At 73.7% G+C, this 55,259-nt stretch carries 56 protein-coding genes, 1 pseudogene and 1 riboswitch (2 of these 58 running past the window's edge); of the genes and pseudogenes, 37 read left to right on the forward strand and 20 right to left on the reverse strand.

The window, feature by feature from the left end; translation table 11 throughout:
• On the forward strand, positions 1-28 hold the end of the coding sequence (locus HS045_RS19095) for an Ig-like domain-containing protein (protein WP_196452661.1). It extends 1,253 nt beyond the left edge of the window; only the last 28 of its 1,281 coding nucleotides appear in the window; its start codon lies beyond the left edge, outside the window; the stop codon is at positions 26-28.
• A 180-nt stretch (positions 29-208) separates the two neighbouring features.
• On the opposite strand, the gene HS045_RS19100 is transcribed toward HS045_RS19095, so the two are convergent.
• Genes HS045_RS19100 through HS045_RS19115 form a run of 4 tightly spaced genes read right to left on the reverse strand, consistent with a single transcriptional unit; the run spans position 209 to position 4,419 of the window.
• Entirely contained in the window at positions 209-1,867 is a 1,659-nt protein-coding gene (locus HS045_RS19100) for a cytochrome bc complex cytochrome b subunit (RefSeq protein WP_196452662.1), read from the reverse strand.
• A complete protein-coding gene (locus HS045_RS19105; RefSeq protein WP_196452663.1) occupies positions 1,864-2,976 on the reverse strand; it encodes a ubiquinol-cytochrome c reductase iron-sulfur subunit in 1,113 nt (370 codons plus the stop codon). Before HS045_RS19105 ends, HS045_RS19100 begins: the two co-directional genes overlap by 4 nt.
• Entirely contained in the window at positions 2,973-3,785 is an 813-nt protein-coding gene (locus HS045_RS19110) for a c-type cytochrome (protein ID WP_196452664.1), read from the reverse strand. Before HS045_RS19110 ends, HS045_RS19105 begins: the two co-directional genes overlap by 4 nt.
• Before the next feature lie 16 nt (positions 3,786-3,801).
• Positions 3,802-4,419, reverse strand: coding sequence for a heme-copper oxidase subunit III (locus HS045_RS19115; RefSeq protein ID WP_196452665.1), 618 nt, complete (start codon positions 4,417-4,419; stop codon positions 3,802-3,804).
• Between the two features lie 195 nt (positions 4,420-4,614).
• Between HS045_RS19115 and HS045_RS19120 the strand changes: the two genes are divergently transcribed.
• From HS045_RS19120 to HS045_RS35535, 7 genes and pseudogenes are all read left to right on the forward strand, one after another.
• On the forward strand, positions 4,615-5,013 hold the full coding sequence (locus tag HS045_RS19120) for a hypothetical protein (protein ID WP_196452875.1): 399 nt from the start codon (positions 4,615-4,617) through the stop codon (positions 5,011-5,013).
• A 210-nt stretch (positions 5,014-5,223) separates the two neighbouring features.
• Positions 5,224-6,273 (forward strand): anthranilate phosphoribosyltransferase, encoded by a 1,050-nt coding sequence (trpD, locus tag HS045_RS19125; RefSeq protein ID WP_196452666.1) that lies wholly within the window; start codon positions 5,224-5,226, stop codon positions 6,271-6,273.
• A gap of 166 nt (positions 6,274-6,439) precedes the next feature.
• Positions 6,440-7,012, forward strand: a complete 573-nt coding sequence (locus tag HS045_RS19130) for an IS607 family transposase (RefSeq protein ID WP_196452466.1) — start codon at positions 6,440-6,442, stop codon at positions 7,010-7,012.
• A complete protein-coding gene (locus tag HS045_RS19135) occupies positions 7,009-7,941 on the forward strand; it encodes a transposase (protein WP_307827588.1) in 933 nt (310 codons plus the stop codon). The genes HS045_RS19130 and HS045_RS19135 overlap by 4 nt, the downstream gene beginning before the upstream one ends.
• Positions 7,868-8,797, forward strand: a complete 930-nt coding sequence (locus HS045_RS19140) for an IS630 family transposase (protein ID WP_307827589.1) — start codon at positions 7,868-7,870, stop codon at positions 8,795-8,797. The genes HS045_RS19135 and HS045_RS19140 overlap by 74 nt, the downstream gene beginning before the upstream one ends.
• Entirely contained in the window at positions 8,691-9,353 is a 663-nt protein-coding gene (locus HS045_RS19145) for a transposase (RefSeq protein ID WP_230884473.1), read from the forward strand. The genes HS045_RS19140 and HS045_RS19145 overlap by 107 nt, the downstream gene beginning before the upstream one ends.
• A 412-nt stretch (positions 9,354-9,765) precedes the next feature.
• Positions 9,766-10,020, forward strand: a pseudogene (locus HS045_RS35535) (histidine kinase); the annotation flags it as partial.
• A gap of 507 nt (positions 10,021-10,527) precedes the next feature.
• Here the strand turns inward: HS045_RS35535 and HS045_RS19150 are convergent.
• Positions 10,528-10,815, reverse strand: coding sequence for an Lrp/AsnC family transcriptional regulator (locus tag HS045_RS19150; protein ID WP_196452876.1), 288 nt, complete (start codon positions 10,813-10,815; stop codon positions 10,528-10,530).
• A 44-nt stretch (positions 10,816-10,859) separates the two neighbouring features.
• On the reverse strand, positions 10,860-12,788 hold the full coding sequence (locus HS045_RS19155) for a DEDD exonuclease domain-containing protein (RefSeq protein ID WP_374191387.1): 1,929 nt from the start codon (positions 12,786-12,788) through the stop codon (positions 10,860-10,862).
• 154 nt (positions 12,789-12,942) lie between these two features.
• Here HS045_RS19155 and HS045_RS19160 point away from each other — a divergent pair, with 154 nt between their 5' ends.
• The 4 genes from HS045_RS19160 to HS045_RS19175 all read left to right on the forward strand — a co-directional run bounded on the left by HS045_RS19160 (position 12,943) and on the right by HS045_RS19175 (position 17,510).
• Entirely contained in the window at positions 12,943-14,202 is a 1,260-nt protein-coding gene (locus HS045_RS19160; protein WP_307827591.1) for a histidine kinase, read from the forward strand.
• A 62-nt stretch (positions 14,203-14,264) separates the two neighbouring features.
• Positions 14,265-14,918, forward strand: a complete 654-nt coding sequence (locus HS045_RS19165; RefSeq protein WP_196452877.1) for a response regulator transcription factor — start codon at positions 14,265-14,267, stop codon at positions 14,916-14,918.
• A gap of 135 nt (positions 14,919-15,053) precedes the next feature.
• Positions 15,054-16,376, forward strand: a complete 1,323-nt coding sequence (locus HS045_RS19170) for an NYN domain-containing protein (protein WP_196452668.1) — start codon at positions 15,054-15,056, stop codon at positions 16,374-16,376.
• A 174-nt stretch (positions 16,377-16,550) separates the two neighbouring features.
• On the forward strand, positions 16,551-17,510 hold the full coding sequence (locus tag HS045_RS19175) for an NlpC/P60 family protein (RefSeq protein ID WP_307827592.1): 960 nt from the start codon (positions 16,551-16,553) through the stop codon (positions 17,508-17,510).
• 151 nt (positions 17,511-17,661) lie between these two features.
• Here the strand turns inward: HS045_RS19175 and HS045_RS19180 are convergent, their stop codons facing one another.
• The 3 genes from HS045_RS19180 to HS045_RS19190 form a co-directional block, all read right to left on the reverse strand.
• Positions 17,662-18,774 (reverse strand): HAMP domain-containing sensor histidine kinase, encoded by a 1,113-nt coding sequence (locus HS045_RS19180; RefSeq protein ID WP_196452670.1) that lies wholly within the window; start codon positions 18,772-18,774, stop codon positions 17,662-17,664.
• Positions 18,767-19,486 carry a response regulator transcription factor gene (locus tag HS045_RS19185; RefSeq protein WP_196452671.1) on the reverse strand — a complete coding sequence of 240 codons (720 nt, stop codon included), beginning with the start codon at positions 19,484-19,486 and terminating at the stop codon, positions 18,767-18,769. Before HS045_RS19185 ends, HS045_RS19180 begins: the two co-directional genes overlap by 8 nt.
• Before the next feature lie 69 nt (positions 19,487-19,555).
• The gene (locus tag HS045_RS19190; RefSeq protein ID WP_196452672.1) at positions 19,556-20,371 is read right to left on the reverse strand and encodes a VanZ family protein; all 816 of its coding nucleotides are present in this window, start codon (positions 20,369-20,371) and stop codon (positions 19,556-19,558) included.
• 462 nt (positions 20,372-20,833) lie between these two features.
• Positions 20,834-20,992: riboswitch (cyclic di-AMP (ydaO/yuaA leader) on the forward strand.
• Between the two features lie 109 nt (positions 20,993-21,101).
• Here HS045_RS19190 and HS045_RS19195 point away from each other — a divergent pair.
• The 4 genes from HS045_RS19195 to HS045_RS19210 all read left to right on the forward strand — a co-directional run bounded on the left by HS045_RS19195 (position 21,102) and on the right by HS045_RS19210 (position 25,089).
• Positions 21,102-21,608: a C40 family peptidase gene (locus HS045_RS19195; protein WP_196452673.1), complete on the forward strand. Its 507-nt coding sequence runs from the start codon at positions 21,102-21,104 to the stop codon at positions 21,606-21,608.
• A gap of 279 nt (positions 21,609-21,887) precedes the next feature.
• Entirely contained in the window at positions 21,888-22,667 is a 780-nt protein-coding gene (locus HS045_RS35900; RefSeq protein WP_196452674.1) for a hypothetical protein, read from the forward strand.
• Complete coding sequence (locus HS045_RS19205; RefSeq protein WP_196452675.1) at positions 22,664-23,956, forward strand: M48 family metallopeptidase; 1,293 nt, start codon at positions 22,664-22,666, stop codon at positions 23,954-23,956. Before HS045_RS35900 ends, HS045_RS19205 begins: the two co-directional genes overlap by 4 nt.
• Positions 23,953-25,089: a glycosyltransferase family 4 protein gene (locus HS045_RS19210; RefSeq protein ID WP_196452676.1), complete on the forward strand. Its 1,137-nt coding sequence runs from the start codon at positions 23,953-23,955 to the stop codon at positions 25,087-25,089. The genes HS045_RS19205 and HS045_RS19210 overlap by 4 nt, the downstream gene beginning before the upstream one ends.
• Before the next feature lie 104 nt (positions 25,090-25,193).
• Here HS045_RS19210 and HS045_RS19215 read toward each other — a convergent pair whose 3' ends face one another.
• The gene (locus tag HS045_RS19215; protein WP_196452677.1) at positions 25,194-27,008 is read right to left on the reverse strand and encodes a long-chain fatty acid--CoA ligase; all 1,815 of its coding nucleotides are present in this window, start codon (positions 27,006-27,008) and stop codon (positions 25,194-25,196) included.
• A gap of 231 nt (positions 27,009-27,239) precedes the next feature.
• Between HS045_RS19215 and HS045_RS19220 the strand changes: the two genes are divergently transcribed.
• The 7 genes from HS045_RS19220 (at position 27,240) to HS045_RS19250 (ending at position 33,431) form a co-directional block, all read left to right on the forward strand.
• A complete protein-coding gene (locus tag HS045_RS19220) occupies positions 27,240-28,007 on the forward strand; it encodes a metallophosphoesterase (RefSeq protein WP_196452678.1) in 768 nt (255 codons plus the stop codon).
• A gap of 48 nt (positions 28,008-28,055) precedes the next feature.
• Positions 28,056-28,493 carry an SRPBCC family protein gene (locus HS045_RS19225; protein ID WP_196452679.1) on the forward strand — a complete coding sequence of 146 codons (438 nt, stop codon included), beginning with the start codon at positions 28,056-28,058 and terminating at the stop codon, positions 28,491-28,493.
• Positions 28,490-29,659 (forward strand): ArsA family ATPase, encoded by a 1,170-nt coding sequence (locus HS045_RS19230; RefSeq protein ID WP_196452680.1) that lies wholly within the window; start codon positions 28,490-28,492, stop codon positions 29,657-29,659. The genes HS045_RS19225 and HS045_RS19230 overlap by 4 nt, the downstream gene beginning before the upstream one ends.
• A complete protein-coding gene (locus tag HS045_RS19235; protein ID WP_196452681.1) occupies positions 29,652-30,245 on the forward strand; it encodes a DUF5304 family protein in 594 nt (197 codons plus the stop codon). The genes HS045_RS19230 and HS045_RS19235 overlap by 8 nt, the downstream gene beginning before the upstream one ends.
• Before the next feature lie 22 nt (positions 30,246-30,267).
• The gene (locus HS045_RS19240) at positions 30,268-31,212 is read left to right on the forward strand and encodes an ROK family glucokinase (protein ID WP_196452682.1); all 945 of its coding nucleotides are present in this window, start codon (positions 30,268-30,270) and stop codon (positions 31,210-31,212) included.
• 103 nt (positions 31,213-31,315) lie between these two features.
• Entirely contained in the window at positions 31,316-32,086 is a 771-nt protein-coding gene (locus HS045_RS19245) for an endonuclease/exonuclease/phosphatase family protein (RefSeq protein WP_307827593.1), read from the forward strand.
• A gap of 193 nt (positions 32,087-32,279) precedes the next feature.
• Complete coding sequence (locus HS045_RS19250; RefSeq protein ID WP_196452683.1) at positions 32,280-33,431, forward strand: hypothetical protein; 1,152 nt, start codon at positions 32,280-32,282, stop codon at positions 33,429-33,431.
• A gap of 84 nt (positions 33,432-33,515) precedes the next feature.
• Here the strand turns inward: HS045_RS19250 and HS045_RS19255 are convergent, their stop codons facing one another.
• On the reverse strand, positions 33,516-33,992 hold the full coding sequence (locus HS045_RS19255; RefSeq protein ID WP_196452684.1) for a hypothetical protein: 477 nt from the start codon (positions 33,990-33,992) through the stop codon (positions 33,516-33,518).
• A gap of 70 nt (positions 33,993-34,062) precedes the next feature.
• Positions 34,063-34,827, reverse strand: a complete 765-nt coding sequence (locus tag HS045_RS19260) for a carboxylesterase (protein WP_196452685.1) — start codon at positions 34,825-34,827, stop codon at positions 34,063-34,065.
• A 149-nt stretch (positions 34,828-34,976) separates the two neighbouring features.
• Here HS045_RS19260 and HS045_RS19265 point away from each other — a divergent pair, with 149 nt between their 5' ends.
• From HS045_RS19265 to HS045_RS19275, 3 genes are read left to right on the forward strand one after another with little or no spacing between them, the layout of a single operon-like run.
• On the forward strand, positions 34,977-35,690 hold the full coding sequence (locus tag HS045_RS19265) for a 1-acyl-sn-glycerol-3-phosphate acyltransferase (RefSeq protein ID WP_196452686.1): 714 nt from the start codon (positions 34,977-34,979) through the stop codon (positions 35,688-35,690).
• Positions 35,687-36,217 carry a CrcB family protein gene (locus HS045_RS19270; protein WP_196452687.1) on the forward strand — a complete coding sequence of 177 codons (531 nt, stop codon included), beginning with the start codon at positions 35,687-35,689 and terminating at the stop codon, positions 36,215-36,217. Before HS045_RS19265 ends, HS045_RS19270 begins: the two co-directional genes overlap by 4 nt.
• On the forward strand, positions 36,214-36,573 hold the full coding sequence (locus HS045_RS19275; RefSeq protein ID WP_196452688.1) for a CrcB family protein: 360 nt from the start codon (positions 36,214-36,216) through the stop codon (positions 36,571-36,573). Before HS045_RS19270 ends, HS045_RS19275 begins: the two co-directional genes overlap by 4 nt.
• A 25-nt stretch (positions 36,574-36,598) precedes the next feature.
• Here the strand turns inward: HS045_RS19275 and HS045_RS19280 are convergent, their stop codons facing one another.
• Complete coding sequence (locus HS045_RS19280) at positions 36,599-37,069, reverse strand: MarR family winged helix-turn-helix transcriptional regulator (RefSeq protein ID WP_196452689.1); 471 nt, start codon at positions 37,067-37,069, stop codon at positions 36,599-36,601.
• 75 nt (positions 37,070-37,144) lie between these two features.
• Here HS045_RS19280 and HS045_RS19285 point away from each other — a divergent pair, with 75 nt between their 5' ends.
• Entirely contained in the window at positions 37,145-37,585 is a 441-nt protein-coding gene (locus HS045_RS19285) for a DoxX family protein (protein ID WP_196452690.1), read from the forward strand.
• A gap of 47 nt (positions 37,586-37,632) precedes the next feature.
• On the opposite strand, the gene mmuM is transcribed toward HS045_RS19285, so the two are convergent.
• The 3 genes from mmuM to HS045_RS19300 all read right to left on the reverse strand — a co-directional run bounded on the left by mmuM (position 37,633) and on the right by HS045_RS19300 (position 41,985).
• The gene (mmuM, locus tag HS045_RS19290; protein WP_196452691.1) at positions 37,633-38,496 is read right to left on the reverse strand and encodes a homocysteine S-methyltransferase; all 864 of its coding nucleotides are present in this window, start codon (positions 38,494-38,496) and stop codon (positions 37,633-37,635) included.
• A 148-nt stretch (positions 38,497-38,644) separates the two neighbouring features.
• Positions 38,645-41,302: a VIT domain-containing protein gene (locus tag HS045_RS19295; protein ID WP_304609610.1), complete on the reverse strand. Its 2,658-nt coding sequence runs from the start codon at positions 41,300-41,302 to the stop codon at positions 38,645-38,647.
• Positions 41,299-41,985, reverse strand: a complete 687-nt coding sequence (locus tag HS045_RS19300; protein ID WP_196452692.1) for a MerR family transcriptional regulator — start codon at positions 41,983-41,985, stop codon at positions 41,299-41,301. Before HS045_RS19300 ends, HS045_RS19295 begins: the two co-directional genes overlap by 4 nt.
• Before the next feature lie 113 nt (positions 41,986-42,098).
• Here HS045_RS19300 and HS045_RS19305 point away from each other — a divergent pair, with 113 nt between their 5' ends.
• The 6 genes from HS045_RS19305 to macS all read left to right on the forward strand — a co-directional run bounded on the left by HS045_RS19305 (position 42,099) and on the right by macS (position 48,639).
• On the forward strand, positions 42,099-42,566 hold the full coding sequence (locus tag HS045_RS19305) for a Dps family protein (RefSeq protein ID WP_196452693.1): 468 nt from the start codon (positions 42,099-42,101) through the stop codon (positions 42,564-42,566).
• 323 nt (positions 42,567-42,889) lie between these two features.
• On the forward strand, positions 42,890-44,038 hold the full coding sequence (locus HS045_RS19310; protein ID WP_196452694.1) for an alkaline phosphatase PhoX: 1,149 nt from the start codon (positions 42,890-42,892) through the stop codon (positions 44,036-44,038).
• A 350-nt stretch (positions 44,039-44,388) separates the two neighbouring features.
• Entirely contained in the window at positions 44,389-45,006 is a 618-nt protein-coding gene (wrbA, locus tag HS045_RS19315; protein WP_196452695.1) for an NAD(P)H:quinone oxidoreductase, read from the forward strand.
• Positions 45,007-45,078: 72 nt separating this feature from the next.
• On the forward strand, positions 45,079-46,035 hold the full coding sequence (locus HS045_RS19320; protein ID WP_196452696.1) for a beta-propeller fold lactonase family protein: 957 nt from the start codon (positions 45,079-45,081) through the stop codon (positions 46,033-46,035).
• A 331-nt stretch (positions 46,036-46,366) separates the two neighbouring features.
• On the forward strand, positions 46,367-47,392 hold the full coding sequence (locus HS045_RS19325) for a 6-phosphofructokinase (protein ID WP_196452697.1): 1,026 nt from the start codon (positions 46,367-46,369) through the stop codon (positions 47,390-47,392).
• Positions 47,393-47,514: 122 nt separating this feature from the next.
• Positions 47,515-48,639, forward strand: a complete 1,125-nt coding sequence (gene macS, locus HS045_RS19330) for a MacS family sensor histidine kinase (RefSeq protein WP_196452698.1) — start codon at positions 47,515-47,517, stop codon at positions 48,637-48,639.
• Here macS and HS045_RS19335 read toward each other — a convergent pair.
• Positions 48,617-49,246, reverse strand: coding sequence for a hypothetical protein (locus HS045_RS19335; protein ID WP_196452699.1), 630 nt, complete (start codon positions 49,244-49,246; stop codon positions 48,617-48,619). The genes macS and HS045_RS19335 overlap by 23 nt on opposite strands.
• A gap of 198 nt (positions 49,247-49,444) precedes the next feature.
• On the opposite strand from HS045_RS19335, the gene HS045_RS19340 reads away from it, so the two are divergent.
• Both HS045_RS19340 and thiI read left to right on the forward strand, forming a co-directional pair.
• A complete protein-coding gene (locus tag HS045_RS19340) occupies positions 49,445-50,074 on the forward strand; it encodes a response regulator transcription factor (RefSeq protein WP_196452880.1) in 630 nt (209 codons plus the stop codon).
• 106 nt (positions 50,075-50,180) lie between these two features.
• Positions 50,181-51,383 (forward strand): tRNA uracil 4-sulfurtransferase ThiI, encoded by a 1,203-nt coding sequence (thiI, locus tag HS045_RS19345; RefSeq protein WP_196452700.1) that lies wholly within the window; start codon positions 50,181-50,183, stop codon positions 51,381-51,383.
• Between the two features lie 37 nt (positions 51,384-51,420).
• Here the strand turns inward: thiI and HS045_RS19350 are convergent, their stop codons facing one another.
• A complete protein-coding gene (locus HS045_RS19350) occupies positions 51,421-51,705 on the reverse strand; it encodes a YiaA/YiaB family inner membrane protein (RefSeq protein WP_196452701.1) in 285 nt (94 codons plus the stop codon).
• Positions 51,706-51,905: 200 nt separating this feature from the next.
• Positions 51,906-52,163, reverse strand: a complete 258-nt coding sequence (locus tag HS045_RS19355) for a hypothetical protein (RefSeq protein WP_196452702.1) — start codon at positions 52,161-52,163, stop codon at positions 51,906-51,908.
• Between the two features lie 515 nt (positions 52,164-52,678).
• Between HS045_RS19355 and HS045_RS19360 the strand changes: the two genes are divergently transcribed.
• Both HS045_RS19360 and HS045_RS19365 read left to right on the forward strand, forming a co-directional pair.
• Complete coding sequence (locus HS045_RS19360; RefSeq protein ID WP_196452881.1) at positions 52,679-53,275, forward strand: molybdopterin-dependent oxidoreductase; 597 nt, start codon at positions 52,679-52,681, stop codon at positions 53,273-53,275.
• Between the two features lie 144 nt (positions 53,276-53,419).
• Positions 53,420-54,178: a LytTR family DNA-binding domain-containing protein gene (locus tag HS045_RS19365; protein WP_196452703.1), complete on the forward strand. Its 759-nt coding sequence runs from the start codon at positions 53,420-53,422 to the stop codon at positions 54,176-54,178.
• Positions 54,179-54,774: 596 nt separating this feature from the next.
• Here HS045_RS19365 and HS045_RS19370 read toward each other — a convergent pair.
• On the reverse strand, positions 54,775-55,259 hold the 3' portion of the coding sequence (locus HS045_RS19370) for a deoxyribonuclease IV (protein ID WP_196452704.1). 358 nt of this gene lie beyond the right edge of the window; 485 of the gene's 843 nt are visible here — the last part of the coding sequence; the start codon falls outside the window, past its right edge — the gene reads right to left on this strand; its stop codon occupies positions 54,775-54,777.

Below are 55,259 nucleotides of genomic sequence, written 5' to 3' on the forward strand. Positions count from 1 at the left end.
GGGGATCGGGTCCTCCGCCGGCCAGTGAGGGCGGGCACGGCGCCCCGCCGGATCGGTTCCGGCCGGAGCGGCACGTCACGATCCCGCCGACCGGCCCTTCCCGCGTCCTCGGAACCGTTCCCGCACCCCGGGAGGGGACGGGAACGCAGGAGGGCCCGGGCGGATGATCCGCCCGGGCCCTCTTCCCGCGTCGTGCCGCGCCGGTCCGTCAGTGGATGGCGGGCTTGTCGTCCTCGCCGGCGCCGACGGCCGCGTGGCCGTGGCCCTCACCGTGGCCGTCGTCCAGCGGGATCTTCTCGCCGCCGTAGGCGGCGCTCATCTTGGCCCGGAGCCTGCCGATGGGGCCGCGCAGGGCCTTCGGCGGGACGTCGCCGGAACCGTTCCCCGAGCCGTTCCCGGTGCCGGGGAGCGTCGGGACCGGCTCCTTGCCGCGCATGTGGGCCTCGATGTCCTGCGACGGGGGCACGTGGACCTCGATGTACTCGCCGTGCGGCAGGCGCTTGATGACGCCCGACTCCACGCCGTGCCCGATGATCGCCGCGTCCTTGCGCTGCAGGCCGAGGCAGATGCGGTAGGTGACGACGTAGGCGATGGCCGGCGCCACGAAGACCAGGACCCGGCCCACGTAGGTCGTCCAGTTCAGCGAGACGTGCAGGACCCAGGAGAGCTCGTCGTTGGCGCCCAGCAGCCACAGCACGCCGTAGAACGTCATCGCGGAGACGCCGATCGAGGTGCGGTGCGGGTTGTTGCGGGGACGGTCCACGACGTGGTGCTCGCGGTTGTCGCCGGTGATCCACCGTTCGACGAACGGGTACAGCGCCAGGCCCGTCATGATGAGGCCCATCGGGACCAGCGCCGGGATCAGCACGCTCAGCGGGATCGTGCCGCCGCCCTGCCCGAACAGGTTGACCTCCCACGAGGGCATCAGGCGCAGCGCGCCCTCCAGGAAGCCCATGTAGAAGTCGGGCTGCGAACCGGCCGAGATGTCCGCCGGCGTGTAGGGGCCGAACAGCCAGATCGGGTTGATCTGGGCGAAGGTCCCCAGCAGCGCGATGACGCCGAAGGTGAACATGAAGTAGGCGCCGGCCTTGGCCATGAAGGCCGGGTAGAACGGCGCGCCCACCACGTTGTTGTTCGTCCGGCCCTTGCCCGGCATCTGGGTGTGCTTCTGCACCCACATGAGGATCATGTGGGCGGAGATGAGGCCCAGCAGGATGCCCGGGATGAGCAGGATGTGCAGCGAGTAGAACCGGGAGATGACGTCCTCGCCCGGATACTCGCCGCCGAACAGGAAGAACGTGATCCAGGTGCCGACCAGCGGCAGCGAGATGGCCACGCCCTCGGTGATCCGCAGACCGGCGCCGGAGAGCAGGTCGTCGGGGAGGGAGTAGCCGGTCAGGCCCTCCAGCAGGGCCAGGGTCAGCAGGAGCACGCCGATCAGCCAGTTGAGCTCGCGCGGCTTGCGGTACGCCCCGGTGAAGAACACGCGGAGCATGTGGACCATCATGCCGGCCACGAACAGCAGGGCCGCCCAGTGGTGCATCTGCCGCATGAGCAGGCCGCCGCGGACGTCGAAGCTGATCTCCAGCGCGGAGGCGTACGCCGCCGACATGCCGATGCCCTGGAGCGGGGCGTAGGAGCCCTCGTAGATCACGTGCTCCATGCTCGGCTTGAAGAAGAACGTCAGGAACGTGCCGGTCAGCAGCAGGATGATGAACGAGTAGAGCGCGATCTCGCCCAGCAGGAACGACCAGTGGTCCGGGAACACCTTGCGGAGGTTGCGCCGCATGAAGTTCCCGGCGCCCAGTCGGTCGTCGAGGAACGAACTGGTGCCGGCGATGGGCTTCGGAACGGTTGCGGTGCTCATGACTGGCGCCCCTTCTCACGAGCTTCGGCCTCGGCGTCGCCGCGCTCCCAGAAGCTCGGCCCCGGCGGGACCGGGAAGTCCGCCGTGGCCACGAGGTAGCCCTCGCCGTCCACCGCGATGGGCAGCTGGGGCAGCGGCCGGGCGGCCGGGCCGAACACGACCTTGGCGCCGTCGGCGGCGTCGAAGGTCGACTGGTGGCACGGACACAGGATGTGGTGCGTGGTCTGTTCGTACAGCGCAGCGGGGCAGCCAACGTGTGTACAGATCTTAGAGTATGCGACGATCCCGTCCGGTGCCCAATTGCGGTTGGTGCCGGACTTGAGCTCCTCGGGACGGAACTTGATCAGGATGAGCGTGGACTTGGCCAGCTCGTTCAGATCGTGCTCGTAGCCCTCGGGGACCACCGACAGGATGCCGCCGGGGGAGTTGAAGTCCGCCGCGCGGATCGGCGCGCCGGTGCCCTCGACGACGAGCCTGCGCGGCTTGCCCTCCTTGGTCTTCTCGCCCCAGACGGTGTGCCGCAGCTTCTTCGGGAAGTCGGCGTACTCGTGCGGGCCGAGGTCCTTCAGCAGCACCAGCGGGGCCAGGCCCAGCGGGGCCGCCGCGGCCAGCAGCGTACGGCGCAGCAGCGGCCGCTTGGTGATGCCGCTCTCGGCCGCGCCCTGCAGGAAGGTCTCGCCGACGTAGGAGCGGGTCTCGCCGTCGGAGGCCATCGCGTGGCGCTCCTGGACGAGCTTGTACTTCGGCATGACCATGCGGACCCAGACCACGATGCCCGAGGCCAGGGCCAGCAGCGCGACCGTGAGCGAGCTGCCCAGGGCCAGGTTCGAGGTCGCCGCGCTGTCCAGGTCGCCGACCTGGAAGGCCACGTAGGAGACGATGAAGGCGATGCCCGCCAGGAAGGCGAGCAGGAAGCAGAAGGCGGCGATCCGCTCGCCCTTCTTCGCCGTCGCCTCGTCCTGCAGGTTCACGCCGGGGACCTCGGCGGAGCCGGCGCGCTCCTCGGCGCCGAGCAGCGACGTGCCGGTGGCGGCGTGCGAAGGAGTGCCGATGACGCGCTTGGGAACGCGCTCGACCGGCTGCTCGATGTCGTGATTGTTGTCTGTCATTGGGCCTGTCGCCTCTTCGCGGTGATCCAGATAGCGGCCAGCGAGAGAAGGCTGAGACCCACGATCCAGGCGACCAGGCCCTCGGTGACAGGGCCGATGCGGCCGAGGTCGGCGCCGCCCGGGTCCTTCTGCTCACGCACGCCCACGATGTAGGCGATCATGTCCCGCTTCTGCTCGGGGGTGATGATGCTGTCGTTGAACACCGGCATGGCCTGCGGGCCGGTGATCATGGCCTCGTAGATCTGCCTCTCACTGGCCGGGTACAGCGGGGGGGCGTACTTGCCCTGGGTCAGCGCGCCGCCCTCGCCGGTGAAGTTGTGGCACTGGATGCAGTTGGCGCGGAAGAGCTCACCGCCCTTGGCCTTGTCGCCCTTGGAGGCGTCGACCTGCTCGGCCGTCGGGATGGTCGGGCCGCCGCCGAGCGACTGGACGTACGCCGCGAGCTGCCGGACGGTGTCCTCGTTCACCCACGGCGCGGGCTGCTTGCGCGGGGCCTGCGCTCCGGGGTTGGCCAGGGGCATGCGGCCACTGCTGACCTGGAAGTCCACGGAGGCGGCGCCCACGCCGACGAGGCTGGGACCGCGGTCCTTGACGCCCTCGGCGTTGAGGCCGTGGCAGCTGGAGCAGCTCAGCTCGAAGAGCTTCTTGCCCTCCGCCACGTCGTCGGCCCTGCCGGAGGCGACGGCCGCGTCGGCCCGCTCACCCGTCGGGGCCGCCAGGGTGTAGGTGAACCCCAGCAGCCCCAAGGCCAGAAGCAGGACGGCGTATCTCGCGAGGGGATGCCGCCGCCCAGCGGTGATCCTATTCACAGAGATCCCCGATTCCTTAATGGATGCCATAGATGGTCACGAAAAGGCCGATCCAGACCACGTCGACGAAGTGCCAGTAGTAGGACACGACGATCGCGCTGGTCGCCTGCTCACGGGTGAAGCGCTTCGCGGCGTACGTGCGTCCCAGCATGAACAGGAACGCGATCAGTCCACCGGTCACGTGCAGGCCGTGGAAGCCCGTGGTCAGGTAGAACACCGAGTCGTACGCGGTGTGCGACGGGGTGTGCCCCTCGTGGACCAGCTGGCTGTACTCGTACAGCTGACCGGCGACGAAGACGGCGCCCATCAGGAAGCTGACGACGTACCAGAAGCGCAGCTTGGCGACCTGGCCCTTCTCGGCGGCCCACACGCCCAGCTGGCAGGTCACACTCGACAGGACCAGGATGATCGTGTTGGCCAACGCGAACGGGACGTTGAGGTGGGCCTCGGGCCAGGGCAGGCCCTGGCCGAGACTCACCGACCGGATGGTGAAGTACATCGCGAACAGCGCCGCGAAGAACATGAGCTCGGAGGACAGCCAGACGATCGTCCCGACGCTGACCAGGTCAGGTCTGTTGGACGAATGTGCTGTCGTCGTCGTTGAGATTGCGGATGCTGTCGCCACGGGCAGCATTATTGCGGCTCCCCTGGTCGGGTCGCCGCACGGCCCCCCGCTAGGAGGGGTAAACGTCCCTTTGATTGGGACGTAAAGGGCAATTCGTAACCTGTCGCCGCCGGTCTGGGTCTCCGGGCGGGCCGACCGGTAGCATCCCAGGTGACCATACATCGACAAGGGATAGTGAGCGCGACCGTGAGCACCGACGACAAGATGAGGGTCCTCGTCTACAGCGACGACGCAAGCACCCGGCAGAGGGTGCGCGAGGCGATCGGCCGCCGCCCCGCCGCCGACGTGCCCCTCGTGGAGATCGTGGAGTGCGCCACCCACGCGAAGGTCGTCCAGCACCTCGACTCGGGCGTGATCGACGTCGCGGTGCTCGACGGCGAGGCCAAGCCGGCCGGCGGCATGGGCGTCGCCCGGCAGGCCAAGGACGAGGTCCACGACTGCCCGCCGATCTGCCTGCTGATCGCCCGCCGCGACGACCGCTGGCTGGCCGAGTGGTCCCGCGCCGAGGCCGTCGTGCCCCAGCCGATCGACCCGGTGGCGCTGGCCGACACCGTCGCCGACCTGATGCGCCGCCGGCTCTCCACCCGCCTGCCCGCGCACTAGGAGACCGCCGGGCGAGGCCCGCGGACGCCCGGGAGACCGGGCGACCGGGTGACGCCCGCAAGACGCCGGGGAGACGCCTGGGAGACGCCTGGGAGACGAGGACGGGCCGCCCGCGGCCGCCCCGGGAGGGCGGCGCAAGCGGCCGACCCGGTTCTCCGCCGGAAACCCCGACCGCCGTTGCACGACCGGTAGACCACTCTGGAGACCCTCATGGACGCGCGCACCACCTGGCCCGCGCTGCTGTCGGCCCTGCTCGCGGGTGAGCACCTGACGGCGGACGAGACCGCCTGGGCGATGAAAGAGATCATGTCCGGTTCGGCGACCCCCGCGCAGATCGCCGGGTTCGCCGTGGCGCTGCGCGCGAAGGGCGAGACGGTCTCGGAGGTGACCGGCATGGCCCGCACGATGCTGGAGCTGGCCACCCCGCTCTCGGTCGAGGGCCCGGTGGTGGACATCGTCGGCACCGGCGGGGACCAGGCGCACACCGTGAACGTCTCCACCATGGCCGCGATCGTGGCCGCCGCGGCCGGCGCGCGGGTGGTCAAGCACGGCAACCGGGCCGCCTCCTCCTCCTGCGGCGCCGCCGACGTGCTGGAACACCTCGGCGTGGTGCTGGACCTGGCCCCGGCGGACACCGCCCGGGTCGCCGCCGAGGCGGGCATCGCCTTCTGCTTCGCGCCGGTCTACCACCCCGCGTTCCGCTTCACCGGCCCGCCGCGCAAGGAGCTCGGCGTGCCGACGATCTTCAACTTCCTCGGTCCGCTGACCAACCCGGCCCGGCCGGCGGCCCAGGCGATCGGGGTCTACGACGCGCGCATGCTCCCGGTCGTGGCCGGGGTCTTCGCCGAGCGGGGCGTCTCCGCCCTCGTCTTCCGGGGGGACGACGGCCTCGACGAGCTCACCATCGCCACCACCTCCACGGTCTGGGTCGTCCGGGACGGCACCGCCACGCAGACCGTCTTCGACCCGGCCGTGCTCGGCATCCCCCGGGCGGGGGGGGACGCGCTGCGCGGCGGGGACGTGGCCTTCAACGCGCAGGCCGTGCACGACCTCCTCGGCGGCAGGACCGGCCCGGTGCGCGACGCGGTGCTGCTCAACGCCGCCGCCGCGCTGGTCGCGCTGGACGGGGCGGGCGACGACCTGGACGCCGCGATGGCCGGGGCCCACGCCCGCGCCGTCGAGGCCGTGGACTCCGGCGCGGCCGCCGCGACCCTCGCCCGCTGGATCGAGGTCAGCGGGCCCCTGCGACCGGCCCGGTGACGGCGGAGCCGCGGCCCTGACGCGCGAACCGGTGGAACCGGTGGAGAAACCGGTGGAACCGGGGAGAACCGCGGGGACGGGGAGTCCTGCGTCCGCGGCGGGGAGGGGGTTGTTAGCTGATAGCGAAATCATCAGTGTTCATCAGCTTTAATCTGAGATCAAAGGCGTGAAGCTTTCGGAATGGGCGCGGCGGAACGGCGTGCACTACCAGACCGCCTGGCAGTGGGCGCGAGACGGAAAGATGCCCGTCCCGGTCGTCAAAACCGCCACCGGCCGATACCTCGTACTCGAACAGCACACCACCACCGCCGAAGGACGGACGGTGGCGTACTGCCGGGTCTCCAGCGCCGACCAGAAGACCGACCTGGAGCGACAGGCCGGACGAGTCGTCGCCGCAGCCACCGGCATGGGACTGGCCATCGCCGACGTGGTGAGCGAGGTCGGCTCCGGCCTGAACAGCAGACGGCCGAAACTGGCCCGGCTGCTGCGCGACCCGCAGGTCACCACGATCGTGGTCGAGCACCGTGACCGGCTGACCCGGTTCGGGATCGAGCACCTGACCGCCGCGCTGGAAGCGACCGGGCGGCGCATCGTCGTCATCGACGACACCGAAGTCGACGACGACCTCGTGCGGGACATGACCGAGATCCTCACCTCGTTCTGCGCCCGCCTGTACGGCCGCCGCTCGGCTTCCCGCCGGGCCAAGGCCGCACTCCGAGCCGCAGGCGAGACCGCGTGAGCGACCGTCAGGGCTTCCGGATCGAGCTGGATCCCACCCCCGCCCAGCGTGCCCGCCTGGGGCGGCACGCCGGGCTGTCGCGGGTGGTGGAGAACTTCTGCCTGGAAAAGGTCCGCGCCGCTCTCGACCAGCGGGAAGCGGAGAAGACCTACGGCGTGGACGAAAAAGACCTGACCCCGGTGCCGTGGTCGGCTCCCGCGCTGGAGCGGGCCTGGCGTGCCGAACACTGGCGGCGCTTCCCCTGGTTCACCGCTGACGGCCTGTCCTCGCGGATACCAAAGGAGGCGTGCCGGGTCCGGGCCGCCGCCTTCAAGAACTTCTTCGACTCCCGCGCAGGCAGGCGCAAAGGCCGCAAGGTCGGATTCCCCGCGTGGCGCAAGCGCAAGCACGGATCGAGGTTCCGCTACGACGCCGACCGCGCCCGCCCGGCCGGGCAACGGGCGGTGAAGCTGCCGGGTATCGGCACCGTGCGTACCCGCGAGGCCATGACGTGGCTGACCGACCGGCTCGACGACGAGCGGGCGCGCGTCATCGGGGCCACGATCCGTGAGATCGCGGGCCGGTGGTGGATCTCCTTCCAGGTGGAGATCGACCGCACCGACGTCAACGCCCGCCGTACCGTTGCCGCCGACGCGCCCGCGTGCGGCATCGACGTCGGTGTCAAAACCTTCGCCACCATCGTGGACGACGACGGTACTGAGCCGATCGTAAGTTCTGGTACTTGGCCGGGGGCGGCGGGAGATCGGATCCCGGCGGGGGCATGCTGGAAGTATGGCCAGGAAAGGTCGCAGAGCGACGTTCGAGGAGAAGGTCTTCGCCCTCCGGCTGTTGAAGCAGGGAATGTCACCGGATCGGGTGGCCGACGCGCTGGACGTGGGTCGCGAATCGGTGTTCCGGTGGAAACGCCAGGCGCGGACGGGCGGCACTGAGGCGCTGCGGATCAAGAAGGCGCCGGGTCGGCCGCGGAAGCTGAGGCCCGGCCAGGAACAGAGCGTCCAGGCGGTGGTGCGCGATGCCACGCCCCGCCAGGTGCTGGGCACGGCGGTGGTGCTGTGGACACGGGCACTGGTGGCGATGGTGATCGCGGCCTGGTTCGGCATCGGGATGTCGGTGGCGGCGGCCGGGCGACTGCTGCACGATCTGGGCCTGTCGGTGCAGCGTCCGGTCTACCGGTCGCCGCGGCGTGATGAGGCGGCCGTCACTTCCTGGGTGAGCACACTCTTCCCGCGGGTCCGCCGCAACGCGCAGCGGCGCGGGGCGGTGGTGCTGTTCGCTGATGAGATGAGCATGCGCGTCGATCACCGTTCGGGCACGACCTGGGGGTTGGTCGGGCGGACCCCGATCGTGCAGGCGGGGGCGGGCCGCCGGTCGGTGAAGATGTTCTCGGCCATCGGCGTCGATGGCACCCTGCGTTATCGGTTGGCGCACGGGTCAATGGATCGGTGGGCGTTCCTGGGTTTCTGCGCGCAGTTGCTGCGCACCATCCGTCGGCCGATCGTCCTGATCGTCGACGGCTCCTCCATCCACACCGCCCGAGCGGTGCGCGATTTCGTCGCGCGGACCGGCGGTCGGCTGCGGCTGTTCTTCCTGCCGGCGTACGCGCCGGATCTCAACCCCGATGAGTGGGTCAATCAGAACGTCAAGGCCCGGGCGGCTCGTGAGGCGGTGGCCGATGAGCATGAACTGGCCGCGGCTATGCATTCCAGCCTGCGCCGGCTGCAAAAGTGCCCGGGCATCGTCCGGGCCTTCTTCGCCGACCCGCATCTGTCCTACATCAGGCCGTAGCGCTGATAGTCCCAGAACTTACGATCAGCTCAGTACCGTCACCGAGATCCACGCTCCCAAGCCACTCAAGAACGCGCTGCGCAAGCTCCGCAGGGCGAACAAGGCGCTGGCCCGCACGCAGAAAGGCTCGAAGAACCGGGCCAAGGCCGCCCGCCGCGTCGGGCGGATCCACCTGGACGTCGCTCACCAGCGGGCGGACTTCCTGCACAAGACCACGACGATGCTCGCGAGATCCAAGCAGGCCATCGCCGTGGAAACCCTGAACGTCGCCGGGATGGTCACCAACCGGCGGCTGTCGCGGGCGATCTCCGATCTCGGATTCGGGGAGTTCTTCCGCCAGCTCGCCTACAAGACGGACTGGTACGGCTCGACCGTGTGGGCGGCCGGTCGCTGGTTCCCCTCGTCGAAACTGTGCGGCGGGTGCGGGGCGGTCAACGCCGGGCTGACCTTGGCTGACCGGGTGTGGACGTGCGAGTGCGGCACCGTTCACGATCGGGACGTCAACGCGGCACGCAATCTGCTCGTCGCGATGGCGCTGGAGCAACAGGCCGCGTAAGCCTGTGTCGCCGGGCAGTTCCCCGGAGACGCTAAACGCCTGTGGAGGCGACGTAAGACCAGGTTCCGGCCTGGCAGACGCCAGCGAATCAGGAATGAGAATCACTGAGATTCTCCGAACGGCTTCGCGTCCGCGGCGGGGACGCGGCGGACGGCGGGGGCGCCGCCGTCCCGGCGGGAGGATCCTCCCCTCGGGGGAGGACGGAGCGTCCGCCTGCGAGGGGACGCGGGCGCTCCGGCGGGAGCCGTACATTGCCCGGCATGCTCCTTGCGGATCTGCCGATCTCCGTCTCCCCGCGGTCCGGGCCCGGGACCCCCGCGTTCCGGGGGGCCCGGTGAACGGGGCCCCGTCGCTGCCCCTGGTGATCGTCCTGGTCGCGGCGGCGGCGTGGCTGGTGCACGACCGGCGGCGCATGGCCGGGCGGCTCCGGGACGCGCAGGCCGAGCGGGCCGGGCAGCGCGACGCGCTGGCCCGCGCCGTCCTGACGCGGGAGCGGGCGCGCATCGCCCGCGAGCTGCACGACGTGGTCGCCCACGGGATCAGCGTGATGACGCTCGGCGTCGGCGCGGGGCGGATGATCATGGACAGGGATCCGGCCCGGGCCCGGGAGACGCTCCGGGCGGCCGAGGAGTCCGGACGCCAGGCGCTCACCGAACTGCAGCGGGTGCTGGGACTGCTGGGCGACGGGGGCCCCGGGGACGGCGGAAGCCCTGGACGCCCCGGGGGCGGGGCGCGGATCCGGGCGCCCCAGCCCCGGCTGGCGGACCTCGCCGACCTGCTGGCCCGGGTGCGCGCCGAGGGGCTCGCGGTGGACGTGGTCCAGGACGGCAGACCCGTCGAGGTGGGCCCGGCCCTGGAGCTGTCGGCCTACCGGATCGTCCAGGAGGCGCTGGGCGACACGCTGCGGCGCACCGGGGTCCGGTCGGCCTGTGTCACGCTGCGCTGGCGACCGGGCTTCCTGGACGTCCTGGTCCGTGACGACGGGCGGGCCGGGCCCGCGGCGGGCGCGGGGCCGGCCACGGGGGATGCGGGAGCGGCCCCGGTCGGGATCAGGGAGCGCGTCACGCTGTTCGGCGGGACGCTGGAGACCGTGTCCCTGCGGGAGGGCGGGTCCGAGCTGCGGGCCCGGCTGCCCACGGCGGACGCCCGGCGGCCCGCCCACTCCGGGCCGCGGTCAGTCCGCCTCGTTGAGGCCGATGGAGAAGGCGGCTTCGAGGTCGTGCCGGGAGTAGGCGCGGAAGGCGATGTGCGTCTCGGTGTGCAGCACCCCGTCCACCTTGTTGATACGGCCGGGAACGACCTCGGCGATCTGCTCGTAGGTCGCGACGCGGACCATGACCAGCAGGTCGTATTCGCCGGTGATGGAGTAGACCTCGCTCACCCCGTCGATCTCGGCGATCGTCTGGGCGACCTCGGGGATCCGGTCCACCTCGGCGTTGATGTGCACGATCGCGGTGACCACGAGCTTCCTCCTCGTTGAGTACGGCTTGTCTGGTGCCGAAGTTATCAGCGCGGCGGTGGGCCCTCACGCCGCCGGTGCGCTTCCCCCGCTCCCGGCTCGGCCCGGTAGGCCCGCTCGATCCGCGCCATCAGGCGGGCCGAGCCCGTGACCGGCAGGCTCCAGCCGATGCCCGCGCCGTCCGCCGTCCCGGCCCCGCGACCGCCCGTCCCGGCCCCGCCCTGCCCGTCCGCCGTCCCGGCCCCGCCCTGCCCGTCCGCCGTCCCGGCCCCGGCGCCTCCCGCGGCGTGCTCCCCGGCCTCCCCGGCCTCCGCCGGGGCTCCGGCCTCGCCGTCGATCCGGACCAGCCGCACGCCCGGCCCCTCCAGCCAGCGCAGCACGCACTCGGTCTCCTCCGCACCGGCCGCGGGGGTGGGCCCGGGGCCGGGCACGACGGTCTCGGCGGTGGCCGTCAGCGCGTCCACGAACGGCGCGGGGTGGGCGCCCGCGGGCATCACCCCGGCCGAGACCAGACGGCCGTACCGGACGACGTGGATCTCCCAGCCGCCGCCCGCGGCGGGGGCGGCCGCGACCAGCTGCGGGATCGAGGTCAGCGACCGGAGCCGCTGCATGCGGGCCGAGACGCGGATGTAGGCGGCGAGCCGGTCGCGGTCGGCGGCGGCCTCCTCGTAGCGCTCCTCCAGGGCCAGCCGGGCCATCCTCGCCTCGACCGCGGCGAAGACGGGGGTGGCGTCCACCTCCATGGCCCGGCGGGCGGCCGCGGCGTGCAGGCCGTACTCCTCGGGGCTCTGGCGGCCCTCGCACGGCGCGCCGCACCTGCCGATCCCGGCCAGCGCGCACGCGGGGCGGCCCTTGCGCGGGGAGATCCGCTCGGTGCACCGGCGCAGCGGCACCGCCTCGTACAGCGCGGCGCGGGCGTCGTCGGCGGCGCGGACGCCGGAGAACGGGCCCAGGTAGGCGGCCCCGTCGTCCTTGACCTCGCGGACGATCGACAGGCGGGGGAAGGGCTCGTCGGTGAGCTTGAGCCAGACGACCTTCTCCGGGAAGCGGGACCTGCGGTTGTAGCGGGGTTTGGCCGCGCCGATCAGCCGCAGCTCCCGCACCTCGGCCTCCAGCGGGGTGGCGCAGACGATCGGCCGGACCCGTGCGGCGATGCCGACCATCTCGCGGATCCGGGGGCGGGTCTCGCTCGCCGTGAAGTAGCTCCGCACCCGGGTGCGCAGGTCGACGCTCTTGCCGACGTAGAGCGCGTCGCCGCGCTCGTCCTCGAAGACGTAGACGCCCGGCGCGGAGGGGACCGCCTCGGCCAGGTGCCGTTTGCGGCGCTGCTCCGGTGTGGGCGCGCGGGTGAAGGCCTTCAGCTCCTCCAGGGTGTGCACGCCGAAGGAGCCCGCCCGCTCGATGAGCGCGTGCAGCACGTCCACCGTGGCGCGGGCGTCGGAGAGGGCGCGGTGGCAGGGTTCGGTCGAGCTGAAGAGCCGGGCCAGGGTGGCCAGCTTGCAGTTGGGCGCCTCGTCGCGGGTCAGCAGCCGGCGGGCGAGGGTGACGGTGTCGACGACGGGATGGACGGGCGGAGGGTATCCGTGGGCGGCGCAGGCGGCCTTGACGAAGCCGACGTCGAAGCCCGCGTTGTGCGCCACGAGGGTGGAGCCCGCGGCGAACTCCAGGAAGGAGGGGAGCACGGACTCGATCCGGGGGGCCTGCGCGACCATGGCGTCGGTGATGCCGGTCAGCACCGCGATGAACGGCGGGATCGGCGTCCCGGGGTCGACCAGGGTGGCGAACTCGCCCAGCACCTGCCCGCCCCGGACCTTGACGGCGCCGATCTCGGTGATCGCGTGCTCGCCCGCCGAGACGCCCGTGGTCTCCAGGTCGAAGACCACGAAGGTGATCTGGCTGAGCGGGGTGCCCAGCTCGTCCAGTGTTCCCTGCACGGCATGTTCCACGGTCCCGACCCTAGGAGCCCCCACCGACATTCGGCACCGGCGGTTCCGGTCGGAGAACGGCTCCGGCCCGGCGCGAAAGCGGTCGGAGAACGGCTCCGGCCCGGCGGGGAAGCGGCCGGAAACGGATATGACATCGACTTTGGTCGATTCCGGAAGACCTCTTTCGGCTCTAATATCACGACATGTGACTGAGCATGCGCTGGCGTACCGGTGGCTGCTGCCCGCGACCCTGCAGGACGTCCCGCGGGGGAGGCGGACGGCGGTCCGGCGCTCGACCCGCGACTGGATCGTGGACATCACGATCTTCCTGCTCTCCGCAGGGCTGGGCCTGATCGCGGCGGAGGAGGTGCACGGCATGGTCGGCGCCGCCGAACCGGTGCGCGCGGTCGACCAGGTGGTGGGCGCGCTCGCGTGCGCCGCGGTGTGGCTGCGCCGGCGCTGGCCGGTGGGGCTCGCCCTCGTGCTCGCCGTCGTCTCGGTCGTCTCCAACATGGCGAGCGTGCCCACGCTGGTGGCGCTGTTCACGGTGGTGGTGCACCGGCCGTTCCGCAGCATGGCGCTGGTGGCGGGGGTGAACCTGCTGACGGTCCCGGTCTACCTGGAGCTGTGGCCCGACCCCACGCTGCCCTACGCGGTGGAGGCGCTGCTGGCGGTGCTGCTCCTGCTGGTCGTGGTGGGGTGGGGGATGTTCGTGCGGGCGCGCCGGCAGCTCGTGCTCTCCCTGCGCGGCCGGGCGGAGCGGGCCGAGGTGGAGGCGGCCTCCCAGGTGGCACGGGCCAGGAGGCTGGAGCGCGAGCGGATCGCCCGGGAGATGCACGACGTGCTCGCCCACCGGCTCTCCCTGCTCAGCGTGCACGCGGGCGCGCTGGAGTACCGGCCGGACATGCCGTCGCAGGACGTGGCCAGGGCGGCGGAGGTGATCCGCTCGGGCGCGCACCAGGCGCTGCAGGACCTGCGCGAGGTCATCGGCGTGCTCCGGCTCGGCTCCGGCGATCCGGAGGACGGCGACGGCGCCGGGAGGGCCGGGGACGCCGCGTCCGACCTGCCGGACCGGCCCCAGCCGACCCTGGCGGATGTGGCGGGCCTGGTGGAGGAGTCCCGGCTGGCGGGTGCGGAGGTGGTGTTCGACCTGCGGGTCGGCGACCCGTCCCGGGCTCCGGCGAGGCTCGGCCGCAACGCCTACCGGATCGTGCAGGAAGGGCTGACCAACGCGCGCAAGCACGCCGCCGCCGCGCCGGTCGAGCTCACCGTGGCGGGCGGGCCGGGCGAGGGGCTCACCGTCGAGGTCGGCAATCCCGTGACGGGGGGCCGGTCCATGCCGGGCAGCGGCACCGGGCTGATCGGGCTCACCGAGCGGGCCGAGCTGATGGGCGGACGCCTGGAGTACGGCATGGCGCCCGGTGACCGCTTCCGGCTCAGCGCGTGGCTGCCGTGGCCGCAGTGAACGGCGCGGGCGGTGCGGGCGCTCCGGAGGGCGGAGCGACCGGGGGGCGGGCGCACCGCCCGGTGATCCGGGTGCTGATCGTGGACGACGACGCCCTCGTCCGGGCGGGGCTCGCGATGATCCTCGGCGGCGCCGGGGACATCGCCGTCGTGGGGGAGGCCGCGGACGGGGACGAGGTGCCGGGCCTGGTGGCCCGCCACCGGCCCGACGTGGTGCTGATGGACATCCGGATGCCCCGGGTGGACGGCCTGGCCGCGACCGAGCGGCTGCGCGCCGCCGCTCCGGCGCCCGAGGTGGTCGTCCTGACCACCTTCCACGCCGACGCCCAGGTGCTGCGGGCGCTGCGGGCCGGGGCGGCCGGGTTCCTGCTCAAGGACATCCCGCCGGCCGACCTGGTGACCGCGATCCGCCGGGTCGCGGCGGGCGAGCCCATCCTCTCGCCCGCGGTGACCCGCCAGCTCATCGCGCACGTCGCCGACGACGGCGCCCGGGCGCGCCGCGAGCGGGCGCGGGGACTGCTGTCCGGGCTCAGCGACCGCGAGCGGGAGGTCGCGCTCGCGGTCGGCCGCGGGAGGTCGAACGCGGAGATCGCCGCCGAGCTGTACATGAGCGTGGCGACGGTCAAGGCCCACGTCTCCCGGATCCTGGCCAAGCTCGGACTGAACAACCGGGTCCAGATCGCGTTGACCGTCCAGGACGCCGGGCACCCCGGTTGACCGGTTCCCGCCGCGCCGGGGGCGGCCGGTTCTCCGGCGCGTCCCCGGCGCGGCGGGGGCGACGGTCGCCGTGTCGGGGACGCGGTGGGAGGGTCGTACCCTTGACGGATAGACCGATCCGAGTAGGGGCCGTTGATGAGTTCAGCCGGAGAGGGCCTGTCTCGTCCGCTGCCCGAGCAGGTCCGTTCACACGTGGTGGATCTGGCGTCCCAGGCTCTGGGCTCCATGCCCGCCGCCGCGGTGCCGCCGCCGCTGCGCAACATCGCCAGGTTCGAGCCGCGCAAGCGGGCCAGGCTGGGCGGCACGCCGATCGCGGCGCAGCTGGAGACGGACAAGGAGTTCCGGGAGGCCGTGGCCGAGGTCCTGGCCGCGGGCCTGCCCGAGCTGGTCGCCGGTCTGGCGGAGGGCACCGTCCCCCCGGCCGCCGAGCCCGTCCTGGTCGCCGCCGCGGCCTACCTGACCCGGCCGCCCGGCTGGGTGGAGATGGTGGAGGCCGCCCGCGCCGACCTGGAGCGGTCGGCGGTCGCGGCGGAGGGCTCCGCGCAGGAGCAGGCGCTCACCCGGCTGCGCGAGCAGCTGGCCGCGCAGAAGACCGCCGCCAGGGAGGAGTCCGAACGGCTGCGCGAGCAGCTCAAGGCCGCCCGCGCGGAGGTCTCCGACCTGCGCCACAGGCTGCACGCCGCCCGTGAGCGGGCCAAGGCGGCCGAGGCGCACGCCGCGGCGATGGAGGAGGCCGCGCAGGAGGCCCGGGCCGCCGCCGCGTCGGCGGGCAGCGCGGGGGAGAGCGAGCTGCGCCGCCTGCGGGAGCGCCTGGCCGACTCCGAGCGGCAGCTGGAGGCCGCACGCCGGGCCGCCCGCGAGGGCCGGAGCGAGGAGGACACCAAGGTCCGCGTGCTGCTCGACGCGCTCGCGGACGCCGCGGCCGGACTGCGCAGGGAGCTGGCGCTGCCCTCGGGCATCAACCGGCCGGCCGACTCCGTCTCCTCGGTCGCCCCCGGCAGGCCGGGGGTCCGGGCGGTGCCCGCCCGGGCGCTGGCCGACGACGATCCCGCCCTGCTCGACCAGTTGCTCGCGCTGCCGCAGATCCATCTGATCGTGGACGGCTACAACGTGACCAAGACCGGCTACGGCACCCTCACCCTGGCCGACCAGCGCAACCGCCTGCTCACCGGGCTCGGCGCGCTGTACGCGCAGACCCGGACCGAGCTGACGTGCGTCTTCGACGGCGCCGAACTGGACGGGCCGGTCCCGGTGTCGGCTCCGCGAGGGGTCCGGGTGCTGTTCAGCGCGCCGGGGCAGATCGCCGACGACCTGATCCGCCAGCTGGTCCGCGCCGAGCCCGTCGGGCGGGCGCTCGCGGTGGTCTCCTCCGACCGCGAGGTGGCCGACTCGGTCCGCCGGATGGGGGCGCGGCCGGTGCCCGCCGCACTGCTGCTGAAGCGCCTCGGACGCGGCTGAGCGCCTCTCCCGCGATCTGCGCGCGGGGCCGCCTCCCGTGAGGGGGAGGCGGAGAAGCAGGGGAAAAGGTGAGCTGGACCTTACTGATTCTGTACTATTCGCCCCAGGTCTTTACGGCGGGAGGGCGTAGTAGTGGCCGTGGCGGGTATGCCGAAGTTTTATGGGCGGTTGCCCGTGGCGGCCGGACTGGCTCTCGCGGCTTTCCTGCTGCCGGCGTTGCCGGCCGGCGACGCGCTGGCCGAGCCGAAACCGACGATCGCCGAGGCCAAGAAGAAGCTGGAGAAGCTGAACGACCAGGCCGACAAGATCGTTGAGAAGTACAACCAGGCCGGCGAGAAGTGGAAGAAGGCCCGCGCCCGCTACCGGACGCTCAACGGCGCTCTGGAGAAGCAGAACGCGAAGGTCGCCGGTCTGCGCCGGGAACTGGTCACGATGGCCGTCAGCAGCTACCAGGTGGGCACGGTGACCGGCTGGGAGGGCCTGGTCACCCAGGCCGACCCGGGCGCCCTGCTGAGCGGCATGGCCGCGGTGGACCAGATGTCGGCCCTGCGCGCCCAGTCCCTCACCGCCTTCGAGGAGGCCACCGAGACGCTGCGGACCGACCGGGACAAGGCCAAGGCCGCGCTGGCCGAAGCCGACGGGTACCGCGACGAACTGGCCAAGGAGAAGGCCAAGGCCGACAAGATGGTCAAGGCCCAGGTCAAGCTCCTGCGCGAGCTCGGCGCCTACCGGGCGGGCAACCCGGACAGCCCCGGCATCACCTACACCGGCCCGGCCTCGGGCAGCGCCCGCGAGGCGCTCGAGTTCGCCTTCGCCCAGGTCGGCAAGCCGTACCAGTACGGTGGCACGGGACCGGGCGGCTGGGACTGCTCCGGTCTGGTCCAGGCCGCCTGGCGGGCCGGCGGCGTCAGCCTGCCCCGGACGACCTGGGAGCAGTGGAGCTGGGGTGCGGGCCGCCGGGTCTCCCTGGACGACCTCCAGCCCGGAGACCTCATCTTCAGCGAGGGGCTGGGGCACGTGAGCCTGTTCGCCGGCGGCGGCCAGATCGTCCACGCGCCGCAGACCGGTGACGTCGTGAAGGTCGTCGACCTGTCGTCGTACGGCCGCCGCCTGGTGGGCGCGGTCCGTCCCTGACGCGGCCTCCTCCCGTACGGCCTCCTCCTGGATCCTCCTCCGGCGGGGGACTCCCGTGCGCCCGCTCCGGCGTCGTCCGGCGCCGGCCCGGACGAGGCGTCGCCAGGAGACGACGCGGGAGACGACGCGGGAGACGACGCGGGGGCGGCGCCTACGGCGTGCCGGGGAGCCGCACGGTGGCGAGGAGGCCCCCGCCGGGGCGGGGGACGAGGTCGAGGGTCCCGTCGTGGGCGCGGACGATGCTGTGCACGATGGCCAGGCCGAGCCCGACGCCGGAGTGCTCGTCGGTGCGCACGCGTTCCGTTCCGCGCCGGAAGGGTTCGGTGAGGGTCGGCACCAGTTCCGGCGGGAGCCGGCGGCCCGTGTTCTCGACCCGCAGCACGCTCGCGCCGTCGTGCGCCTCGGTGTGGACGGTCACGGTGCCGCCGGCGGGGAGGTTGTGGACGATGGCGTTCTGGACGAGGTTCGTCACGATCCGCAGCAGGAGTTCGGGGGAACCGCCGGTCCGGGCCGCCCCGCCGGTGACCTCCAGGACGATCCGGCGCCGTTCGGCGAGGGGGAGCAGCGTTTCGGCGGCCTCTTCGGCGATGAGGGAGAGGTCGACGCTCTCGCGGGGGAAGCCGCCGCGGTCGCCCCGGCTGAGCAGCAGGAGGGCCTCGGTGAGGTCGATCGCGCGCCGGTTGACGGTGCGCAGGCGTTCGATGAGTTCGTCCCGGTCCTGGGCGGGGTCCTGGCGGGCGACGTCGAGGAGCGTCCGCGAGATCGCCAGCGGGGTGCGCAGTTCGTGGGCGGCGTTCGCGGCGAACCTCTGCTGCTCGGCGACGTGGGATTCGAGCCGTTCGAGCATCGAGTCGAACGCGTCGGAGAGTTCCCGGAACTCGTCCCGGCGGCCCTTCATGCGGATCCGGTGGGACAGGGAGCCGTTCTCGGTCATCCGGGCCGCATCCGTGATCCGGGTGAGCGGTGCGAGCATCCGCCCGGCGAGGACCCACCCGCCCAGCAGGCCGAACACCAGCAGAAAGACCAGGGCCTGGGCCGCGCGGGGCAGGAAGGCGCGCTGGAGGTCGGTGCGGTTGGGCATGAACCGCGGGGGCGGCGCCCCGGGCAGGGCGGCCCCCGGCCCGGCCGTGAGCGCACCGTCGGGCACGTAGCGCAGCAGGAACACCCACACCACGGCGAGCAGGAGGGCGCCGGCGAGCAGGAGGAACCCGGCGTAGCTGACGGTGAGTCTCAGCCGGGCGCTGGGACCCGGGCGCCTATCCACGGGCGCCGCCGGAGCGGGCGGTGCCGGCCCTGGTCCCGGTCCCGGTGCCGGGACCGGTGTCGATGCGGTAGCCGACGCCGGGCACCGTGGCGATGAGCCACGGTTCGCCGAGTCGTTTGCGCAGCGCGGAGACGGTGATGCGGACGGCGTTGGTGAAGGGGTCGGCGCCGGCGTCCCAGGCCCGCTCGAGTAGTTCCTCGGCGCTGACGACACCGCCCTCGGCGGCGACGAGGACGTCGAGCACGGCGAACTGCTTGCGGGTGAGCGCGACGTAGCGCCCGTCCCGGAAGACCTCCCGGCGGAAGGGGTCCAGCCGCAGGCCCGCGATCTCGCTGACCGGAGGGCGGGCGTGCGCGCGTCTGCGGTCGAGTGCCCTCAGCCGCAGGACGAGCTCTCGGAGGTCGAACGGTTTGGTGAGGTAGTCGTCGGCGCCGAGCCCGAACCCGGAGGCCTTGTCGTCGATCCGGTCGGCGGCGGTGAGCATGAGGATCGGGATGCCGCTGCCGGAGGCGACGATCCACCGGGCGATCTCGTCGCCGGAGGGACCGGGGACGTCGCGGTCGAGGACCGCGAGGTCGTAGGAGTTGACGCTGAGCAGTTCCAGGGCGGTGTCGCCGTCGCCGGCGATGTCGGCGGCGATCGCCTCCAGCCGCAGACCGTCACGGACGGCTTCGGCCAGGTAGGGCTCGTCCTCCACGATCAGTACGCGCATCTGCTGAAGCCTAGGCGGCGCGGTGTATCGCCGAGGTATGCGAAACCGCGTGCCCACCGGACCCGCGACTCAGTCCGCCGGTGCGGACGCCGGATCCGCGGTTCGGCCCGCCGGTGCCGGTGCGGACGCCGGATCCGCGGTTCGGTCGGCGGGCGTGGGCGTGGGCGTGGGCGCGGGCGCGGGCGCCGGCGTGGGCGCGGGGCGAGGCCGGTCCGACGGCGCCTCCGCCGGGGTACGCCACCAGCGGCGGGACGCCAGCGCGGCCAGCGCCGCGCCGACGGCGTTGACCAGCACGTCGTCCACGGAGGACACCCGGTCCAGCCGCAGGACGTACTGCGCCGTCTCGACCAGGGCCGAGCAGCCTGCCCCGAGCGCCAGGATCCGCGGCAGGGACGCCAGCGCCGCGGACCGCAGCGGAGCGAAGAACCCCAGCGCCGCGAAGATCAGCAGGTTGCCGCCGATGCCGAGCGGCCCCATCGTGAGCAGGTCACGCAGCGGGAGCAGGCTCAGCCGGCCGGGGACGACGCCGGCCCCCGGGCCGGGCATCAGGGTGATCCATACGAACGGGGCCGTCCCGTAGACCATGCCCACCTCGGCCAGCGAGGTCCGCCACGCCGATGCGCCGCCGTCGGCGGCACGCCGCCGGCGCGCCAGAGCCCACGCCACCAGAGCGGCCGCCGGCAGCCCGGCCAGCATCATGAACAGCACGCCGTTCTCCGTGTCGCCGCAGCCGTGCCACCGGCCGGCCATGCAGCTCGGAGCGGCCATCAGGAGCGGCCGCCGCGCGGCGAACACCGCGCCCGCCAGGCCGAGGGCCACGAGGCCGGCGAGCACGATCCCGCGCGTGCGGCGGGACGGCGCCGATGGGGATGCACTCTGATCCATCCCCCCATTGAAGACGGAGGGCCGTTGCGGCGACGTATGCGATTTCGGATACGTCCGCGATACACGGGGTCCCCGGTCCGGCTCCGGCGGGATCCGGGCGTGCCGCCGCCCCGCGTCCCGGGTCCGCCGGTCCCGGGTCGGCGAGGCCCGTTCCCGCGGGCTCTTCCCTGGGCGATCAAGATCATTACCTGTGTGACGGGAGTTACGGAAGTGACAACGTTCAGGCAGCGGATCTCCAAATGTGACGAGGGTCATATCGCGGTGGTGGACGCGCCGTTATCCAGCGGTTATGAAAAGAGGGAAGAAGCTCCCCGATCTTCGAACGGGGCAGCGTCTTTGCCGAAGTTTGGGGATCGGGGTACCTTCTGGCGTCGCGACGAGCAAGCCATGCCGTCGCAGTGCATCGGCCTCTCAGGCTGTGTCCGGAAAAACAATCCAAGCGGTCACGCGAAGCACCGACACCGTTGTGACCTGCCGAATCCATGCAGCCATGAGGCATGGAACCGGGGACCCAAAGGCATGATCCCATTGCCAGGGGTGAATCGGCACGCCGTTGTGCCGTAGGGCGCCTTCCCTGCCCGAATCCGTCAGCTAACCCGGTAGGCATCAGTGGAAGCCCCAAGGAGAAATCCTGTCTACCACCCTGCAGAACTCCTGTTCGTCGCGTTTTTTTCGCCTTTCCGTAGGCGGTTTCGCGCTCACTCTGACCGCGTCGGCCGGCGTGGTCGGAATGGACTCCGCCCCGGCGCGGGCGGCGACGAACGGCGCGACCGCGGTACGGGCCGGATCCGTCACGCTCGCCCAGGCGGGCGCTGCCCCGGCCACCAGGACGACGGCCAAGGCGGCCACCGCGCTGAGCAAGGCCGCGCGGCAGCGGGCGAGGGCGGCGAAGGCCGTCTCGGCGGCCAGGCGGAAGGTCGGCGCCCCCTACCGCTGGGGCGGGACCGGTCCCGGCGCGTTCGACTGCTCCGGCCTCGCGCAGTACTCGTGGCGCAAGGCGGGGGTGCGGCTCCCGCGGATCTCGCACAGTCAGTACCGCGCGGTCCGCAAGAAGGTCTCGTGGCGCGGACTGCGCCCCGGTGACCTGCTCTTCTTCTACGGCAAAGGCCACGTCGGCATCTACGTCGGCAAGGGGAGGATGGTGCACGCGCCGAGCAGCGGCAGGACGGTCCGGGTCGTGAAGCTGAAGGGCTACTACCGGTCCGCCTTCGCCGGAGCGGTCCGCCCCGGCGGCTGACCGGTCCGCCTCGGCGGCTGGCCGGTCGGCCTCGGCGGCTGGCCGGTCGGCCTCGGCGGCTGGCCGGTCGGCCTCGGCGGCTGGCCGGTCGGCCTCGGCGGCTGGCCGGTCGGCCTCGGCGGTGGGCGGGCCGCCGGAGGCGCCGGCGCACGCGGCTCCGCTCGTCCCCGGCGACACGCGGCCCTGCCCGTCCCGGAAGGGCGTCCCGGGACGGGCGGGGCCGCTTCCCCGTCCGGTGGATGCGGATCCGCCGGCGCGGGTCACGTAGCATCGACGGATATGTCCGTCCCCCAGGGGCGCCGCGCCGTACTCGCCGGGATGCTGGCGCTGGCCGGCGGCGGTCTGGCCGCGTCCGCGCCGCTTGCGGCCGTTCCGTGGCCCGGGGCCGTCGTGGTCAGGCGCGAGGGGGCCGTCGTCGTCGGGGACCGCGCCGTGGCCGGGCTGCTGGCGGATCTCGCCGTCCGGGCCGCCCGCGCCCGCCGCCGGATCGCGGCGATCTGGGGCCCCGTCCGCCCGGTGGTCCTGTTCCCGGAGACCGACGCGCGGGCCGCGGCGCTCGCGGGCGCCTCCGGGGTCGCGGCCACGCGCGGGCTGGCGGCGCTGGCCACCGCGGACCGGGTGGTCGTCCTGCCGGGCGGCTACGCGCGGCTCAGCGAGGTCGGCCGGGACGTGGTCCTCACCCACGAACTCGTCCACGTGGCCACCGGCGCGACCCGGGGCGGCCGGGTGCCGATGTGGCTGTCGGAGGGGTTCGCCGACTACGTCGGCTACGCGGGGACGGGCCTGGAGGTCCGCCGGATCGCCGCGGAGCTGGCGCGGGAGGTGCGGGCGGGCGCGCTGCCGGAAGGGCTGCCGGGCCCGGCCGACTTCGCCCCCGGCGGGGCCCGGCTCCCGCAGGCCTACGAGGAGGCCTGGCTCGCCTGCCGCTACGTCGCCGGGCGTTTCGGCGAGCGGGCCCTCGTGAGGCTCTACGGTAGCGATGTCGAGACCACGCTCGGCCTGACCGCGGCGGAGTTCACCGCGGGCTGGCGCGACCACCTCCGGAGGGAACTCGCATGACGTCGAGCACGGCGCGGGCGCCCGGCGCCCGTTCCGGAAGCCCGCGGGCGGCGGGATGGGCGCTGGCCGCCCTCGGCGCGCTCACCCTGGCGGTCGTGGCGCTCAGCACGCCGTGGCGGGTGCTGCCGGCGGAGGCTCCGCGGGTGGAGCCGGACCCGGCCCGTGACTTCACCGCCGGGCAGATCGCCCGGTCCCAGGCGTTCGACGCCGCGGTCGGCCCGCCCGCCCACCTGTCGCTGGGCCTGACCCTGGTGGCGGCCGGGCTGCTGGTGGCCACCCCGCTGGGCGCGCGGCTGCTGGAGCGGCTGCCGGGGGGACGGTGGTGGCTGCGGGTGCTGCTCGGGGTGCTGGCCGTCTCGGCGGTCGTGGAGCTCGCGCGCTGGCCGCTCGGGATGTGGCAGGAGGTCCACCTGCGGGACTTCGGCCTGTCCACCCAGGACTGGCCGTCGTGGACCGCCGACCGGCTCAAGGGCATCGGCGTCAGGACCGCGCTGACGTCGGCGATGGCGCTCGCCGTCGTCGGGCTGGCCCGGCGCTTCGCCCGCTGGTGGATCCCCGCGGCACTGGGCGCCTTCACCCTGACCGTGGCCGTCTCCTTCGCCTATCCGGTGCTGGTGGAGCCGGTCTTCAACGACTTCGCGCCGATGTCCGCCGGGCCGCTCCGCGACGACCTGCTCGCCCTGGCCGAGCGCGACGGCGTGCCGGTCGAGGACGTGCTCGTCGCCGACGCCTCCCGCCGGACCACCGCCCTCAACGCCTACGTCTCCGGGTTCGGCGTGACCCGCAGGATCGTGGTCTACGACACGCTGCTGCGCGCCCCGGCCGACGAGGTCGAGCTGGTCGTGGCGCACGAGCTGGGCCACGCCGCCGCCGACGACGTGCTGTACGGCACGCTGGTCGGTGCCCTGGGCGCGGCCTGCGGGGCGTGCCTGCTGTACCTCGTGGCCGGGTCGGGTCCGGTGCGCCGGCGCACCGGGATCGCCTCGCTCGCCGACCCGCGGGCCGCCGGCCTGGTCATGGGGCTGCTGAGCCTGGCCACCGTGCTCTCCGGGCCCGTGCAGAACCTGGTCAGCCGGCACGTCGAGGCTCGGGCCGACGCGCACGCGCTGAACCTGACGCGGGACCCGGCCACGTTCGCGGCCATGCAGAAGCGGCTGGCCGTAGCCAACATTTCTGATTTATCGCCGGATGTCGTTGAATATGTCATTTATGCTTCTCATCCCGCCATTCCCGAGCGGATCGCCATGGCGCGCTCCTGGGCCGCGCTGAACGGCCTGCCGGAACCGTGAAGCGCACGCTGATCGTCACCAACGACTTCCCGCCCCGCCCCGGCGGCATCCAGTCGTTCGTGCACGGGCTCGCCGCCCGGATGCCCGCGGGCTCGGTGGTCGTCTACGCCCCCCGCTGGGCCGGCTGCGAGGACTTCGACGCAGGCCGGCCGTACCCCGTCGTGCGCCACCCCACCTCGCTGATGCTCCCCGTCCCCCGGATCGCCCGCCGGGCCGCCGACCTGCTCGCCGCGCACAAGTGCGACACGGTGGTGTTCGGGGCCGCGGCCCCGCTCGGGCTGCTCGCGCCGGGACTCCGGGCGGCGGGGGCGGAGCGCGTCGTGATGCTGACCCACGGCCACGAGGCGTCCTGGACCCGCGTCCCGGGGGCCCGGCGGCTGCTGGCCGGGATCGGTGGGCACGCCGACGCGGTGACCTACCTGGGCGGCTACACCCGGCGGCTGCTCGCCGCGGTGATCCCGGAGGAGAAGCTGGTACGGCTCGCGCCGGGGGTGGACACCGGGGTGTTCTCCCCGGGCGCGGAGCCGCCCGCGGGAGGCGCCGCGCTCCGGTCGTGGTGCGCCGCCGGTCCGGTGGTGGTCTGCGTCTCCCGGCTGGTGCCGCGCAAGGGCCAGGACACGCTGCTGCGCGCCTGGCCCCGGGTGCTGCGGGCCGTGCCGGACGCCCGGCTGCTGCTGGTCGGGGGAGGGCCGTACCGGAGGAGCCTGGAGCGGCTGGCCGGCCGCCTGGGCCTGGGCGACGCGGTCCGGCTGACCGGGTCCGTGCCGGCCGAGGACCTGCCCGGGTACTTCGCGCTGGGGGACGTGTTCGCGATGCCGTGCCGGACCCGGCTGGGCGGCATCGACGTCGAGGGGCTCGGGATCGTCTACCTGGAGGCGTCGGCCAGCGGGCTGCCGGTGCTGGCGGGCTCCTCGGGCGGGGCGCCCGAGGCGGTGCTGCACGGGGAGACCGGCCTCGTCGTGGACGGCGGCTCGGCCGGGGCGGTGGCGGACGCGCTGGTGGAGCTGCTCGGCGATCCGGCCGGCGCCCGGGCGATGGGGGAGCGCGGGCGCGCGTGGGTCGGCCGCGAGTGGGGCTGGGAGCTGGTGGCGTCCCGGTTCGCCCGGATCCTGGACCCGGAGCGGGACGCCTGACGAACGCCGCCGGGCCCGGAGGCCCGGAACCGGGCCGGGCGAACCGGGCCGGGGCCGGGGCGCCGGAACCGGGCCCGTTCGGTCCTCCGGCCCCGCCGGGCCGCTCAGCCGTACAACTCCTCGACCTGCTTGGCGAAGTCGCGCATCACGATGTTGCGCTTGATCGACTGCTTCGGCGTGACGTGCCCGGTCTCCTCGCTGAGCTCGATGTCGAGGATCGTGAACTTCTTGATCTGCTCGGCCTTGGAGACCGACCGGTTGGCCTCGTCGACGGCCTTCTGCACCTCGGCGACGACCACCGGGTCGGCGCTGAGCTCGGCCAGCGTGGCCCCCTCCCTGCCGTGGGCGGCCTTCCAGGGCTCCAGCGCCTCGGGGTCGAGGGTGACGAGCGCGGCGACGAACGGCTTGCCGTCGCCGACCACCAGCGCCTGGCTGACCAGGGGGTGGGCGCGGATGCGGTCCTCCATCGGGGCCGGGGCGACGTTCTTGCCCGCGGCGGTGACGAGGATCTCCTTCTTGCGGCCGGTGATGCGCACGTAGCCCTCGGCGTCGAGCTCGCCGATGTCGCCGGTGTGGAACCAGCCGTCGGCGTCGATCGCCTCGGCGGTGGCCTCGTCGTTGTTCCAGTAGCCCTTGAAGACGTGCCGACCCTTGACGAGGATCTCGCCGTCGTCGCCGATGCCGATGGTGACGCCGGGGAACGGCTTGCCGACGGTGCCGATCTTGTTGGCGCCCCTCATGTTGACCGTGGAGGGCGCGGAGGTCTCGGTCAGGCCCCAGCCCTCCAGGACCTCGATGCCCACGCCGCGGAAGAAGTGGCCGAGCCGCTCGCCCAGGGCCGAGCCGCCGGAGATGGCGGCTGACAGGTTGCCGCCGGTGGCCGCGCGCAGCTTGCCGTAGACCAGCCTGTCGAACAGGGCGTGCTTGAGCCGCAGCCCGAGCCCGGCGCCGCCGGCGGACTCCGCCCGGCTCCACGCGATGGCCACGCCCGCCGCGGCGTGGAAGATCCTGGCCTTGCCCTCGGCGGTGGCCTTCTGCCCGGCGCCGTTGTAGACCTTCTCGAACACGCGCGGCACGCCGAGCAGGAACGTGGGCTTGAACGCCTGCAGGTCGGGAGCGACGTTCTTCATGTTCGGGGTGTGCCCCATGACCGTGCCGGTCTCGATGAGCACGAGCTGGATGATGCGGGCGAACACGTGCGCGAGCGGCAGGAAGAGCAGCGCGGAGCGGTCCTCCACGATGAACAGGTGCTCCAGCGGGCCGTGGGCGACGTTGCGCGCGGTGAACAGCAGGTTGTCGTGGGTCAGCCGGCAGCCCTTGGGCAGGCCGGTGGTGCCGGAGGTGTAGACGATCGTGGCCAGGTCGGCGATGCCGCGCCCGCTCCTGCGCTCCTGGACCGTCTCGTCGGAGATCCCGGCGCCGGCCGCGGTCAGCGCGGCGACGGCCCCGCCGCCCTCGCCGTCCCCGTCGCCCTCGATGCGCCAGACGTGCTCGAGCCCGTCGAGCTCGGGCAGGACCTCGCGGACGGTCTCCTCGTGGGACGCGAGCTCCACGAAGACCGCCTTGGCGCCGCTGTCGGAGACGATCCACTTCACCTGGTCGGCGGAGGAGGTCTCGTAGATCGGCACGCTGACCGCCCCGGCGGACCAGATCGCATAGTCGATCACGGTCCACTCGTAGCGGGTGCGCGACATCAGGGCCACCCGGTCGCCCGGCTCGACGCCCGCGGCGATCAGGCCCTTGGCCACGGCGACGACCTGGTCGCGGAACTCCCCGGCGGTGACGGCGATCCAGTCCTCGCCGACCTTCCGGCGCAGGGCGACGACGCCCGGTTCGCGCTCGGCGCGCTGGAACACCGTGTCGGTCAGGTTGGCGGAAGAGGGGACATCCACCAGCACGGGGACGCTGTACTCGCGCACGGGTCACTCCTGAATACGCACGGATCGGGATGGATTAACAGGAAGTTATCGCGATAGGTTACGCGTGGGTAGTTTCGTCACCCAGGCGTTACGAAGGGCGATTTCACGCTATCAGCGTCGTCGTGAGGGATCCGCTGATGCGACCGGCCGTCGAGACGTCGCATCCTATTTGTTACTTATGTCGTAATCGTGGCATCGGGGGCCGATCACGGGCTGGTTAGGATGTCCGGCATGCGGGTTCATGTCGTCAGCGATGTGCACGGAAGAGCCGACGCCCTGGCCCGTGCGGGGGACGGCGCCGACGCGCTGGTCTGCCTGGGGGACCTGATCCTCTTCGTCGACTACGACGACCACTCCCAGGGCATCTTCGCCGAGCTCTTCGGCGCGGAGCGGGCCGCCGAGTTCATCGCCCTGCGCACCGCCAAGCGGTTCGACGAGGCCCGCGCCCTGTCCGCAGGGCTCTGGGCGTCGCTGGACGGCGACCCGCGCGAGCACATCGAGCGCTCCGTGCGCCGCCAGTACGGCGAGATCTTCGCCGCGATGCCCGTTCCGGCCTACCTCACCCCCGGCAACGTGGACCTGCCGCGCTACTGGCCGGAGTACGCCCGTCCGGGCCACCGCGTGCTGGACGGGGAGACCGCCGAGATCGGCGGACTGCGGTTCGGCTTCGTCGGGGGCGGGCTGCGCACGCCGTACCGGACGCCGAACGAGATCGACGACGAGGAGTTCGCCCGCAAGGTCGAGGCGGTCGGCGCGGTGGACGTGCTCTGCTGCCACATCCCTCCGGCGGTCCCCGAGCTCCTCTACGACGTCGTCGCCCGCCGCTTCGAGCGGGGCAGCGAGGCGGTCCTGGAGGCGATCCGGCGGACCCGGCCGCGCTACGCCCTCTTCGGCCACGTGCACCAGCCCCTGGCGAGCCGGGTGCGGATCGGCCGGACCGAGTGCGTCAACGTGGGCCACTTCCGGGGCACCGGGACGCCCTTCGCGCTGGAGTGGTGAGATCGCCGGGCCGAAGCGGGCGCGGGGGAGCGGTAGTACGGTAACCCCATGGCTGATCGCACGACCTCGAGCATCACGATCGGCGCGGACCGGTCGACCATCATGACGGTGATCGCCGACTTCGGCGCCTACCCCGAGTGGGCGGGGCAGGTGAAGTCCGCGCAGGTCCTGTCCACCGGGCCGGACGGCCGCCCGGAGCGGGTCGGGTTCGTCCTGGACGCGGGCGTGATCAGCGACGAGTACTCCCTGGCCTACGCCTGGCACGGCGACGAGTCCGTCGACTGGACCGTCGCCGAGGGCGGGAAGATGGTCTCCGGCCTGACCGGCAGCTACCGCCTGGCCGAGGCGGCGGGCGGCACCGAGGTGACCTACGAGCTCGCCGTGGACCTCAAGGTCCCGATGATCGGCATGATCAAGCGGAAGGCGGAGAAGGTCATCATCGACACCGCCCTGAAGGGGCTGAAGAAGCGCGTCGAGAGCGCATGACGCGCATCCTGCTCTTCACGGGCAAGGGCGGGGTCGGCAAGACGACCGCGGCGGCGGCGACCGCCGTCCGCGCGGCCAGGTCCGGTCTGAAGACGCTGGTGGTCTCCACCGACACCGCGCACTCGCTGGCCGACGCGCTCGGGGTGACCGCCGCCGCCGAGCCCGCCGAGGTCGAGCCCTGCCTCTACCTGCACCAGGTCGACGCGCAGCGGTCGCTGGAGCGCCAGTGGGGCGAGCTGCGCGACTACGCCCGCGGGGTCTTCGCCGAGCTGGGCCTGGACGAGGTCACCGCCGAGGAGATCACCGTGCTGCCCGGCGCGGAGGAGGTCATCGCCCTGCTGGAGCTGCGCGAGCAGGCCGGGACCGGGAGCTGGGACGTGATCGTCGTCGACTGCGCCCCCACCGCCGAGACGCTCCGGCTGCTGGCCCTGCCCGAGGCCCTCGACTGGCACGTCAACCGGCTGCTCCCGGTCGGCCGGAGGCTGCTGCGCACGCTCTCCCCGCTGGTGCGCCGGGTGGCGATGGTCAGCGTCCCCGACGACCGCGTGGTCGGCGCGGGCGAGCGCCTGCACCGGGCGCTGATGGAGGTCCGCGCGCTGCTCACCGGCCCCGACGCCAGCGTCCGGCTGGTGCTCACCCCCGAGGCCGTGGTGCTCGCCGAGGCCCGCCGCACGCTCACCTCCCTCAGTCTGTACGGCTACCGCGTCGACGCGGCGGTCGCCAACCGCGTCTTCCCCTCCGAGGGGGCCGACCCGTGGCGGGAGCGGTGGGTGGCCGCCCAGAGCAGGCACCTGGCCGAGGTGGCGGAGTCCTTCGCGCCGCTGCCCGTGCACACCGTCCCCTATCTGGAGGCCGAGCCCGTCGGCCCGGACGCGCTGGCCCGCGTCGCCGAGGCCATGTACGGCGGGGCCGACCCCTTCGCCCCGCCCGCCGGGGAACCGCCGCTGCGGATCACCGCCGACGGCGAACTCGTCCTGGCCCTGCCGCTCGCCGACAAGGGCGCGGTGGACCTGGCGCGCAAGGGCGACGAACTGATCGTCACCGTGGGCCCCTACCGCAGGGTCCTGGCCCTGCCCGCGGCGCTGGCCCGCAGGAGCGTGCGGGACGCCGCGCTCTCGGACGGCCGTCTGCGGGTACGGTTCCAATCGGGAGGGCCAGATGACTGAGAACACCGGAAACACGAACACCCCGGACGACACGGACGCTCCGACCGGCCGGCACGACCGGAACGGCAGGGGCGGCGGAGGACCGGACCGCGGAACCGCGAGCCCCGGAGGCGCCGGGGGCACCGGGGGCACCGCCGGGGCGGAGCGCTCCGGCGCTCCCCGGAGCGGCGGGGGCGACCCGCTCGGAAGCGCGGCCGAGGAGGCGTTCAAGCTCTTCGACGCGCTCCAGCGCAAGGCCGCGCGGGAACTGCGCAAGAACCTGGTCAAGGGCACGATGACCGGGTTCGGCAGCGCGTTCTCCGGAGGCGGCCGGAGCGGCCGGGGCAGCCGGGACGTGTGGGAGGAGGCGGTCTCCGACCACGACGAGGAGTACGTCTGCCGTGCCTGCCCCGTCTGCCGTGCCATGGCGGCGCAGCGCGAGTCCGGCGGCCAGGTGGCCGACCACCTGGTGCAGGCCGGGTCCGAGCTCTTCGCCGCGTTCAGATCGGCCGTCGACGCGCTGAACAGGCCTTCGGCCTCGCAGCGGGCGCGGGAGCGGGAGGCGTCGCGGGAGGACACCCCCGTGGAGCACATCGACCTGGGGTGAGCCCAGAGGGAAGTGGGGAGAGATGGCGCTGACCATCGGCGTTGACATCGGCGGCACCAAGGTCGCGGCGGGCGCCGTGGACGACGACGGGCGGATCGTCGCGCAGTGCCTGCGCCCCACCCCGGCCGACAGCCCCGAACGCGTCGCGGACACGATCGCCGACGCGGTGGCGGAGCTGGCGAAGGGCCGGGAGATCGAGGCGGTGGGTCTCGGCGCCGCCGGGTTCATCGACGAGACCCGCTCGCTGGTGCGGTTCGCGCCCAACCTCGCCTGGCGTGAGGAGCCGCTGCAGAAGAAGGTCTCCGACCTGGTCGGCCTGCCCGTCGTGGTGGAGAACGACGCCAACGCGATGGCGTGGGCCGAGGCGAGGTTCGGCGCGGGCCGCGGGGAGAGCCACATCGTGTGCGTGACCGTCGGCACCGGCATCGGCGGCGGCCTGGTGCTGAACGGCGCCCTCTACCGGGGCCGCTGGGGCATGGGCGCCGAGTTCGGGCACATGCAGGTGGTCCCCGAGGGGCGCCTGTGCGGCTGCGGCAACCTCGGCTGCTGGGAGCAGTACGCCAGCGGCAGCGCCCTGGTCACCGAGGCCCGGCTGATCGCGGAGGCCGACCCGGGGCGGGCGGCCCGGCTCCTGGAGATCGCCGGGGGCACCCCCGCCGACATCGAGGGCCCGGAGATCACCGACGCCGCCCGCGAGGGCGACCCGGCGGCGCTGGCCGCCTTCTCCTCGATGGCCGAGTGGCTCGGCCAGGGGCTGAGCGACCTCGCCGCGGTGCTCGACCCCGGCTGCTTCATCCTCGGCGGCGGCGTCTCGCGCGCCGCCGACCTCTGGATCGACCAGGTCCGCGACTCCTTCGGGCGCAATCTGACCGGCCGGGAGCACCGCCCGCCGGCCGACATCCGCCTGGCCGAGCTGGGCGCGTCCGCCGGTCTCGTGGGCGCCGCCGACCTCGCCCGGAGGCGCTGACCCCGCCCGGGACGCCGGCCGGACGGCGCCGGCAGGATGACCGGAGGCGCTGGCCGGACGCGCCCGGCGCGGTTACGCTCTCGGCACACGCCGATGGCGGACGGTGACACGGGTCGTCACCGGCGGCGCTCGGCAGTCCGAGGTCACCTGCGAGGTCACCGTGGTGCTCAGGGTCGCCAGCTACAACGTGCGTTCCATGCGCGACGACGTCGCGGCGCTGGGGCGGGTGGTCGCCGCCCTCCGCGCCGACGTGCTCTGCGTGCAGGAGGCGCCCCGCTTCCTGTGCTGGCGCTGCAAGCGGCGGCGGCTGGCCGCCTTCGGCGGCCTGCGGGTCGCCGCCGGGCTGCGGGCGGGCGGCCTGGCCGTACTGACCGGGCCGGGCGTCCGGCTGCTGCACGGCGAGGGCCGGCTGCTGAAGCACTTCCCCGGGCTGGAACGGCGGGCGATCGCGATCGCGGTGGTGGAGGGGGCGGGCGCCCGGGTGGCCGTCGGCTGCGTCCACCTGGATCTCGACCAGGCGGCCCGGCTGCACCACGCCGGCGAGGCGCTGGACCTGGTCGAGGAGTTCGCCGACCGGTTCGGCGCGCTGCCCGTGCTCGCGGGGGACATCAACGAGCAGGCGCACCAGCCGGCCTGGCGGTGCCTCACCGGGCGGCTGGCCGACTGCTACGCCGTCTCGCCGCGCGGTGACGGGCTGACCTTTCCCGCCCGGAACCCGGGCAAGCGCATCGACGCGATCTTCGCGGTGGCGGGCGTCTCCGTGGTCTCCTGCGGCGGGACCGAGGCCGACCCCGCCGACCTGGCCGCCGCCACCGACCATCTGCCGGTGGTCGCCGAGCTGGACTGCGGCCCTCCGGCCGACCCCCGCCGGTGACCGCGCCCGCGGGGCGGCGCGCCGTTCCCGGGCGATGCGCTGTTCGTGGGGGAACGCGCGGTTCGCGGAGGGCGGTCCGGGAGCGCGGCGGGGCCGGGCCTGCGTCGGGCGCGTGCCGGGGGTGCGGCCGGGAGCGGGGCGGAGGATGGGGAGCCGCGCACATGGAGTGGGCATCACCCGTACCATTTGGTGCATGACCCGTCGCCTTCCGCGGCGTGCCCTGGCGCTGTGCGCGGGAGGCCTGCTTCTGCCCTTCCTCCACGCGCCGACCGCGCACGCCGATCCCGTCCGCCCACCCGCGGCGGAGGCCTGGCAGGCGCCGGCCACCGCCCGGCTGAGCAGTGACGGGTCGCTGTCCGACGTCGCCGGGATCTCCGCCGGGAACGTGTGGGCGGTGGGGCAGCAGAGCGTGTGGGACATCTGGCAGAGCCGGGGGGCCATCACCCACTGGAACGGCCGGACCTGGACCGAGGTCCCGATCCGCAACGATCCCACCGGGGCGGGGCTGCTGCGCTCGGTCGCGGCGGCGTCGGCGACCGAGCTGTGGGCCGTGGGAGAGGGCCACGACGGCCTGCCGTACCTGGCGCGGGGGGACGGTTCGGCCTTCGACCGGGTCACCGTCGACACGCTGCACGTGGGCGACTGGCTGGGCGGGGTGGCGGCGGTCCCGGGACGGGCGGTCGCCGTGGGCCGCCGCGCCGGGCAGCCGCTGATCGTCACCGGCGCCGGCGGGAAGTGGACTCTCACCGCCGCCGGAACGCGCGGCACGCTGTACGGCGTCGCGGTGACGGCCAAGGGCGACGGCTGGGCGGTCGGCGACACCGGAGGCGAACCGCTGATCATGAGGTCGTCCGGCGGGCAGTGGAAGTCCTTCCCCGCCCCGGACATCCCCGGCGGCTACCTGCGCGACGTCCATCTCAACGGGTCGAAGCGCGCGCTGGCCGTCGGCGGCGTCCACCGCGACTCGGGGCAGGTCGTCCCCCTGGTCCTGTCCTGGAACGGCAAGAAGTGGTCCAGGGTGGAGGTGTCCGAGCAGGACGTGCGGCTGTACGGCGTGACCGGTGACCGCAGGAACCGCTTCTGGATCTCCGGCGTCGACCTGACGCGTCCGGGGGAGGCGTTCCTGCTCCGTTACGACGGCCGCAGGGTCAAGGCGCTGCGCGGCGCCCCGTCCGAGGCCGCCCGGACGATCAGGCTCCAGTCGGCGGCCTACCTGTCCGGCACGGGCACGGTCTGGACCGTCGGTCACGTGGTGGACGGCAACGGCCGCTACACCGACGTGATCGAGCGCTTCGCGACGAAGAGCCCGGCCGACCAGGGGGGCTCCGCCCGGTCCAGGTCGTGAGACCCGGCGCGGACGGGCCGCGGGCCGTCCGCCGTGGCGCGCCGGCCCGCCGCGGCGCGGGCGGCGGACCGATGCGGAGGCCGGTCAGATGACGGCGCCGTCGTCCCAGCCGGAGCCGCCGGGCGGGCCGTCCCCCATCCGCACCACCAGCGCCACGAAGCCGCCGATGAACGCGGCGACCGCGGTGAACAGCGCCCAGCCGCGCAGCTCCCACCCGGCCGCGGCGGTCACCAGCAGGTAGGCGGGGCCGCCGAACAGGGCCGTCCACGCGATCTTGGTGGTGGCGTCGGTCCTGGGCAGCGGCGGCGGGGGCGGGGGGACGTAGTGCCCCTCGTCGTCGTCCGCCTGAGCGGTCCCGGTGTCGAGGTCGGCGGCGGGGCCGTCCTCCTCCGCCGTCAGGAGGCCGTCGTCCTCCGGGGGCCGGACCACCCGGCGCGGAGGGTCGGCGGGGAGGTTCTCGCTGTCCGGCCACGGCTGATCGGCCGAGTCGCGCTCGGAGGTGTCGTTGAAGGACGCGACGATCTGCCGCCAGACCTCGTCCTCGTCGCTCTGCGGTGTCACCTAGCTGGGCCCGTCGCTCATGGCCTGAGATCACTTCCTTCTTCGGAGACCGCGCATCCCCCGCTGGCGATCAGTCTCTCTGCAAGGGTACAGAGGCGTTCGTCCTGATGAACTCCAGGCTCTCCGCGAAGATCCGGTCGGCGTCGTTGTCGAGCGTCGCGACGTGGTAGCTGTCGGCGAGCTCGACCACGGCCAGATTCCCCCCGGTCAGCCTCTCACGAAGGATACGCACACTGGTCGGTTTGACCACATGGTCCTGCGGGCTGTGGAAGACCAGGACGGGCTGGGTCACCGTGCCCAGCTCGGCCTGGGTCAGCGCCCAGAGCCGGGGGAGGCTCGCCGCGGCCTTGACCGGCGTGCGCGTGTAGCCCACCTCGACCGCCCCCTCCTTCTTGATGTCGCCGGCGACGCCCTGGACCGAGGGGACGAACAGGCGCAACAGCGGCGCGAGCCGGAGCAGCGGGACGTCGTTGGCGATCGAGGGGTTGACGACGACCACGCCCCTGATGCCCTCGCCGTGCACCTCGGCCAGGCGCAGCGCCATGCAGCCGCCGAGCGACAGGCCCGCCACGAAGACCTCGGGGCACCGGCCCCGCAGGTCCGCCAGCGTCTTGTCCAGCTCGGCGTACCAGTCCTCCCAGCGGGTGCGGTTCATCTCCTGCCAGGTGGTGCCGTGGCCGGGGAGCCGGGGCAGCGCCACGGTCAGCCCCGCCTCGGCGAGGTGCTCCGCCCAGGGGCGCAGCGACTGCGGGGAGCCGGTGAACCCGTGGCAGAGCAGCACTCCGACCGGGCCCCCCGCGTGGTGGTACGGTTCCGCGCCGGACATGATTGGCATGGTGACTCCTTGTCAGGCTCGCCTGATCGTCGCATGTTCCGTGCCTGTTGTGCGAGAGGGCGATATGTATGGTTTCGCGGTGTAGGTGACGGAGTCTCGAGGTGGGAAGATAACTCCAGGTCGCTTCCTGTCAACCAAAGGAGCATCGAGTGTTCTACTGGGTGGTGAAGGCCATCCTCGCGCCCCTTCTCCGCGTGGTCTTCCGCCCCTGGGAGGAGGGGGTGGAGAACGTGCCGAGGGAGGGCCCGGTGATCCTGGCCGGCAACCACCTGTCGTTCGCCGACCACTTCTTCGGGGCGTTGTTCCTCCCGCGCAAGGTGATCTCCCTCGGCAAGGCCGAGTACTTCACGGGCAGAGGCCTCAAGGGGATGCTCAGCCGGGCCTTCTTCAGCGGCGTCGGCACCGTGCCGATCGACCGCTCCGGAGGCAAGGCCAGCGAGGCGGCGATCCGCACCGGCCTGCGCGTGCTGCGCGAGGGCAACGTGCTCGGCATCTACCCCGAGGGTACCCGTTCCCACGACGGCCGCCTCTACAAGGGCAAGACCGGTGTGGCGCGGCTGGCGCTGGAGTCCCGCGCGCCGGTCATCCCGTGGGCGATGGTCGGCACCTACGAGATGATGCCCCCCGGCCGCCCGCTCCCGCGCCTGGGCATCCGCCCGGGCGTGAAGTTCGGCAAGCCGCTGGACTTCTCCCGCTACTACGGCATGGAGGAGGACCGGCTGGTCCTGCGTGCCGTCACCGACGAGATCATGTACGCGCTGATGGAGCTCGGCGGCCAGGAGTACGTCGACAAGTACGCCGCGAGCGCCAAGGCGGAGGCGGCTCAGGCGGCGAAGGAGGCGAAGAAGGCCGGGCGGCGTTGAGCGGCGCGCAGGACCGGCCGGGGCGCCGTCCTCCGGCCCGGTCCCGGCTCCGGTCCCGGCTCCCGCCCCGCTCCCGGCCCCGCGCCCCGTCCGGGCGTCCGGCCCGTCCCGGCCCGCCGCGGCTCGTCACGGCCGCGGTCGCCTGCGGCGGCGCGCTCGGCGCGCTGGCCCGCCACGGCCTGGGCGCTGCGCTGCCCACCGCGCCGGGTGCCTTCCCCTGGACCACCCTGGCGGTCAACCTCCTCGGCTGCCTGCTGATCGGGGCGCTCGTCGTGGTGCTCGCGGCGCTGGAGCCCCACCCGCTGGCCGGCCCCTTCCTGTCCACCGGCGTGCTGGGCGGGTTCACCACCTTCTCCTCCTTCGCCGTGGACACGGAGGCACTGATCCGTCTGGGCCGGCCGGCCACGGCGCTCTCCTACCTCCTGGCCACCCCGGTCCTGGCGGTGGCGGCCGCGTTCACCGGGACGGTCCTGGCACGGCGTGCGCGGTGGGTACGGCGGGCTCGGCGGGAGCGCGGGGCGGGATGAGCGCGGTGCTGCTGGTGGCGGTGGGCGGGGCGGCCGGGGCCGTGCTGCGGCACCTGGCGGCCTCGCGCTCCGGCCCCCGCTTCCCGTGGGGGATCCTCGCCGCGAACACGGCCGCCTCGTTCCTGCTCGGCCTGCTGGCGGCCGGGGCGGCCGCGGGCCGGTTCCCGGGCTGGGCGCTCACGCTGGGCGGCGCCGGCTTCTGCGGGGCGCTGAGCACCTACAGCACGCTCGCCTACGACGTGCTGCGCCTGGCCGAGGCCGGGGAGCGGCGCCTGGCCGCGGCGAACCTGGCGTTCACCCTGGCGGCCGGTCTGGCGGCGGCGTTCGCCGGGGCCGCCGTCGGCCGGATGGCCTGATTAGGTATCAATCGGACAAATGGGGCTAGCGGGATGGCGGGGCGTCACGAAGCGCCGCCTCCACCTTCCGCATGACGCGGGTCATCGTCTCCAGCTCGCGCGGCTCCAGCAGGTCGATGAGGAGCGTGCGGACGACGGCGACGTGGCCCGGTGCGGTGCGTTCGAGGCACGCCGCGCCCGCGCCGGTCAGGACGGCCAGCACCCCGCGTTCGTCGGAGGGGCAGGTCTCGCGGGTCACCAGGCCCATCGCCTCGAGTCTGCCGACCTGATAGGTGAGCCCGCTCTTGGAGGCCACCACGCCATGGGCCAGCTCGGTCATCCGGAGCCGCCCGCCGGGGGCGGCGGAGAGCCGCGCCAGGATCTCGTACTGGGCGTGGGTCAGGCCCGCCTCCGCCTTCAGCTGCTCCTCGATGCGCCGTTCCAGCAGGTGGGAGGCGGCCAGGTAGGCCGTCCAGGCGGCCATCTCGTGTTCGTCGAGCCACCGTGTTCCCGTCACCCGCCCAGTCTACTGTTGTTTGAATTTGAACTATCTGCTTAGGTGTAGTTCGAATTCGAACCAAAGGGAGGCGTCATGTTCGACGTGATCGATCGAGTCCGGCCCGTCGCGTTCCTGCTGGGGCGCGTCGTCATCGGCGTGATCTTCTTCGTGCACGGCTGGATGAAGTTCAGCTCGGGGCTGGAGGGGACCACGGCGTTCTTCGAGTCGGTCGGGATCCCCCTGGCCGGTGTCGCGGCGCCGGCGGTGGCCGTCGTGGAGGTCGTGGGCGGCGTCGCCCTGATCGTGGGAGCCGCGCTCCCGCTCTTCGGCACGCTGCTCGCGCTCACCATGCTCGGTGCGATCCTCTTCGTCCACGGGTCGGCCGGATTCGGCGCGGACAAGGGCGGCTACGAGTACGTCCTGGCCCTGGCCGCGGCCAGTCTGATGATCGGCTTCAGCGGTGGCGGGGCCCTGGCCGTGGACTCCCTCTGGCGGCACCGCCGCGACCGGACGGGCGTCACGACCTCGGTCTGACCTCCGTCCGGAGGTCCCGCGGCGGGCGGGGCGCGCCCGCCGCGGGCCTACCGTCCGTAGACGTGCTCGTGGATCTGCCGGATGTGCTCCGGGGTGGTGCGGCAGCAGCCGCCGACGAAGCTCGAACCCGCGGCGTGCCACCCGGCCGCCGCGGCGCCGAACTCGGCCGGGTCGGCCAGGCCGCGCCAGCGGCGGGCGGCGGCGTCCCAGGTCTCGCCGGAGTTCGGGTAGACCATGACCGGTTTGCCGTCGATCTGCTGGATCAGGCTGGGAACGTGGCGCGGCGCGGTGCAGTTGACGCCGACGGCCAGGACCTGGGGATGGCCGGAGAACAGCCCGGCGGCCCGCCGCATCGGGGTGCCGTCGTTGATGCGCTCGCCGTCGCGGCAGGAGAAGCTGATCCACGCCCGCACGCCCGGGGTCTCGTCGAGCAGCCGCCGCAGCGCGCGGGCCTCGGCGTAGGACGGGACGGTCTCGCACGCCAGGAAGTCGGCTCCGCTGCCGGCCAGGATGTGCCAGCGGTCCCGGTGCCAGGCGACCAGGCCGTCCTCGTCGAGGTCGTATTCACCGGTGTATTCGGCGCCGTTGGCGAGGGAGGCGCCGTACGGGCCGACGCTGGCGGCCACCGCGCCCTCGCCGTGGGCGTCGCGGGCCTCGGCGGCCAGGCGGACCGAGAGCAGGATCAGCTCCTCGGCCTCCCCGGCGGACAGACCCCGGCGCACGAACGCCGGGATGCTCGCCTGGTAACTCGCCGTGGTCGCCACCTGCGCCCCCGCGGCGTAGTAGTCGAGGTGCGCCCGCCGGATCAGCGAGGGGTCCTCCACCAGGAGCTTCGCCGACCACAGCTCGTCACCCAGGTCGGCGCCCAGGGACTCCAGATGGGTGGCCAGCCCGCCGTCGAGAATCACCACCCCGCCACTGTACGTCACGGCCGGCGGGGGTCCGCCGGACGATCTCGCGGAGGCCCGCCGGCCCGGACCGGATGCAGACCCGCCGGCCCGGACCGGATGCAGACCCGGTGGCCCGTCCGGGTCCGCGGCCGGTCCACCGGGCCGGCGATCACCGCTTCCAGAAGGGGCGGCGCCGCTTCGGCTCGCTCAGCGTCTCCAGGACCCGTACGGCCTGCCGCCACAGCGCGTCCGCGTCCGCCTCCGGCCCGGCCGAGGTCAGCTCCTCGGCCAGCGCCTCCAGCTCCGCGTGGCCGCCGAGGAAGACGGCCAGAGCGGCCAGGCGGCTGCCCAGGTCGGACAGCAGGCGCAGCCGCTCGGCTGCGGGGAGGGACTCGGCGGCCCGCAGCCGCCGGAGCTCCTCGGCCAGTTGCGCCCGCAGGGCGTCGTCCTGCGCGCCGGAGCCGGCGGGGACACCGGCAGGGGTGCCGGGACGCGGAACGGACCGGGACCGCATCGGCGAGCGCGGGACGGGGGTCCCGCCCGGCGGCACGGGGAACGCGTCGCCACCCGCGTCCGGGAACGCGCCGATTCCCGTGTCGGGGACCGGGCCGCTCTCCGCGTCCGGGAACGCGTCGCCACCCGCGTCCGGGAACGCGCCGGGAACGGCGTCCGGGAACCCGCCGGCGGTTCCGCCCGGCGCGCCCGCCGGCCCCGCCCCGTACCCCGGGGCGGTTCCGCCCGGGCCGTACGCCGGAGAGGGAGGGGGCGGCGCTCCGGGGGCGGCCATCCGCGGGGCGGCCATCCGCGGGGCGGCCATCCGCGGGGCGGCCATCCGCGGGGCGGGCATGGCGGTGGGCATGGCGGCCAGCATCATCGGCGCGGCCGCGGACGGGGGCGTCTCCCAGCCGCTCGGCGGTTCCACCGGCTGGATCACCCGGTGCTCCGGGCCGCCCTCGGCGACCACCCGGCTGTCGACCGCGACGAACGCGGTGAACCGGCAGAGCACGCCGTACTCCAGCGAGGTCGAGACGATCTCCTCCTCCAGCGAGCGGTCCCCGGCGGCGTAGCGGTCCTCCAGGTCACGCAGCCGGGCCCGCGCCCAGATCGAGCGCACCGCGGGGTTCTGCGCGAGGGCCCCGGGGATCCGCCGCTCCCACGGCCGTCCCGCGGCGTCCAGACCGCGCAGGACCACGCCCGCGGAGACCCCGGACGAGGCTCCGGACGAGGTCGCGGACGAGGTCGCGGACGAGGTTGCGGACGAGACCCCGGACGAGGTCGCGGACGGCGCGCCTCGGTAGCGGCCGTGGACGGTCAGCGGCACGCCGGGGTAGACCGAGCCGAGGCGGCCGGTGGAACCGGGGACCGGGTCCAGGCCGTCTCCCGCCAGGGACAGGTCGGTGACCAGCGGCGCGCCGATCCGGCGGTGGATGTGCTCCATGGCCTCGTCCAGCCGGTCCTCCGACTCCACCAGCTCGCACCGGCCCGCGCCGAGCCCGGCCAGCCGGCCCAGGAAACCGGCGTTGACGGCCTGGTCGATGCCGACCGTGTGCACCCGCACCCCGGTCAGCCGCCCGGCGGTCCGCTCCAGGATCTGGTCCTCGTTGCCCACCTGCCCGTCGGTGACCAGCACCAGCACCCGGTCCCGCGAGGAGTCGCCGAGCAACGCGGCGGCGCGCTCCAGCGGTTCCACCATCTCGGTGCCGCCACGCGCCTCCAGCCGGGCGAGGTACTCCACCGCCCGGTAGCGGTTGCGGTCGGTGGCCGGCACCAGCCCGCCGTCCTCGCCGAGCCGCCCGGGATGCTCCACCACGGTGTCGAAGGAGACCACGGCGAACCGGTCGTCGCCGGTCAGCGTGTCGACGATGCGGGCGGCGGCGCGCCGGGCGGCGACCATCTTCCAGCCGGTCATGCTGCCCGAGCGGTCCAGCACCAGCACGACGTCCTTCGGGGCGGGCGCGGACGGCCCGTGCTCCGGGACCACGGACAGCGCGAACGCGCCCCCGTCCCCTGGCCCGTCCGGGTCGGGGACGAGGGTCAGGGAGGTGGAGGCGTCGAAGGACAGGCGCAGGATGAAGTCGCGGTCCAGCCGCTCGCCCGGCGCCAGCCGTACGGTGCGGCCCTCCTGCAGGACCGTGTGCAGGCTGGAGCGGACCTCGCGCAGTTCCAGCCCGGCGGCGTCGACCGTGACCGCGAGCGAGAGCCGCACCGGACGGGGGAAGCCGGGCAGCAGCACCGGCGGGGTGATGCGCGAGGCGTCGGGGACCGCGTCGGTGTCCGGCACCCAGCCGTCGCCGGCCTGCCCGCCGTCGAGCGGGACGCCGGGGACGTAGCGGGGGGCGACGACCAGCGGGAAGCGGAACGTCGCCGCGCCGTCCTCGTAGGGGAGCGGCTGGTCGAGCGCGAGCCGTACGGTGACCCGCTCGCCCGGCACGATGTTGCCGACCCGGATGGTGAAGACGTCGGGCCGGTCCTCCTCGGCGATGGCCGCCCGCCGCCCCTCGGCGACGGCCTGGTCGTAGTCGGCCCTGGCCTGGCCGCGCTCCTTCAGCACGCCCTCGACGACGTGCCCGCCGGCCTCCATCCGGAAGGCCGTCACGGCGGCGCGGTCGGGCAGCGGGAAGACGTAGGTCGCCTCCAGCGCCACGTCGAAGGCGTTGCGGAAGCACTGCGTCACCGTCACCCCGGCGACCAGGCCGCAGACCTCGGCGGTGACGTCCACGCTCTCCAGGGGCAGGTTGCCGCGCTCGGTGACGAGCGCGCCCAGCCCGGCGTCGGGGACCGGCGCGCACTCGTCCGGCCGCAGCGGGGCGATGGAGTCGATCATCATGGCTTTCCTTCCGGAGAGGCGAGCCCACGCTCGCGCAGGACCGCCAGGAGCGCCTCGGCGGCGGTGGCGATCCCGACGAGGTCGTCGTGGGACGGGACACGGCTCGCGCCGTCGAGCAGGAGGGTCACCCCGGCGGCCAGCCGTACGGCGGGCACGGGCGAGGCGGCGGTGGAGGGGATCACCGGGGTCGAGAGGGCCGGAGGGGCCGGGGCCGGAGGGGCCGGGAGCGGAGGGTCGGGGATCGAGGGGGCGGGGGGATCGGGCGCCGGGTTCCGCGCGGGGACGGGTGGGACGGGCGGACCGGTCCAGAAGCGCGGGCGGGGGACGCGGGAGGGCTGCTCCCCGTCCGGGCAGGCGGGCAGGCGGGCGATCGCCTCCAGGGTCTGGTCGGTCGCCCCGGCGAGCTCGGCCTGGATCTCGGCGATGCTCCGGCCCTCCGCCTGGCGCCGCTTGACGGCGATCAGCTGGAGCAGGTGGCGCCTGCCGTACAGCGCGACGCGGCCCCGGCGGGCGGCGGGCGGGTCGACCAGGCCGATCGTGGCGTACCACCGGACGAGACGCTCGTTGGGCACGTCCCTGCCCCGTCCGGCCTGCCGGACGGACGGGGGCGGCAAGGGCGACGAGGGCGGCGGGGACAGAACCGCCGAGGCCCGTTCCACCAGTTCGCCGATCGTCCATTCCATGCCCCCATAGTGACACTGCAATTATTGCAGTGTCAACATAGGTCCGGTATCGATGGGTAGGGGCCGTTCTGGTTTGCACGCAGCAATCGATTCCGACAACGGAGGTACGTCCCATGGCCACCATCACCGGCCCGCTTCAGCCCGGTGACAAGAAGATCGTCGGAGAGGCCCTGCAGGGCGCGCTCATCGATCTCCTTGATCTCTCGCTCCTGGCGAAGCAGGCCCACTGGAACGTGATCGGCCGCAACTTCCGCCAGATCCACCTGCACCTGGACGAGATCGTGGCGTTCGCCCGGGCGCACGCCGACACCGTCGCGGAGAGGGCCGTGGCGCTCGACATCACGCCCGACGGCCGCGCGCCCTCCATCGCGGGCACCACGAAGGTGCCCCAGCTCGACTCCGGCTACCTGGACGTCGACAAGGTCGTCGCGGCGATGACGGACATCCTGGAGTCCATCGGCCGCAGGATGCGCGAGCGGGTCGAGGCCACCGCCGAGGCCGACCCCGTCACCCAGGACATCTTCATCGCCGTCACCCAGGACGTGGAGAAGCACCACTGGATGATGCAGGCGCAGCGCTGACGACCCGCCCCGGCCGCCGAGGCCGCAGGCCTCCGGGGCGGCACCGCGACGGGTGCTCCGGCGGGGCGTCCCGCCGCGGGGCGCGGACGCCCCGGCGCGGAGCCGGGGCGTCTTCACGCACCGGGGCCCGCCGGAGGGGTGCGGCCGAGCGGGAGGGCGGTCGAGCGGGAGATATGTGAGATGCGTGAGATGCGCGCCGATTCGCCGAAACGCCTGCCTTCGGGGTTTCCATCGAGTTTCAATCGACATGGTGACCGTGTTCATCCGGGTTCATCCGGATCCGGTCGACTGGCCGCGTACCGTGAAGGCAACGAGGAGGCGCCATGCTCCGCCGTACGTTGTTGCGCACCGGAGGACTGACCGCAGGCGCGGCGCTGACGGGATCCCTCTGGCAGGGCGCCGTGTCCGCGACCGCGCGGGGACCGGGTCCGTACGGGCCGCTCCGGGCCCCCGACGCGAACGGCCTCGCGCTGCCCGCCGGGTTCACCGGCAGGGTCGTCGCCCGCACCGGCCGCCGGATCGGCGGGACGCACTGGCACGCGGCGCCCGACGGCGGGGCGTGCTTCCCCGACGGCACCGGCTGGATCTACGTGTCCAACTCCGAGATCCCCCTGCTCGGCGGGGCCTCGGCGATCAGGTTCGCGGCCGACGGCCGGATCCTCGGCGCCTACCGGATCCTCTCGGGCACCGACCTCAACTGCGCCGGCGGGCGCACGCCCTGGAACACCTGGCTGTCGTGCGAGGAGATCCTGCGGGGCCGCGTGTTCGAGTGCGACCCCTACGGCGAGCGCGCCGCGATGCCGCGCCTGGCCATGGGCCGGTTCAAGCACGAGGCCGCCGCCTGCGACCCCGACCGGCGGGTGGTCTACCTCACCGAGGACGAGCCGGACGGCTGCTTCTACCGGTTCCGGCCGGAGGTGTGGGGCGACCTGACGGCGGGGCGGCTGGAGGTGCTCTGCGGGGGCGGGGGGAACGGCGGGGGCGCGACCGCCGGGCCGGTGACCTGGGAGCGGGTGCCCAACCCCGCCGCGCCGCTGAAGGCGACCCGGCACCAGGTGGGCGCCGCCCTGCACTTCTCCGGCGGCGAGGGCTGCCACTACGACGGCGGGATCTGCTTCTTCACCACCAAGGGCGACAACCGGGTGTGGGCCTACGACGCGGAGAACGGGCGCCTGGAGATCGCCTACGACGCCGACTCCCCGCTGACCGGAGTGGACAACATCACCGGCACCCCGGCCGGAGTCCTCTACGTGGCCGAGGACGGCGGGAACATGGAGATCAACCTGATCACCCCGGACCGGGTGGTCGCGCCGTTCCTCCGGGTCGACGGCCACGCCCGGTCGGAGATCACCGGCCCGGCCTTCTCCCCGGACGGCCGCCGGCTGTACTTCTCCTCCCAGCGCGGCGCCCGGGGCGACTCCGCCGGGACCGACGGCGTCACCTACGAGGTCACCGGCCCGTTCCGTGGTTGAGCGCCGCGTGCGCGGGCGCCCGGGTGCCTGAGCGCCCGAGTGCGCCGGGTGCCTGAGCGCCCGAGTGCGCGGGCGCGCCGGGTGCCTCGAAGGCGCAGCGCGCCCTGAGCGCCCTGAGCGGCCGGGGCGGCCGGGGCGGGGCTGGTCGGGGCGGATCGCGGGGGAGCGGCGCCGCTCCGGGAGATCCTCGTCCGGGAATCGGTCTGCGGAGCGTCCGGATCCGGGCCGGACGGGTCGCCGGTCACCGGCCGCGGGTAGGTGCCGTAGGGCGGGACGGGACCCGAGCGGTCCGCACCGTCCCGCCTCCGCACGCCTGTCCGCGGCTCGTCCGCCTGACCGGGAGCAGACCCGTGACCGATGTGAGAGTCTCCGTCATCTACTACTCCTCGACCGGCACCGTCCACGCGATGGCCAAGCGGCTGGCGAGCGCCGCGGAGACGGCGGGCGCGCAGGTCCGGCTCCGGCAGGTGCCCGAGCTGGCCCCGGAGGAGGCGATCGCCTCCAACGCGGCGTGGAGCCAGCACTTCGACGACACCAAGAACGAGCCGAAGGCCGTGCCCGACGACCTCGTGGAGGCCGACGCGGTGCTGCTGGGCACGCCGACCCGCTACGGCAACATCTCCAGCCAGCTCAAGCAGTTCATCGACACCCTCGGGCCCCAGTGGTCGCAGGGCCTGCTGGCCGACAAGGTCTACGCCGGATTCACCGCGACCATGACCGCGCACGGCGGCCAGGAGTCCACCCTGCTGGCCCTCTACACCACCATCTACCACTTCGGCGGGCTGGTGGTGGCGCCCGGCTACACCGACCCGTCGAAGTTCGCCGACGGCAACCCCTACGGCGTCTCCCACGTCACCGGCGGCACCAACAGCGACCCGCTGACCGACGTGCAGCACGCGGCCCTGGACCACATGGCCAGGCGGGTGGTGACCATCGCCGGGCGGCTGAAGGCCGGAGCCGCGGCCTGACCGGCGGGCCCCGCCGTACGCGACTGCGCTAAGGTCACGGACCGGTCAAGAGTCGATGACGGCGGGAGAATCATGGCGGAGATCGCATACGTCGGCGGATACACCCCGGACACCGGGGGGTCGGGCGCCGGGATCGTCCTGATGGAGTTGGACGGCCCGACCGTGCGCGGCGCGACGGCGGCCTCAGGGCCGTCGTTCCTCGCCGCCCACCCCCGGCTCCCCGTGCTCTACGCGGTGGGAGAGGCCGAACGGGGCACCGTGGAGGTCTTCGCCCGGGGCGCGGACGGCGCGCTGTCGCCGCTCGGCGGCCGCTCCAGCGGGGGCTCCTTCCCCTGCCACCTGGCCGTGAACCCGGCGGGCACGCTGCTGGCGGTGGCCAACTACGGCGACGGCACGGTGAGCGTGCACGGCATCGACGAGGCGGGGCTGCTCACCACCGTGCAGGCCTTCCCCCACCGCGAGGGCTCCCACGCCCACCAGGCGACCTTCGCCTCCGACGGCGTGCTGTACGTGACCGACCTGGGCGCCGACGAGGTCCGCCGCTTCACGGTCGGGGACGGCCGCGAGGCGGCCCTCCACCCCGACGGCCCGGTACGGCTCGCGGCCGGCATGGGCCCGCGGCACCTGGCCCGCGCGGGGGACCGCTGGTACGTGGCCGGAGAACTGGACGGCACGGTCCGCGCCTACGACTCCGGCTGGCGGGAGACCGCGGTGACCGCGGCCGGCGGTTCCGGGGCCGAGAACCACCCCTCCCACCTGGAGGTGCACGGACCGTTCGTCTACGTCGCCAACCGGGGGCCGGACACGATCGCGGTGCTGTCCGCGCCGGACCTGGAGAGGATCGCCGAGGTGCCCTGCGGGGGCGCCTGGCCGCGCCACTTCGCCGTCGTGCGCGACCGGATGTACGTGGCCAACCAGAACTCCGGCGGCGTCGCCGTACTGCCGCTGAAGGACGGGGTGCCGCAGGAGGCCGAGGCGGTCGTCGAGAGCGGCACGCCGTCCTGCGTGCTCCCGCCGGCGGGGGCGTGAGCGCCGCGACCCGGCGGCGGGGCGTGAGCGCCGCGACCCGGCGGCGGGCGGCGGGCGCCGTGCGGAGGCGGGGACGCGGCGGTTCCGGGCGGGCGGCGGGCGTCCGCCCGGGGTACGGGGGCCGAGGTCCCGGGACGCAGGGGCCGAGGTCCCGGCGTGCGGGGGGCCGAGGTCCCGGGGCGGACGGCACGCGGGCGCCGGTGGTCGTTTGGTCTAGACCACTGGGTCGCTCTGGGGGCAGAATGCCATGCGACGGCGGGGGAGACTCCGCCGATCGTGTGGGCCCGCTTAGTCTGGTCACATCACCTGAGAACGACCATCGGAGGATGTCATGCGTATTGGAGTGCTGACCGGGGGCGGCGACTGCCCCGGTCTGAACGCCGTTATCCGCGCCGTCGTGCGCAAGGGAGCCGGCGTCTACGGCCACGAGTTCGTCGGATTCCGGGACGGCTGGCGCGGCCCGCTGGAGGGCGACACCATGCCGCTGGACATCCAGGCGGTACGGGGCATCCTGCCCCGGGGCGGCACGATCCTCGGTTCCTCGCGCACCAACCCGATCAAGATCGACGGCGGCGTCGAGAAGATCAAGGAGAACCTGGCCCAGACCGGGGTGGACGCCCTGGTCGCCATCGGCGGCGAGGACACCCTCGGGGTCGCCACGCAGCTCTTCGAGCGGGGCGTGAAGGTCGTCGGCGTGCCCAAGACGATCGACAACGACCTCAACGCCACCGACTACACCTTCGGCTTCGACACCGCCGTCAACATCGCCGTCGAGGCGATCGACCGGCTGCACACCACCGCCGAGTCCCACCACCGCGCGCTGATCTGCGAGGTCATGGGCCGCCACGCGGGCTGGATCGCGCTGCACGCCGGCATGGCCGCGGGCGCCAACGTCATCCTCATCCCGGAGAAGCCGTTCGATATCGACCGGGTCTGCGCCTACGTCGAGTCCCGCTTCAAGACCCGCTACGCGCCGATCATCGTGGTCGCCGAGGGCGCCCACCCCGTCGAGGGGCAGATGGCGCTGCAGGCGGGCGAGCTGGACGCGTTCGGCCACGTCCGGCTGGGCGGCATCGGCGAGATGCTCGCCAAGGAGATCGAGAAGCGCACGGGCAAGGAGGCCCGCACCACCGTGCTGGGCCACATCCAGCGGGGCGGCACGCCCACGGCCTTCGACCGGGTGCTCGCCACCCGCTTCGGCCTGCAGGCCATCGACGCGGTGCACGACGGCGAGTTCGGCGTCATGGTCGCGCTGCGGGGCACGGACATCGTCCGCGTCCCCCTGCAGGAGGGCACCAGCGAGCTGAAGACCGTCCCGGCCGGCCGCTACGAGGAGGCCGAGGTCTTCTTCGGCTGATCCCTCCCGGCCGGAGTCCGCTCCGGCGGGGCTCTGGGAACGCGCGGTCCGCGGCGACGCGGGCCGCGCGTCCTGCTTTCCGCCGGCGGGGCGGCGCCGGCCGGTGCGGATAGGGTCGCCCCGTGACGGGAATCGAGGGGTCGTTCTGGCGGACGGTCGCGGTCTTCCGCGTGGCCTCCCTCGCCTACGCGGCGCTCCTGCTCGTCCGCGCCGGCGGCTACGCGCACCCGGCGGCCGGCTGGACGGTGATCGCGGTCATGACCCTGTGGACCGTGGTGACGATCTTCGCCTACTCCGTCGAGGAGCTCCGCGGCCGGCCGCTGCTCGCCGCCGACCTGGCCGTGACCGTCGGCTGCCTGCTGAGCACGCCCGCGGTCCAGGGCCCGCACCAGCAGGGCGGCATGCCGATCACCGCCACCTGGATGGGCGGCGCCGTACTGGCCTGGGGCGTGCACGGCGGGCGCCGGGCCGGAGCCGCGGCCGCGGCGACCGTCTCGCTGGCCGACCTGTGGACGCGCGGCGTGTTCGGCTCCGGCGCCGGGGACCTGCCGGTCAACGGGACGGTGCTGCTCTTCCTGGCGGGCGTGCTGGTCGGGCACGTCGCGCGGCTCGCCCGGCAGGCCGAGGCCCGCATGCAGCGGGCGATCGAGCTGGAGGCGGCCGGCCGGGAGCGGGAGCGGCTCGCCCGCGGGATCCACGACTCCGTGCTCCAGGTCCTCGCGCTGGTCCAGCGGCGCGGCCTGCGGCTCGGCGGGGAGGCGGCGGAGCTGGGCAGGCTCGCCGGGGAGCAGGAGGCCGCCCTGCGGGAACTGGTCAGGCTCCGCCCGGAGCCGCCCGCGGCGGGCGCCGCCGACCTGGGCGCCCTGCTGCGGGCGTACTCCTCGGGCACGGTGACCGTCTCCACCCCCGCCACCCCGCTGACGCTGCCCGTGCGGACCGCCGAGGAGATGGCCGCCGCGGCGGGGGCGGCCCTGGACAACGTGGCGCGGCACTGCGGGGCGCGGGCCCCCGCCTGGGTCTTCGCCGAGGAGGAGGGCGGGACGGTCACCGTGACGGTCCGCGACGAGGGGCCGGGCATCCCCGCCGGCCGCCTGGAGCAGGCCGAGGCCGAGGGGCGGCTCGGCGTCGCCCAGTCGATCCGGGGCCGGATCGCCGACCTGGGCGGGACGGTCACGGTGGCCTCCGGCCCGGGGCGCGGCACCGAGATCGAGATGTCCGTCCCGGTCAGGACGTCGGCGACGGGCTGAGCGGAGCGGTCGGCGACGGGCCGGCCGGAGCGGTGGGCGACGGGCCGGTCGGGGCTCCGGGGGTGGGATTGAGCGGAGAGGTCGGGGACGGGGCCGCCGGAGCCGAGGGCCAGGGGGAGAGCGTGGTCCGCCACTCGGTCGCCGGCATCACCGGAACCTCCAACCGGGCCGTCCCGGCCTGCTGGAAGCGCAGTTCCACGGTGACGAAGCCGCCGCCCGGCAGCCGCCGGCTCGATCCCGTCAGCAGGGCCATGGGCACCGGGCCGGAGCCGACGGGCTGCCGGACCGGCAGGTCGACGCCGCCGCCGGGGATCTCCGCCCCCTGGAAGGCGCCCGGCGCGCCGACCGCGACGAGCCGGTCGGGAGCGGTCCGGTTGTTGATCAGGACCATGTGCAGCGGGGCGCCGGACCCGGCGGCCAGCGGTTCGCCGGCGGAGCCGCCCATGACGATGACGTTCCTGATCACGATGCCGGCCTGGAACCCGTTCCCGCCGTCGTTCGGGGCCATCTCCTCCTGGCCGATCTCCGGCGCGAGCCGTTCGTTGCCGCAGGAACAGGCGGCCAGGGCCAGCGCGGCCACCAGCACCATCCTGAAACGTCGTGTCATGTGTCACTCCTCCCGGCTCGTCCGGATCCATCTCCGGCTTCCGTGGAGGGGTATCCCGCCCGTGGTCCATTTTTTCGCCATCCGTCCGGCTTTCCGGGGCGGCGGCGGACGGACGACGGCGTGGGCGGCCGGGCGGGCGGGCGGCCGGGCGGCCCGGTCCTGCGGGGCGGCGGGTAATAGGCTGGCCGGATGCGGGTGATGGTGGTGGACGACCATCCGATGTGGCGGGACGCGGTGGCGCGGGACCTGGCCGAGGCCGGCTACGAGGTGGTGGCCGTGGTCGGCGAGGGGCGGCAGGCGCTCCGGGTGGCCGCGGCCGTGCGGCCCGAGGTGGTCGTGCTGGACCTGCGGCTGCCCGACCTGTCCGGGGTGGAGGTGGCCAGAGGGCTGGCCGCGGCGGACGCGGCGCCCCGGGTGCTGGTGCTGTCGGCCAGCGGCGAGCAGGACGACGTGCTGGAGGCGGTCAAGGCGGGCGCGTCCGGCTACCTGCTGAAGTCGTCGAGCAGGGAGGAGTTCCTCGACGCCGTCCGGCGCACCGCCGAGGGCGATGCGGTCTTCACCCCCGGCCTGGCCGGCCTGGTCCTGGGGGAGTACCGCCGGCTGGCCGCCCAGCCCGTCCCGGCGCAGGGGCCGCGCCTGACCGAGCGGGAGACCGAGGTGCTGCGCCTGGTGGCCAAGGGACTGTCCTACCGGCAGATCGCCGAGCGGCTCGTGCTCTCCCACCGGACGGTGCAGAACCACGTGCAGAACACGTTGAACAAGCTCCAGCTCCACAACCGCGCCGAACTCGTCCGCTACGCCATCGAGCAGGGCATCGACGGGTCGTAGGCGGGACTAAAGTGGCCCCGGCGCGGCGTTGCCTGTGGGCGGCGGCACGCGACACCCGGCGGTCGCCCCGCGACCCTTCCCCCGACGCTCCACCGGAGGTTCCACCATGGCCGTGTCCGCACTGGGCGAGCCCTGCGTTCTGCTCAAGCTGGGCGAGGTCGTCCTGAAGGGAGACAACCGCGAGGTCTTCGAGCAGCGCTTGCAGGCCAACATCAGGGCGGCCCTGAAGGAGTTCGGCTTCAAGGTGGACGTGCGGCAGCGCCACGGCGTCATCGCGCTGTTCCTGCCCGAGGGGACGGACGTCGAGACCGCCGACGCGGTCGCCGAGCGGGTCTCCTACGTGCCCGGTCTGGTCTGGATCCACCGCGCCTGGCGGGTCGCCAAGGACCCGGACGCGGTGCTCAAGGCCGCGATCGAGCTGCTCGCCGACCGCGAGGACGTCAAGCGCGGCGTCTCCTTCGCGGTGCGCTCCCGCCGCCGCGACAAGCGCTTCCCGCTGACCTCGATGCAGCTCGACCGCACGGTCGGCGGCGAGCTCAACGACATCTACGGCCTCCCGGTGGACCTGAAGAACCCCGAGCTGGTCGTCTCCATCGAGGTGGACCGCGACGAGGTCTTCGTGCACACCGACGGGCTGCCCGGACAGGGCGGCCTGCCGGTCGGCTCCAGCGGGCGGGGCCTGGTCCTGATGTCCGGCGGCATCGACTCCCCGGTCGCCGCCTACCGGATGATGCGCCGCGGCCTGCGGGTGGACTTCCTGCACTTCTCCGGCATCCCCTTCACCACCTCCGAGTCCATCTACAAGGCGTACGCGCTGGTGCGCGCCCTGGACCGGTTCCAGGGCCGGTCCCGCCTGTGGGTGGTGCCGTTCGGCAAGGCGCAGCAGTCCATCAAGGCCTCCGGTCAGGACCGCCTGGCGGTCGTCGCCCAGCGCCGCCTGATGCTGAAGACCGCCGAGGAGGTGGCCCACCGCCTCCGCGCCGGGGCGCTGGTCACCGGCGACTCCCTGGGCCAGGTCTCCTCCCAGACGTTGCAGAACATCACCGCCCAGGACGACGCGGTGGACCTGCCGATCCTGCGCCCGCTGATCGGCCTCGACAAGACCGAGATCATGGCGGAGGCCCGCCGTATCGGCACCCTGGCGATCTCCGAGCTCCCCGACGAGGACTGCTGCACGCTGCTGGCGCCCCGCCGGGCCGAGACGGCCGCCAAGATCGCCGATCTGAAGCAGATCGAGAAGCGCCTCGACGCCGAGGAGCTCGCCGTGCAGCTGGCCGACTCGCTGCAGGAGTACAAGCTGGAGGGATGACGGCCCGGACGGCGGCCCGGACGGCGGCCCGGCGCCGTCAGTCGACCTTGAAGGGGTCGTGTTCGGCCAGGAGCTTCTCCAGCCGGGCCTGGTCGACCCGGGTGGTGACCTCGGAGAGCTCCTGGCGGTCACGCACGCATTTGGCCAGGGTGAAGGTCGAGGTCACCACGTACAGGACGCCGATGGCCAGGAAGGCGCGGACCCAGGCGTCCACCGGCAGGTAGACCAGGCCGATGGCGACGGCGGAGACGGACACGCCGAAGGACAGGACCGCCTGGACGTAGAAGGCGCCGGTGTTCCTGGGCTGGATCGCTTTCGTCATGCCGCCCAGGATCCGGCGCCGGGAGGGGGCGGCGCGTCCGTGCGGATACTCAGCCGTCCGTGAGTACGTACGGTGGTCCGCACCGCGGCGCCGGGCGCGGCCGGACGGCGCCGGGCGGCGGGGCAGGGGCGGGGCGCAGGGCGAGGCCCCGTCCGGTGCGGACGGGGCCTCGCCTGCGTGCCGTACGGAGAACCGCCGGTCTACCACAGGCCGTAGAGGCCACCGCCGCCGGTGCCGGTGCACAGGTTGGTGCTGCCGGCGCCCTGCGGGCCGGCGGCCGCCTGGCTGGCGTTGTAGTAGGAGTTGCCGAAGCCGCCGTAGCCGAAGCCGCCGAAGCCGCCGTAGCCGCCGCAGCCGCCGGTCGGGTAGCCGCCGGCCAGGGCGGCGGAGGCGGCGGAGAGCACCAGCGCGGTCGCGGCGACACCGGTGAGCACGAGGCGAGACAGGGTCTTGCTCATGGAACTGGGTTTCCTTTCTCCGTCCGGCCCACCGTGGACCGGAACTCGATCGTCTCCGGCTCCGCTCCGCCGTGCGGCGGAGCGGAGCCGGTCCCGGAACCTCAATACCCGCGACTCACCTCTTGAACACATATAGTCACTGATCGACTACTAATAGTGAATAAATGTCGTGCGAGGTGAAAAATCACCTCGATTGGTGGAGCGCTCACCGGAGCCGCCCGATGTCCAGGTCGCCGCGCTGGGCGATGTCCTCGGCGGCCGTCGGCCACTCCGCGATGGCGGTGTTTCCGTCGCCCCGCCGCGACCGGAACGAGGTGCGCATCGCCGGGAGTGCCGGTGCACCCGTCCCTCCCGGGCGGCCCCGTCCCATCTGCCGGAACGCCCCGGCCCCCGGCGTGCGGCGCCGGGGCAAAGAGGGAGCCGCCCGCCCGGCGGGAAACGGGCGGTGGCAGGATTGCCCCGTGCCAACCGGGGAAACGGCGAGGGGAGTGGTAGTGGATCAGACCGAGGATCCGCTGGAGGAGGACCGCCTGCCCCCCGGGCAGTACGTCCCCAGAGGGCGACCGGTGATCCACTACGGCAGGGTTCCGACCTTCCGCCCGGAGACGTGGGAGCTGCACGTCATGGGGGCGACCGCGTCCGGTGAGCCGCACCGCTTCTCCTGGGAGCGCTTCTCCGGGCTGCCCCGCACGACGGTCCTGGCGGACCTCCACTGCGTCACCAAGTTCTCGATCATGGGCAACGAGTGGTCGGGGGTGTCCGCGGCCACGCTGCTGGAGATCGCCCCGCCCGCGCCCGGGGCCGGGCACGTGATGATCTGGGGCGAGTACGGCTACAGCGCCAACGTCCGGATGAGCGACTTCGTCAGGGAGCGCACCCTGCTGGCGATGGAACTGGACGGCACGCCCCTCTCCCCGGAGCGCGGCCACCCGGTCCGGGCGGTCGTCCCGCACCTGTACGCGTGGAAGAGCGTCAAGTGGGTGCGCGCCGTGGAGTACCTGCTGGAGGACCGTCGCGGCTTCTGGGAGGAGCGCGGCTACCACAACATCGCCGATCCGTGGCAGGAGCAGCGCTACTCGTACCAGGAGGAACCGGGCGAAGGGCCGCTCTGACCCGGCGGCGGGACATCCAGGGCGCGGCGGCGGCCGGGGGCCGCAGGGGGGTGGCCCGGGCCCCGCTCCCTGCGGGCGGAGAGCGCGGGTCGATGCTCGGCATGTCGCTTGCGGTCCGGGTGCCCAGTGGGCAACGTGTGGGCCATGCTGCGCGTCTTGGCCGTCGACGATGATATCCCCGCCCTGGAGGAGCTGGCCCGCCTGCTCCGTCGGGATCCCCGCATCGAGCGCGTCTCCACCGCCTCCGGCGGCGTCCGTGCGCTCCAGGACATGGTCGCGATGATCGGCACGGGGGAACGGCTGGACGGCGTCTTCCTCGACATCCGGATGGCCGGTCTCGACGGCCTGGACCTGGCCAGGCTCATCACCGGCTTCCCCCATCCGCCCCGCCTGGTCTTCGTCACCGCCCACGGGGAGCGCGCCGTGCAGGCGTTCGAACTGGGGGCGGTGGACTACGTGCTCAAGCCGGTGCGCGCCGACCGGCTGGCGGAGGCCGTGCGGCGGCTGGAGGCCGCGCTGCCGGCGGCGCCCGCGCCCGCGCCGGGCCCGGAGGACGTCATCCCGGTCGAGCTCGGCGGGCGGACCCGCTTCGTCCCCCGCCGGTCGGTGCGGTTCGCCGAGGCCCGGGGGGACTACGTGCGGCTGCACACCGTCGACGGCAGCTATCTCATCCGCATGTCGCTGGCCGCGCTGGAGCGGCGCTGGTCCGGTGCGGGGTTCATCCGCATCCATCGCAGCACGCTGGTCTCGGCGCGGCATGTCGAGGAGATGCGCTTCGACGGGGGCAGGGCCGTGCTCCAGGTCGGTACCGAGACGCTGCCGGTCAGCCGGCGCCACACCCGGCAGGTCCGCGAGCAGCTGATCCGTCAGTTCCAGGACGGGCCGCCGGCCGCCAGGACATGAGCCGATGATGGTGGGTGTGGAGTCTTCCGGCGGTGTGGACGACCGTTCATCGCGGGAGGACGACCGCTCGTCGTGTCGCCACTCTCCGCACATCGATAACTACACACCGTTGGCCGCGCTGCTCGGAAAGCCGGTCTCCCCTGCTCGGACGCGCCCATAGTGTTCCTGCATCGGAGAGCCGACCACCCGGCCAGGGGGGACGGAGCCGCAGGGCTCACAGGATCTGGCGGGTGGAGTTCCGGGTGGGCGGTGGTGAACGGCCGCCCGGCCGCCGGACCCTGAACCCGGGGGGGAGGGTCCGGCGGTCTCCGGTGCGAGGGGGACGCCCGCGACGGCTCGCGGGCCGAGGTGTGATCCGGCCCCACGGGGGCGGCCGGATCACGGGCCCGGCGTCCACCGCATCCCCGGCGGCGGGGTGTCCCGGCGCCGCCGGGGCGGGCGGCAGGACCCCGCGGTGAGGCCGGGCGGCAGGACCCCGCGGTGAGGCCGGGCGGCAGGACCGGGTGGGGGAGCAGGACGGCGGCCACCGGAGCGTGACGGGGCCGCGGCGCATGGGGCGGGAAGAGCGCGGTGCGGGGAGCGCGGGCGGGGAGGGATCAGAGCCCGTCGCGGAGCTTCTTCAGCAACTCGATGTCCTCGCGGTGCTTGTCGGCGCCGCCGGGGGTCTCGATGCAGAGCGGGATCCCGGCGGCGGCCGGGTGGCGCATCAGCTCGGCGAACGCCTCGGCGCCGATGTGGCCCGCACCGATGTTCTCGTGCCGGTCCTTCTTGGAGCCGCACACGTCCTTGGAGTCGTTGGCGTGGATCAGCCGGAGCCGGCCCGGCGCGAGCGCGTGCAGGCGGTCGAGGGTCTCCCGCACGCCGTCCGCCGTCGACAGGTCGTGGCCGGCGGCGAAGGCGTGGCAGGTGTCCAGGCAGACGCCGGCCTTCGGGTGCCAGTCGAGCGCCGCCAGGTAGGGTTCGAGCTCCTGGACGGTCGCGCAGAGCATCCCGCCCTGCCCGGCCATCGGCTCCAGGAGCAGGTCGGGGCCGTCGTCGGGGAGCTCCTCCAGCAGCGGGAGCAGGCGCTCGCGCAGCTGGC

This window comes from Planomonospora sp. ID82291 (assembly GCF_015711645.1).
In the GTDB taxonomy this organism is placed as follows: domain Bacteria; phylum Actinomycetota; class Actinomycetes; order Streptosporangiales; family Streptosporangiaceae; genus Planomonospora.

Excerpts from the sequence above, each read along its gene's own strand:
- HS045_RS19100 (WP_196452662.1), bottom strand. The coding sequence starts at position 1,867 with ATGAGCACCGCAACCGTTCCGAAGCCCATCGCCGGCACCAGTTCGTTC.
- HS045_RS19105 (WP_196452663.1), bottom strand. The coding sequence starts at position 2,976 with ATGACAGACAACAATCACGACATCGAGCAGCCGGTCGAGCGCGTTCCC.
- HS045_RS19115 (WP_196452665.1), bottom strand. The coding sequence starts at position 4,419 with ATGCTGCCCGTGGCGACAGCATCCGCAATCTCAACGACGACGACAGCA.
- HS045_RS19120 (WP_196452875.1), top strand. The coding sequence starts at position 4,615 with ATGAGGGTCCTCGTCTACAGCGACGACGCAAGCACCCGGCAGAGGGTG.
- trpD (WP_196452666.1), top strand. The coding sequence starts at position 5,224 with ATGGACGCGCGCACCACCTGGCCCGCGCTGCTGTCGGCCCTGCTCGCG.
- HS045_RS19145 (WP_230884473.1), top strand. The coding sequence starts at position 8,691 with ATGAACTGGCCGCGGCTATGCATTCCAGCCTGCGCCGGCTGCAAAAGT.
- HS045_RS19155 (WP_374191387.1), bottom strand. The coding sequence starts at position 12,788 with ATGTCGGTGGGGGCTCCTAGGGTCGGGACCGTGGAACATGCCGTGCAG.
- HS045_RS19170 (WP_196452668.1), top strand. The coding sequence starts at position 15,054 with ATGAGTTCAGCCGGAGAGGGCCTGTCTCGTCCGCTGCCCGAGCAGGTC.
- HS045_RS19185 (WP_196452671.1), bottom strand. The coding sequence starts at position 19,486 with ATGCGCGTACTGATCGTGGAGGACGAGCCCTACCTGGCCGAAGCCGTC.
- HS045_RS19190 (WP_196452672.1), bottom strand. The coding sequence starts at position 20,371 with ATGGATCAGAGTGCATCCCCATCGGCGCCGTCCCGCCGCACGCGCGGG.
- HS045_RS19195 (WP_196452673.1), top strand. The coding sequence starts at position 21,102 with ATGGACTCCGCCCCGGCGCGGGCGGCGACGAACGGCGCGACCGCGGTA.
- HS045_RS35900 (WP_196452674.1), top strand. The coding sequence starts at position 21,888 with ATGTCCGTCCCCCAGGGGCGCCGCGCCGTACTCGCCGGGATGCTGGCG.
- HS045_RS19205 (WP_196452675.1), top strand. The coding sequence starts at position 22,664 with ATGACGTCGAGCACGGCGCGGGCGCCCGGCGCCCGTTCCGGAAGCCCG.
- HS045_RS19220 (WP_196452678.1), top strand. The coding sequence starts at position 27,240 with ATGCGGGTTCATGTCGTCAGCGATGTGCACGGAAGAGCCGACGCCCTG.
- HS045_RS19225 (WP_196452679.1), top strand. The coding sequence starts at position 28,056 with ATGGCTGATCGCACGACCTCGAGCATCACGATCGGCGCGGACCGGTCG.
- HS045_RS19230 (WP_196452680.1), top strand. The coding sequence starts at position 28,490 with ATGACGCGCATCCTGCTCTTCACGGGCAAGGGCGGGGTCGGCAAGACG.
- HS045_RS19235 (WP_196452681.1), top strand. The coding sequence starts at position 29,652 with ATGACTGAGAACACCGGAAACACGAACACCCCGGACGACACGGACGCT.
- HS045_RS19240 (WP_196452682.1), top strand. The coding sequence starts at position 30,268 with ATGGCGCTGACCATCGGCGTTGACATCGGCGGCACCAAGGTCGCGGCG.
- HS045_RS19250 (WP_196452683.1), top strand. The coding sequence starts at position 32,280 with ATGACCCGTCGCCTTCCGCGGCGTGCCCTGGCGCTGTGCGCGGGAGGC.
- HS045_RS19260 (WP_196452685.1), bottom strand. The coding sequence starts at position 34,827 with ATGCCAATCATGTCCGGCGCGGAACCGTACCACCACGCGGGGGGCCCG.
- HS045_RS19275 (WP_196452688.1), top strand. The coding sequence starts at position 36,214 with ATGAGCGCGGTGCTGCTGGTGGCGGTGGGCGGGGCGGCCGGGGCCGTG.
- HS045_RS19285 (WP_196452690.1), top strand. The coding sequence starts at position 37,145 with ATGTTCGACGTGATCGATCGAGTCCGGCCCGTCGCGTTCCTGCTGGGG.
- HS045_RS19295 (WP_304609610.1), bottom strand. The coding sequence starts at position 41,302 with ATGATGATCGACTCCATCGCCCCGCTGCGGCCGGACGAGTGCGCGCCG.
- HS045_RS19300 (WP_196452692.1), bottom strand. The coding sequence starts at position 41,985 with ATGGAATGGACGATCGGCGAACTGGTGGAACGGGCCTCGGCGGTTCTG.
- HS045_RS19305 (WP_196452693.1), top strand. The coding sequence starts at position 42,099 with ATGGCCACCATCACCGGCCCGCTTCAGCCCGGTGACAAGAAGATCGTC.
- HS045_RS19310 (WP_196452694.1), top strand. The coding sequence starts at position 42,890 with ATGCTCCGCCGTACGTTGTTGCGCACCGGAGGACTGACCGCAGGCGCG.
- HS045_RS19320 (WP_196452696.1), top strand. The coding sequence starts at position 45,079 with ATGGCGGAGATCGCATACGTCGGCGGATACACCCCGGACACCGGGGGG.
- HS045_RS19325 (WP_196452697.1), top strand. The coding sequence starts at position 46,367 with ATGCGTATTGGAGTGCTGACCGGGGGCGGCGACTGCCCCGGTCTGAAC.
- HS045_RS19335 (WP_196452699.1), bottom strand. The coding sequence starts at position 49,246 with ATGACACGACGTTTCAGGATGGTGCTGGTGGCCGCGCTGGCCCTGGCC.
- HS045_RS19340 (WP_196452880.1), top strand. The coding sequence starts at position 49,445 with ATGGTGGTGGACGACCATCCGATGTGGCGGGACGCGGTGGCGCGGGAC.
- thiI (WP_196452700.1), top strand. The coding sequence starts at position 50,181 with ATGGCCGTGTCCGCACTGGGCGAGCCCTGCGTTCTGCTCAAGCTGGGC.
- HS045_RS19350 (WP_196452701.1), bottom strand. The coding sequence starts at position 51,705 with ATGACGAAAGCGATCCAGCCCAGGAACACCGGCGCCTTCTACGTCCAG.
- HS045_RS19355 (WP_196452702.1), bottom strand. The coding sequence starts at position 52,163 with ATGAGCAAGACCCTGTCTCGCCTCGTGCTCACCGGTGTCGCCGCGACC.
- HS045_RS19365 (WP_196452703.1), top strand. The coding sequence starts at position 53,420 with ATGCTGCGCGTCTTGGCCGTCGACGATGATATCCCCGCCCTGGAGGAG.